Genomic DNA, 57,671 nt, shown 5'->3' with positions numbered 1-57,671 from the left:
GGTGGCCCTGACCCTGCTGATCATCATCGTGCAGGTGCGGTCGATCTCGGCCATGATCATGGTGTTCCTCACCGCGCCCCTGGGCTTGATTGGGGTGGTGCCGACGTTGCTGATCTTCCAGCAGCCGTTCGGGATCAACGCCCTGGTGGGCCTGATCGCGCTCTCGGGCATCCTGATGCGCAACACGCTGATCCTGATCGGGCAGATCCATCACAACAAACAAGAGGGGCTGGAACCCTTCCATGCGGTCATCGAAGCCACGGTGCAACGGGCGCGTCCGGTCCTGCTGACAGCGTTGGCGGCCATCCTGGCCTTTATCCCGCTAACGCACTCGGTGTTCTGGGGCACGTTGGCCTACACGCTGATCGGCGGCACGTTCGTCGGCACCATCATGACGTTGGTGTTCCTGCCGGCGATGTACGCCATCTGGTTCAAGATCCGTCCTGACGCGCCAGCGCACACCCCGGCAGCACCGTTGGCGTAAGCCAGCCATTCAATGAACGTCGACTGAGCAAATGAAGAGGTTTCAAATGATGACTTCCCAAGGGCAAAAACGCATCGTCGTCACTGGCGTGGGCATTGTCGGCCCGCTGGGTTGTGGCGTGGAAGAAGTCTGGCCGCGCTTGCTGGCCGGGCGCTCCGGCATTCGTCTCCTGTCTGGCGATATCACCGAGGGGACGGGCGTGGCCGTGGGCGGCCAGGTGCCGTCGTTGGAAGAAGACCCCATCGCCGGCTACGACCCCGAGCGCATCATCCCCGCCAAGGATCGCAAGAAAATGGATCGCTTCATTGAGTTCGCCCTGGTGGCGGCCGAAGAAGCGTTGCAACAGGCGGGCTGGCAACCGACCGATGCCCACGACCAGGAGCGGACGGCGACGATCATTGCTTCGGGCGTGGGTGGCTTTGGCGCAATTGCCGGTGCGGTCCGCACCACTGATGAGCGAGGTCCGCGCCGATTGTCACCGTTCACGGCGCCGGCCTTTCTCGCCAACATGGCGGCCGGGCACGTGTCCATCCGTCACGGTTTCAAAGGCCCGCTCGGTGCGCCGGTCACCGCCTGTGCGGCGGGGGTGCAGGCCATTGGCGATGCGGCCAGGCTCATCCGCGGCGGCGAGGCGGATGTCGCTGTATGCGGCGGGACGGAAGCCGCGATAGATCGAGTGACCCTGGGGTGTTTTGCCGCCGCTCGCGCGCTATCCACCGGTTTTGCCGAGCGCCCGCAAGAGGCCTCGCGGCCTTTCGATCGAGATCGCGACGGCTTTGTCATGGCCGAGGGGGCAGGGCTGCTGGTGATCGAGTCGCTGGAACACGCCCTTGCCCGCGGCGCCAAGCCGTTGGCGGAGTTGGTGGGTTACGGCACCAGCGCCGATGCCTACCACCTGACTGCCGGCCCGGAAGATGGCGACGGCGCCCGGCGCGCGATGGAGCAGGCGTTGCGCCAGGCCGGGGTCAGCCCCACAGACGTGCAGCATATCAATGCCCATGCGACGTCCACCCAGGTTGGCGACAATGGTGAGCTGGCGGCGATTCGCTCGGTGTTCGGGCGCGGTTCCGATGTGGCGATCACCTCCACCAAGTCGGCCACTGGGCATCTGTTGGGGGCGGCGGGTGGTATCGAGGCTATTTTTACGGTGTTGGCGCTTCGGGACCAGATTGTTCCGCCGACCTTGAACCTGGTTCATCCTGACGAGGGGGCTGCGGGGCTTGATCTGGTTGGTCTTTGTGCCAGGGAGATGCCGATTACCCATGCGCTTTCCAATGGGTTTGGGTTTGGTGGGGTTAATGCCAGCGTGTTGTTTCGTCGTTGGGAGGCGTGAGGGTTTAGGGGAGACTGTGTGTATATCCGTTATTTCGGTCACGGCGGCTTAGGGTTCCGCCCTTACGGCGGGTCACTTTTGGAAGAGCGCCAAAAGTAACCAAAAGCGCTTTGCCCCACCACTCGGTGCCTCGCTAGGGCTCGGCATGCCCTCACTCCGGCATTGCTCCGTGGGCCGCCGCGAAGGGCCATCCATGGGCCCAGCGCGGCTATCCCGGCATCCATGCCGGGATGCCCACTCCACAATGCCTGCGTTCGGCCAGCGTGGTTAACGGGGCGCTCAGATCAAGATCAAGATCAAGATCAAGATCCAAAGCAAGAGCAAGATCCAAAGCAAGAGCAAGATCCAAAGCAAGAGCAAGAGCAAGAGCAAGAGCAAGAGCAAGAGCAAGAGCAAGAGCGGGGTACAGGCAGGCATCTATGTGGCTGGGCTACCGATATCGCGAGCAAGCTTGCTCGGATCGTATTCGCTTTGCTGAAAGGACAAAGCGAATACCAACCAAAAGCGGCTTGAGGGCTTCCCCTCAACCATAGAATCTCCCACAGGACAAACGCAGTCCCATCAAGAACCAGGTCGGCTATCAGGCCGCCTCAGGGAGGACATTGATCTCGGGCGCCCACGCCGCACGGCCTACCCGCCAATTTTCCCTCAAGAACCACACAAGCATGCCGATACAACGCGGTAGATCCGATTGCGCGGGCGCCCTAGCGGGATCCCGCCGAAAGATATCCCAGGCGTTCGCACGCCTATGCCCATGTGATTTTTCAGGTTTGACCAGCATCGGACCTCAGGTGATAAACCATGTCAGCCCGCGCCAGGACCGAACTGGAAGGCGCCCTTGCCGTCTGCAAAGGCAGTTTTCTTTCCGTTGGTTTTTTCAGTTTTTTCGTCAACTTGCTGATGCTCGTTCCGTCGTTCTACATGCTGCAGGTGTATGACCGCGCGGTAGGCAGCGCCAGCGTGTCGACGCTGTTGATGCTGACGCTGATCATGTTGCTGTTGATGATCACCATGGGGGGCTTGGAGTGGGTCCGTTCGCGGATCATGGTACGGATCAGTACGCGTCTGGATACGCTGCTGAGCCAGCGTCTGTTCGATGCCAGTTTCAAGCAGGCGCTCAATACCAGTGGCCTGAATGCCACGGCCCAGCCTTTGAGCGACCTGAACGGCTTACGCCAGTTCCTGACGGGCAACGGCCTGTTCGCGTTTTTCGACGTGCCGTGGATTCCGATCTACCTCGCGGTCATGTTCATGTTCCATCCCTGGTACGGCTGGATGGGAATCGTCAGTGCCGTGTTGCTGGGGGCGCTGGCCTTCGCCAATGAAAAGCTCACCCATGCGCCGCTGCAGGCGGCCAACCGTGAACAGATGGCAGCCACTGCGCTCACCCACAAAAGCTTGCGCAATGCCGAAGTGGTGGAATCCATGGGCATGCTTGCCAGCCTGCGTCAGCACTGGAGCGGGCGAACCCATAAGATTCTTGCCCTGCAAAGCCTGGCCAGCGACCGCGCCGCGACCATGACCTCGGTGTCCAGGACGTTCCGGCAAATCGTTCAGTCGCTGGTGCTGGGCCTGGGCGCCTATTTGGCGATCAATCACGAGATTTCGTCCGGGCTGATGATTGCCGGCTCGATTTTGCTAGGGCGCGCGTTGGCGCCCATCGATCAGTTGATCGGCGTATGGAAAGGCTTCCTGGGCGCCCGTTCGCAATACGCCCGGTTGCACGAATTGCTGCTCAAGGTGGCCGCCGAGCCTGAGCGCATGCCGCTGCCGGCGCCTGAAGGGGCGATTCGCGTCGAGGGCCTCTCGGCAGGGGCCCCGGATGCGCGCAAACCGATTATTCGCGGCGTGAATTTCCAGGTGAGCGCAGGCGAGGTGGTGGGCATCATTGGTCCCAGCGGCGCGGGGAAGTCGACCCTCGCCAGGGCATTGCTGGGCGTTTGGCCGTGCCTGGCTGGCACCGTACGCCTGGACGGTGCGGACATCAGCCAATGGCGTCGGGAGGAGTTGGGCCAGTACATCGGTTATCTGCCCCAGGACATCGAACTCTTCGAAGGCTCGATCAGCCAGAACATTTCCCGCTTTGGCACGGTGAACGCACCGGCCGTGGTCGCCGCCGCGCGCATGGCGGGAGTCCATGAGTTAATTCTGCAACTGCCCGATGGCTACGACACCTTGATCGGTGCCAATGGCGGTGGATTATCCGGCGGCCAGCGACAACGTATCGGCCTGGCCCGCGCCTTGTACGGTGAGCCGCGCCTGGTGGTGCTCGATGAGCCGAACTCCAACCTGGATGATGCCGGCGAAAAAATGCTCGCCGAGGCGCTGCAAAAGCTCAGGCAGAGCAGGGCCACGGTGTTTGTCATTACCCATCGATCCGGGGTGCTGGCGCAGGTGGACAAACTGCTGGTGCTCAATCAAGGCGAACTGAGTCTGTTCGGGCCGCGGGACCAGGTCCTGGCACGCCTGCGAGACGCAACACCCGCGGCCCGCCAGGCTGCCGCGATTCAACCGTAGGAAACGGATGAGCCATTTCATGCAAAACACTCAACACTCATCCGCCGCGTTGCCCATCGATGACAGGCCGATACGCCGCGTCGGCTACCTCATGCTGCTGGTCACCTTTGGCCTGTTCGGTGGCTGGGCGGCGTTGGCCCCGCTCGACAGCTCGGCACTCGCGCCGGGCGTGGTCACGGTCAAAAGTTACCGCAAGACGGTGCAGCATCTGGAAGGTGGCATTGTGCGCGAACTGCGGGTGCACGACGGGGATCTGGTGAAAATCGGTGATGTGTTGTTGGTGCTCGACAATACCCAGGCACGTTCGGAAATGGAAACGACCCGCAGCCAGTTGATCGCCGCGCTCCAATTGCAGGCCCGGTTGGAGGCTGAACGTGACGCGCTGCCCGAACCTGCGGCGGTGCCGACCCTGGACCTCGCGGACCCGCGGGTACAAGAAGCCCGCGACAGTGAAGCGCGAATTTTCCAGACTCGACGGACCTCGTTGCTGGGCGAAATCGGCTTGCAAGAGACGACCATCGGACAAATCGAGGAACAGGTTCGCGGATTCAAGGCCATCATCGCCAGCAAACAGATGCTGGCCGCCTCCTATCAAGAGGAAATAGTCGACTTGCGGGCACTGCTTGCCGAAGGCTACGTGGACAAACAGCGGCTGCGCGAGCAGGAGCGCAGCCTCGCTCGCCTGCAAACCGAAATCGCTGAAAGCCAGTCCGAAATCGCGCAAGCGCGGGTCCATGTCGACGAGGCGAAGTTGAAGATCCTGCAGTTGAAGAAGGCCTTCGCCAGCGAGGTCGCCGGCCTGCTGGGCGATGCGCGGACCAAGGTATACGAATTGCGCGAGCGATTGGCAACCCTGCAGGACCGCGATCAGCGTACCGATATCCTCGCGCCGGAGTCCGGAATGGTCATGGGCATGACCGTCCACACCCTGGGTGCCGTGGTCAGCCCGGGCACCGCGCTGCTGGACATCGTCCCGGCCAACGAGGAGCTGATCGTCGAGGCCCAAGTGTCGCCGATGGACATCGACCGCATTGCCTTGGGCAAGTTGGCGGACATTCGCTTCAGCGCATTCAAGAGCAGCACCACGCCCGTCATCGAGGGACGGTTGGTGCAGATTTCCGCAGACCGCCTGATCAACAAGGACACTGGCGCAGCCTATTACCTGGCACGCGTGGCCCTGACGGACAAAGGGCGCCAGACGCTGGGCAACCTTACCCTGGTGCCGGGCATGCCGGTCGAAGTGCTGGTCAATACGGGCGCGCGGACGCTGTTGCAATATTTGATACAGCCGGCGAGCAACGTGTTCGCGCGTTCGTTGATCGAGGACTGAAATGAAGTGCTTGATCATGATGTGCCTGGCCCTCGTGCCGTTGGGAGTCCTCGCTGACGACACTTATGTCGACCTGTGGCAGTTGCATCAGGAAGCGCAGGGGGCCGATCCGCGCGTCCTGCGGGCACAAGCCCTGACCCGGAGCGGCGAGGGCAAAGAACGCGCAGCCTTTGGCCAATTGCTGCCGCAGCTAAATGCCAGCAGCAGCCTCAACCGCAGTCGGCGCGACGATGACCTGAACCGTATCCAGTACAACGGCAAGCGCATGGCCGTGGTGCTCAACCAGGTGATCTATGACCCGCAGGTCTGGCGCAGTTACCAGAAGTACATCGAGTTGACCCGGCAGAGTGGCTATGAGTCCGACGATACCCGGGTGCAGGCCAGCATTGATCTGTCCGAGCGCTACTTCGCCGTGCTTGCGGCGGAAGACGAATTGTCGCTGGTGCGCAGCGAACTGGAGGCGACCGAACGTAACCTCAAGCGCGTCAAGGCCTTGTACGCCCGGCAGATGGCGATGGTCACCGACGCATTGGATCTTGAAGCGCGGGTGGACGCGCTCAAGGCTGACGAGATCGAAGCCAGCAACAAGGTCCTGGTCAGTCGTGAGGCCATCTCTGAACTGGTGGGGCGCGATGTCAGCGAGCGATTCAAGCGCATTGGCGACAATCCAGCCTTCAGTCTGCCGGCGCAAGCACAAGACGATTGGGTGCAGGCGGCGCTGGACAGCAACCCGGCGCTGCACGCCCGCGAGCACAGTGTCCGCGCCGCCGAGGCGGCCATCGCTGAAAACAAGGCGGGGCATCTGCCTCGGCTGGGGCTGAACTTGACGGCGCAACGCAGCGACATCGGCTATGAAGGCGCCGTGACGCCGCGCTCGGACAACCTCGTTGCTTCCCTGGACTTGCAAATGCCGCTCTACAGCGGCGGTTCTACCCGTGCACGGGTATCGAGTTCCGAAAGTGACAAGGAAGTCGCCCAGCAAGAACTGGAAGCCTTGCGACGCCAGGTCATCAAGGAAACCCGCACGGCTTATCTTGGCATGACGGCCGAACTCAGTCGGATCAAGGCAACGCGTCGCGCGCTGGAATCGGCTGGAAAGTCACGGATAGCCACGGAAAAAGCCTTCGGCTACGGCGTCAAGAATGCGGTCGATGTGCTCGATAGCATCAAGGAAGAGTTTCGTGCACGGCGTGATTTCTATCAGTCCCAATACAAGTTCGTGACCAGTTTGCTGGTATTGCATCGCTGGAGCGGGCGATTGGGAGATGGAGATATTCGCCGGGCCAATGAGTGGTTGGTTGCGCCATAGTTCAGTGGATTCAAGATATAAAAGATGGCTAAGCAATATCACTTTTGCTGTTTCTAATGCAAAATACCCCCTTTTTTGTAGCGGCCACATTTCGGAAGGCCGCAGATTGCTCACAGGAGACTTCACATGCCCACTCCGGTTGGTTATTCATACACTTCGTCGGCAACGCTGACCGGCAATGCACAAGTCGACAGCTTGCTGGTTGGTACCTACTGGATGGGCAACACCTGGAGCACCGGTACGTTCACCACACCCCTGACGTACAGTTTCATGACTGAGACTTCGCGTTTTGTTCGCTCCTACAGCAGTGACAATGAGTATGAGGCCAGCTACGTCCTGACGTCAGCCCAGCAAAACGGCATTACCAGTGCGCTCGGCATGTGGGGTTCGATCGCCAACATCAAATTCACCCAGGTCAGCGAATCCTACACTGCGGTAGGCGACCTGCGGTTCGGTGGCTATCTGAATATGGATAGCGACACCGCAGCCTGGGGCTATTTTCCCGCCGATACGCCCAGCGGCGGTGATGTCTGGCTCGGGCCAGTGACGAATAACCCGGCCCCGGACAAGGGCACCTACGACTATCTGGTTTTCATGCATGAGATCGGCCATGCACTTGGTCTCAAGCATCCGTTCTCCCAAAGTCTGTCAAACACCACGGTGCTTGCAGATCAGTTCGATGACGTTCGCAATACCATCATGAGTTACAACACCTCGTATTCCTATGAGCCCACCACCCCCATGGTGCTGGATATTGCCGCCATCCAAAGTCTCTATGGGGCCAACACTCAATGGCAGACCGGCAATAACACGTATCGCTGGGAGTCCGGCCAATCGGTTTTCGAGACGATCTGGGACGCCGGCGGCGTTGACACGATCGATGCGAGCAACCAGTTGGCAGCAGTCCGTATCAACTTGAATGAAGGCCAGTTCAGCAAGATCGGCCAAGCGTTTCTGAACCTCGACACCCAGACGGCCTTCAATGAAGGACTGGCGATCGCCTACGGTGCCAAAATTGAAAACGCATTCGGCTCGGCCAATGGCGACACACTGATCGGCAATGCATTGGCCAATGTCCTGAACGGTCGCGCCGGTGAGGATACGATGATCGGTGGGGCTGGCAACGACACTTATGTCATCGATAGCATCGGTGACAAGGTGCAGGAAAGCAGCACCTTGGCCAGCGAAATCGATGCTGTCATTTCGTCCGTCAGTTACGTCCTGGGTGCCAACCTCGAGACGTTGAGGCTTGGCGCAAGCGCCAATATCAACGGCACGGGTAACGCCTTGAACAATCGCATCGACGGTAACGCCGGTGCCAATACACTGGATGGCGGCAGCGGTATCGATAACTTGATGGGGGGGGCGGGCAATGACACTTACGTGGTCGACAACCTCAAGGATGTCGTCAGCGAAACCAGCGCCCTGGCAAGCGAAATCGACACCGTGCGTTCTTCGGTAGGCTGGACGCTGGGCGCCAACCTGGAAAACCTGATCCTGGCCGGTTCCGCGTCCATTAACGGCAGTGGCAATGCCCTGAACAACGTGCTGACTGGCAACGCCGGCAACAACGTGCTGAACGGTGGAGCCGGGTGGGACACACTGATCGGTGGCGCGGGCAACGACACCTATGTGGTCAACGACCTCAGGGATATTGTCAGCGAAACCAGCACCCTGGCCGGTGAAATCGATACCGTGCGCTCCTCACAGAAGTGGAGCCTGGGCGCCAATCTGGAGAACCTCACGCTGACCGGCAGCGCTCACCTCAAAGGCGGTGGTAACGCCCTGAACAACGTGCTGATCGGCAACGCCGGCAACAATGAGCTGATCGGTTGGGCAGGCAGCGACACGTTGGACGGCGGCAGCGGCATCGACACGCTTGTTGGCGGTACCGGCAACGACACCTATGTGGTCGACGACCTCAAGGATATTGTCAGCGAAACCAGCACCCTGGCCGGTGAAATCGATACCGTGCGCTCCTCACAGAAATGGAGCCTCGGCGCCAATCTGGAGAACCTCACGCTGACCGGCAGCGCTCACCTCAAAGGCGGCGGTAACGCCCTGGACAACGTACTGATTGGCAACGCCGGCAACAACGAGCTGAGCGGCTGGGCGGGCAGCGACACGTTGGACGGCGGCAGCGGTATCGACACACTTGTTGGCGGTACCGGCAACGACACCTATGTGGTCGATAACCTCGAGGATATCGTTAGCGAAACCAGCACCCTGGCCGGTGAAATCGATACCGTGCACTCCTCACAGAAGTGGAGCCTGGGCGCCAATCTGGAGAACCTTACCTTGACCGGTAGCGCTCACCTCAAAGGCGGCGGTAATGCCCTGGACAACGTGCTGATCGGTAACGACGGCAACAACGTGCTGAGCGGTTGGGCGGGCAACGACATGTTGAGCGGCGGCCTGGGAACTGACAGCCTCACCGGCGGAACCGGAAGCGACCGTTTTGTCTTTAATACGCTGGGTGAGCTGGGCATAGGGAGTTTGCGTGATACCGTTTCCGACTTCAGCAGCCTGCAGGGCGACAAGCTGGACCTGTCGAAACTCGATGCCAATCTCCTGACCGCGTTTGCCGACACGTTCAGCTTCATCGATTCCAATGGCTTCACCGCAGCAGGGCAACTGCGCTTCGTCGACCAGGTGCTGTACGGCAACATCAATGGTGATTTGGCGGCGGATTTTGAAATCCAGCTGACGGGCGTCAACACGCTTAATGCCAACGATCTGATCGCTTGATGAAGCGGTTTCGGGCCCTGTGAAAAAGAGGGCCCTTGATCACTGAGTGCGGCGCTTGGCCTTATTGATGTCGATCGGCATCAAAATCATTGACTGCTACGATTATGATCATCATCATAACCCTGCCAGTCAATGAAGCGCGCTGATGTCGGATCCTTGGACAACCACAGTTGCGATCTTCTGACCGGATAACCTCGATAACCGGAAGGAAACTCATGATGATCAATAAACCCGTGGCGTTGGTGACTGGCGCTTCATCCGGCATCGGAGAAGCCATCGCCCATAAGCTCGTTGCGGCAGGCTACAACGTCTATGGCACCAGCCGGCGAGGCGCGCGTGCCGGCCACCAGGGCTTTCCACTGCTGATGCTGGACGTCACCGACGATGCCAGCGTCGAAGCGGCCATCCAGGAGCTGTTTCGATTGGAGGGGCGGATCGATCTGCTAGTCAACAACGCCGGCTTTGGCATTGCGCCCGCAGCGGCGGAAGAGAGCTCAATCGAGCAGGCCAAGGCCCTTTTCGATACCAACTTCCTCGGCATCGTACGCACGACTCGTGCGGTGGTGCCGCATATGCGACGCCAGGGTGTTGGACGCATCATCAACATTGGCTCCATCCTCGGCGTCGTGCCTGTTCCTTATGCCGCGCTCTATTCGGCCAGCAAGCACGCGGTGGAAGGTTATTCCCAGGCGCTGGATCACGAGTTGCGTACACACGGCATCAGGGTCACGGTGGTCGAGCCCGGCTATACCAAGACCCAATTCGAGAACAACAACCTCCAGCCCGACGCCAAGCTCGACGTGTACGCGGACATTCGGATAAAAGTGACCAAAGTGGTGAACCAGGCCATGGCGACCGCCGACGGTCCCGACGTGGTGGCCGATGTGGTGCTCCAGGTCGCGCGCGCCGCACGGCCGAAGTTGCGCTATACCGCTGGCAAGGCGGCCGGTCAGTTGCAGTTCCTGCGCAGCTTTGCTCCGGCGCGCTTGCTGGATTCGGGTATCCGCAAGGCGCTGCAGCTCGAAACCAAATGGCCGTCCCAGGCACACTGAGGCCCCTGAGCGGGCCTGGTCACTTCATGTCCCTGGCCTGCACCCACAGCACTGCGTCTTGCGACAGGGGTTTGCCCTTGTGGGTTTTCGTCGCGCCGATGTCGAGCGCCGCAATGCCCCACCAGCCGGCCCGGGGCAGGCCAATGGTCACGATGCCTTGGGCGTCCGAGTATGTGCTGTGGGCTTTGAATGAAGCCTGGGGCGCCATGACATAGTCTTGCTGGCCAAAGGCGTTTTTCTCGAGATCAACGGAATGGTTGACGTACTCGATTTCGACTTCGGCGAACGGCACAGGCTTGCCGTCGGCGAGCACCACGGCGCGGAACACACCGCCCGTCCAGTTGGCGTAAGGCTTGTTCAATGGCTGGATCTCAACCGGCAGCCCTTGTGGTTCTGCCCAGTTACTGGGGACGCCGCCGACGTTCACGATCAATTTGGTGAACTGTTGGATGTACACGTCTTCCTCGGTTTCCAGGTAGGGCTCGGGTTCGAGTACGAAGATATGGTCACCCAGTGAACGCACCACCTCTCGCGGAATCGAGGCACGATAGGCCGTCGTTCGGTTGTCGCGACTCTGCCACTCGACGGGGCGCAAGTACTGGCGCAGGTCGATTTTTTCCGCGCCGTGGGCGCTGGTGTGGCTAAAGGACCGAGGTGCACCCATGTCCATGGTGGGGCCGCCCGAGAACGGATGAGTGAACACCAGCGCGAACTCGAGTTTTTCCGCGCGCTGCAGTGCCGTTTCTTCGAGGTAGAGCATCTGGAAATGGGCCTGGGCAGCGCCGGTCAAGCCAGTGAATGTCGTAGCGGCCAGGGCTTGGAGCAGTTTTCGTTTGAACGTCATGGTCGTTTTTACCTTGAAATGTCGGAAGACTGAATCGTGATTTCATGGCCGGCTCCGCCGAGGAATACCACCGAGTAATTCCCGGCGGGGGGCTGGAAGGTATAGGTGTTGTCCTTGTCGATCTCACCTTGGAGCAACACCTTGTTGCTCGGGTCCTGGACATGGATTTGTCTTCCGACGGCCGAACTGCCATCGGTGAAGCCGGCCTCGCACGCCACCCGGCCATCGCCCTTGATATAGCAATCGAAGACGGGGCCGTGGGCGAAGGCTGCGTGGCAGACCAGTAGAGCGCCTGCCATCGGTATCCGCAGTGCTGAATCCATGAGTTTCATAACGTCTCGCCGTCAAGATCGATCATTGGGGAGGCGACTGACCGTCGCCCTTCGTGTTGTCGTTGCCAGTCTCGGCGAAGGCCGCCAGCAAGGCTTCCAGGTTCGAGCCCAGGAGTGCTTCGTACCCGTTGGCCGTGTCGGCGAGCATTCCCGGGTTGCCCGTATCGAGTATCAGCAGCCGTGCCCCGCCGTCCTCGATGGCCTTGGCAATCCTGGCTTCCGGTGCCCATTTGTGGACCACCACGTGGATGTCACGCTCGCGCAGGTATTGGGTCAGTGCGGCGCGGTCGGTGTCGCTCCAGTCGATGTCCTGTCGAACGAACCAACCGTCGACAAAGACGCCGAACTCGCCGAACAGGTAGATGAACTCATTGGCCAGCGACAGCACGCGCAGATCCGGTACCGCCGTCAGCCGGGCACCGTAGTCGGCCTTGAGCCGGCGCAAACGACTTTCGAGCGCGGCGAGGTTGTGTTCTATGCGCGGCGCATCGGCAGGGGCCAGGCGTGCCAGGTCGGCGGCGATCAACGCCGACATGCGCATGGCATTGACGGGGCCGAGCCAGGCGTACGGCGATGAGCCCTGATCCACATCGCTCGCGGCGGCCCAGGGCACGTCGTTCGCTGGCGCACGGGTCGCAGCCACGCCGGGCTTGATGCTGTCCCATGAGCGCGAGGCATCGATCTCGGCGATCCGCAGGTTGTGGCGGCGTGCTGTCGCGTACAGCGGGTCCGCGCGCCAGAGACTGCTGAGGGTGACCACGGCTTCGGCCTGTTGGAACATCGCAGCGTCGAGGCGCGACAACGCGTTGGCCTGGCTTTCCATGGGCACGGCCACGTCCACCGGAACGCGGACGACCTCCAGGGTCGTGCCGGCGCTAAGTGCGGATGTGAGCGCATAGACGGCAGGCAATGCGACCAGCACTTGCTGCCTGCCGGTATCGGCAAAGGCCGAACACGAGAGGCCCAGCAGCAGCGCCAACCAGGACCTGTATAACCCCTTCCTGTTCATACGCTGGCCCCCCTGAACCGGGACGTAGTGGCGCGCATGACGGTGGTGGCGACGAACACCAGGGCGGCAACTATCACGATGGCGCCGCCCGTCGGTACGGGAATGTGGAATTGCATCGGCGCCAGGATGCCCACCACGCAGGAGAAGGTCGCAATCAGAATGGCGCGCGCGACCAGCCCCGGCAGCGAACGGCTGATGTTGCGTGCTGCCGCGGCCGGTATGAGCAACAGGGCTTCGACGAGTACGGCACCAATGATTTTCAGGCAAGCGACCGTCACCAGGGTGACCAGCACGACAAACACATACTCGACGCTTCGCACCGGCACGCCGCGGGCGTGGGCCAGGCTTGGGTTGAGGCTGGCCAACAGCATGCCGTTGTACAGCGGCAACCCCAGCAGCGCACACAGTGCCGTGACGCCAAGCAGCACATTCATGTCGATGTGGTCCACCGCGAGGATGGAACCAAACAGCACGCTTTCCATCACGTGGGTGTTGATCTTGGCCGAGACGAACAGCAGCAGTGAGGCCCCGACCGCCAGGGAGATGGACAGGAACACGCCGATCAGCGTGTCATTGGCCAGCGTGGTGCGATGCTGCGTGTACTTCAACGTCAGGGCAAACAGCAAGCAGAAGCCGAACATCGAGAAGTAGGGGGATGTATAGGCTTCGCCGATCAGCACGCCAATGGCGACACCGGTCATCGCCGCATTGCCGACGGACTGACTGAAGAACGCCATGCGCTTGATCATCACCATCGACCCCAGCACGCCCAGCAGCGGGCCGATCAGCACCGCGCAGAGCAGTGCATTGATCACGAACTCGTACTCGAACGGCTGCGGCAGCAGGCCACTGGCGGCGAGCGCCTGCAGGTGGTTGCGAATGAAGTCGTACAGGGCGTTCATTGGCTCCCCTCCAGCGAATACGCGATCTGGTCGGGTGCACCATGGAACAGCACTCGCCGGTTGATGACGGTCACCGATTGGGCGATGCGCCGGACCTGTTCCAGGTCATGGTTGATCCACAGGATGGTGACGCCTCGACCGTGCAACTCGGCCACCAGCGCCTCCACCAGATGCACGCCGGGTTCGTCGATGCCAGCGGTCGGTTCGTCGAGGATCAACAGCCAGGGCGCCGGGCTGATCGCCTGGGCCAGCAGCACGCGCTGGCGCTGGCCACCGGACAGGCTGCCAAAGGGCTTGGCGCCCATGCCTGCCACGCCGGTACGCGCCAAGGCCTCGGCATGGGTCGCCTTGGCGGATCGGTTCGAGCCCAGGAAGGCCGGCCGGCGTTGGCCGAGCAGGGCCATGAGATCGTTGACCGTTATCGGCACGTTGCGGTCGAGGTCCGGCAATTGCGGGACATAGCCCATGGGTGTCGTCACCTCCCCCTCGAAGCGGACCGTTCCCGTATGCGGCATCTGGCCCAGCAGCGTGCGCACCAGTGACGTCTTGCCGCCGCCGTTGGGGCCGACAAGGCAGTGCAGGGCACCGGCTTCCACCCGAAAACTGACGTCGTCGAGCACTTGCGTACCGCCCAGTTGCAGGCAGATGTTATCGAACACGATGGCGGGACCGCGCATGACCTGTTCCTCTTTCATCGCTGCGTAAACTCAATGGCTTCGGCCAAGGTCTCGAGGTTTTCGCGCATCGCCACCTCGAACTCGTCCGCGCTGTAGGTATCGCCGGTGATGTGCGACAGGGCAAAGACCTTCACGCCGGTCGCGGCTTCAATAGGTTTGGCGAGGTCGAGCGAGAAGTTTTTCTCGGCAAACAGCACCCGCACATTGGCCTTCTTGATCGCATCGACGGTGTTGGCCAACTGGCGCGCGGTCGGCGCGACGCCGTGACGAGGCTCGATCACGGCCCTCACGAACAGGCCGAACTCCTGCATCATGTAGTCGTAGCCGGCATGGGTGGTCGCGCAGCGGAACGCTGACAGATCCAGAGCGGCGAAGCGGGTCATGAAACCGGCCCGTAATGCTCGGATGCGTGCGGCATAGGCGAGGGCGTTGTGTCGATACGTCGCAGCGTTGCCCGGGTCCAGCTCCCCCAACCGGCGAGCGATTTCGAAGACCTGCTGTATCGCTGCGGTGGTGGAGACGAACGTGTGCGGATTGACCACCTTGGCACCGCCCTGGTCACCGCCGATGGGAATCAGGGCCACCGAGGCATTGGCCTGGATGATCGGCAGCGTCGTTCCCCGACCGGCCGCCTTGACGATCTGAGAGGCCCATTCATCGTGGCCGATGCCGTTGACGACCAGAGCATCGAGCGTCATCGCCCGGGTGATGTCGTCCGGCTGCGGCTGATAGTTGTGCGGATTCGCTTGCGCCGGGATGAGCGCCACGACCTCGGCCCGATCACCGACGATATTCGCCACGAAGCTGTAGTAGGGGTGCAAGGTGACGCCAATCTTGAGCTTTTTGCCCAGGGGCACAGTCGGGCTGGCGAGTGCGATGGCGGGTATCAGCATCAGCAGCGCAAGGCAACGGCGCCATATCGCGCGGTGCTTCGGAGAAACGGTCATGGCTGGTTTCCTTTTACGCGTTCGACTTCACTGGCGCCGTCATAAGGGATGACTTGGCGCCAACCTTTGCCGACCAGCGATTCGGGCTTGACGATGCCGGGGTAGGGCGCGTTCGGGTCGGGGTGGACCCAGATCGTCGCCTGGTTGGCCCACATGACGCCGGCATGGGCGTGGCCAATGACGAGCAAGTAGGCGCTCTGGCCAGGCGCGCGGCCGGCGGCGCCGTAGTAGACCGTGGCGCCCTGGCCCTGGGTGGCTTGCGACACCTCGCTGGTGGCCGGGGCCGGCGCGTCGTCCTCGTGCCCGTCGTCGGAACCGGCATGGGGCAGATGGCCGCCAGGCAGGATCAACTGCCAATGGACTTGGCCGTTGGTCTTCCAGAAGGCGTCGCGGTAGAAGGGTGGCAGCCAAATTTCCTGGGCACGTTCCAGGGTGATCCAACCGCCGGTGTCGTTGTTGTTCCAGATGATTTCTTCCCCAGCAGGTAGCAGAGCGCTGTGGATGGCCTGGTCGACCGCACCCAGCCCATCGAAGGAACGCACTTGCCAGCCCAAGGGTATCGGCGGGCCGGGGTGCTTTGGGCGCAGCAGCACATAGCCTGTCACGCTGGCGATGATTGCCAGGGCCGCCAGCAGCAGGGCCAGCGATTCCCAGCGGCCGGAAGCCGGGCGCACGACCTTGTTCGCGCCGTTGGGGTCAGCGCAGGGCCAGGTTCGCGACAGGCGAGCCATCAGACAAACCCGATCCAGCGCCCGAGGCCGATCACGCACGCCCACAGCGCCAACGAGCAGAAACCGGCCACGCGGGCCTGGCCGGGGGGCGGCAGGATCGTGTCCCATTCGTCGATCCGCCGATAGGCGCCCAGGTGGAAGATTGCCATGTTGAGGCCCGCCAGCAGCAACAGGCCCATCTTCCACCAGAACACGCTGTTCTGCGCATAGGTGGTGGCATTGGAGGCGAACATGAGCAGGCCGGTGACCACACAGGCTGCGAAGGCAACCCAGGTGTAGGGCAACAACTCCTGGATCAGCCGGAGCGCGCTTCGACGATGGGAGGCGATGCCGAGCAGGCGCAAGTCGACGACGGCGATGGTCCCGAACACAAGGGCGATGCCGATCACATGCACCGACTCCAGGTTTGGAAAAATCGAGCCCGACTCTCTGATCCGGGCCGCGACCGTGGTGTCCTCGAGGGCTTGCAGTATCGATTGGATGTCCATGGCGAATACCTGAAAAAAACATTGAAAACGCTGGGATCAGTAGGCAATCCAGCGACCGCAGAAGATCACGACGCACCACAGGACAATCGACAGCCAGGCCAAAACCCTGATGGGCGGCTTTTCGTCGTCGCTTGATGCGGGGTCGACAGTGCGCAGCAACGGACGCCGGACCAACCAGGTCAGCGTGAACACGGCGACGACCAGAAACATCTTCAGCCAGAACGTTGTGTTGACGAGCACGCGGTCGGGCTCGCCAATGACCATGACCAATCCACTGAGGAGCAGGACGATGAGGGCGGCGCGCATCCACGGGTAGTAGCGGCGCACGACGCCACCCATGGGCTCATCGGTGGCGAATACGCCGGCGAGCCTGAGGTCGGAGATGACCGCGGCGCCGAAGATCACCGCGATGGCGACGATATGAACGCTCTGGACGGTGGGCACGACCCAGAACATGTCCCTGATGGCTGTGCTTAGCGGCGACGCGTAGATCCAGGCGATGATGAGTTCTGATGACATCTGCTTTGCTTCCGCGTTGGGTTAGAAGTCTTGAGGTTTCGCGATCGGACGCAGGCCCGTTGCATCTTCCGGAAGGAGAAAGCCTTGCTTGATCGAGAGATCCTTAGCGTCTTCGAACGCCTGTTCGTAGCGGCTGAAACTTCCATAGCGCTGGCCAAGCACGTCCTTGGAATAGGGCACCTTGGTGTCGTAGATCAGGCCGCAGTCGGTCTCCTGGTCCGTGAGGTAGGTCGCACTGGGCACCTGGACCCACGGCGGGCGCACACCCCCTTGCAGGTTGCCGGTGGCGGGGTCGCGTACGGCGACGTTGCCCTCGCGCACGACTCGCGGGGCCTTCGGCATGGCTTTGCCTTCGCGCACCCATTGGTCCATGCCATCGAGGAGGGCCGAGACGACCAGTTCCGCCGGCTCGTCGTACAGCGTCCGGCACCGTGGATCGTCGCCTTTGCCGACGTCGGCGGCGAACAGTTCGGTATGTTCCGTGCCGAGGTCGGCCAGCCGCAGATGGGGCATGCCGGTCACTTCGTAATAGCGAAGCTGCGGACTGTCGGTGTCCGGCGGCAGGTCGATGCCTTCGATGACGTCATGCATCAGTTCGGATTGGCTGTAGACGGTCACGAACGGCACGCCATCGGGCATTTGCCGAGGCAGCCGGATGACGTCGCCGCCCACCTCGCCATAGGCCATGCGTCCCGTCATGTAGGCATCGATCAACGGCCGAGCGTCGGGCATGCGCCATTGCTGGTGCCGACCCTGGTCGAGGTAGTCCATCCAGACCTGCGCGGTCACCGCCCAGCTGTTGACGTAGACGCGTTGCACATTCAGGCCTGCCAACGGGCCCTGCGCGGCATTGGTTTTGAGCAGCAACGCCAGCTGCGCCGCGATCCCTTGTGACTGGGGCACGAACGGGTCGGGGCCTTCGCCACGGGTGAACCGCTGCGGGTCGTAGTAGGTACCCAGCGGCGCATAGCGGGCATAGTCGAAGCGGCGCATGAACTCGAAGTTCACGATCTGTCCGTACTGGGCAATTTGCTCCGCTTCGGCGGCCGGGGTGTCCGAGAGGAACTTGGGATCGACGGCCGGCTTGTTCATGTTCAACGTGTAGCCCACGTACGCGTAGCCACGTCGCAGCAAGTAGTCGCGGGTCAGGATCCATCCGGCGCCACGTTCGCCAAACCAACTGAACGGCTCGATCACCACGGTGCCGTTGAACCGCCCGGGGTCCGCCGGTTTACGTACCAGGATGCGCGTGGTGTAGGGCGCCTCGAAGAGGGTTTTGCCTGCGGCGGTAATCGCCGGGGCGACGCCTTGCAGGTAAAGCTCCTCCTCGACGTAGCCGTACTTGTCGAGATCGCTGTGTTCCGTGCCTGGCCGTTTCGCCGACGACAGCGGTGGCTCGCTGGAAGGTGGCATGGCAATGGCCGTGGGCATGCGCGGCACCTCGGCAAACGCGTTCGAGCCAAGGATCAGCGACAGCAGGACGCCGGGCAGCGTCGGCCGCAGGAGGCTGGTGGTCATCGGTCGTTCCATCCGGTCATCTCCAAAGGAGCAAAATCAGTCTGGTTTGGGGGCGCTGCGCACCCCAGCGGGAGCAAGCTCCCTCGCCACGGTTTTGTGTGTGGCTGGGCGGTGTGGAGTAATCAGTTCCATGATGTTGCCCACTCATTCGTGGCAAACACCGCCCTTTGTGGCGAGGGAGCTTGCTCCCGCTGGGCTGCGCTGCAGCCCCAACCCTGGCCTCGCGGCAGGGCTTCACTCACGGCTGAGGGACGCCTTGCCCTCGCTGTCGATCACGATCTGGTTGTTCTCGCAAACGTATTCTTGAATGGCGTAGTTGGAGCGCTTGTAGTCGAACGTGAAGCGATACGGGGTGTTCAGCACCTGCGGATCCTCGATCACCACCTGGTTTTCCAGGTGGTCCGGGCCCTTTAGCCTGATGCGCTCGGTGATCGTCATCGCCTCACTGTGGGGAACGTCATAAAACGTCACGTCGGTTCGCACACGTTGCGTCTCCACCACGAGGGTGTCGCCTTCCCAATGGCCGCGGGAATGACCCTGGTACTTGGGGTCGAGCTTCTCTTTGGGCGGCATGGCTTGGTCCAGGAGAATCCGGCGCACCTGCTGGAGGTACTCGCCGAGGACAATCACCTGCTTGTCGTCGTGAATGATCTGGATCGGAAACAGCGCCGCCATCATCGTCGGCATGCCTTCGGGCAGGCACCGGGAACTTGTCGTGGCCAAGGGCGTGCCGGCTTCGTTCGCGGCGGCTTGTTTCTTTTTCAGCGCGGCGTATTCGCGGGCATAGGGTTCCTTCAGGTCCATCGGGCCGCCTGGGTGCACCGGATCGTCCGGGTTCTCACCGAACCAGTCGTCCGGGGTTCTTTCCCAGGTGCCACTGATATCCGGGGGAGTGTTGTCCTGGGTTTTCGAGGTGGCTGCGTTGCACACCCCGGCGACCGTCACGAGGACGACGCCGAGGAAGATCGTTGCTGCGCTCAAGGTTCGTGTCGGTTTCATTGAAACGTCTCCACGCTGCTGGCTGGCTTGTTCGGTTTGGTTCCGTGGTCATCAGGCGAGGGAGTTCCCCTATCCGCCGCCCGTGAGCACGACGTCACCGATCTTGATCTCCACGAGCAGTCCGCCCGGGTCACCGTTTTTCAGCGGCCTGAAGGACACCTCGGCGCTCTCGCCGGCCTTGATCGAGTCTGCGCTCCAGCCCGCACGCTGCAACGCGTTGACGCTGCCCGTCTCGATCTTGAAACGCTGGGCCGGTGGGCCGGGCGTATCGAGGTAAATCGTGATGTGGGGATTGGTCCAGGCAAAGCGCTCGACCACGCCCTTGACCGTGACCGTCTTGGTCTGGTCGAACAGCGCGAATGAATGGTGGGCAGTGGCCAGGGACGGCAGGGCACTGCAGGCGACGATGGTCAGCAGGCAAAGCCCCTGACGTAACAGCGGTATTGGGGTCATGACGGATGCCTCGTTCTTATGCGTTCTTATGGCCCCAGCATAGGGCGCACGCACGGGCAGGCCGTAGCCCAAAACGGCAACCGTTCAAGCCTCTGGACATGTTTTTCAGCAGGGAGAAATAGCGCCAAGGAAATGGGTGGCCAACCCCGTGCACATGCTGATTTGGGCTACCGCATGGGCGAGCCGAATCGGAACACTCATGACTCGCCTCATAAATATAAAAACAGGAGAGACGTCATGCGCACCCCCCGTTACGCTCCATTGCTTTCGCTGGTTGCCGTCTGCGCGTTCGAGCCGCAGGCACAGGGCTACGAGTTGTACAACGACAACGAAGGTGGGACCGTCCTTAACGCCGAGTTTTGGGCGGGATTTGGCTGGTTCGGTAGTAGCAAGAACTACCTCGGCGACCCGCAGCGGGAGCCCGGCACCATGCGATGGCAGGAAGGGTTCGCCAAATATGGTCTCAGCGGCACGACGGATCAGATCGCCGCCGGCTCGATCTACGGCGGGTTCAGCCTGATCAGTACGGGGTCATGGGGCGACGGCGACGCAGGAGCGATCACCGCCGGAAACGAAAGAGAAACCGCAGTGGAAGATGCCTACCTGGGCTGGAAGTCAGGTGACCTGATTCCGGCGTTGGGCACGGACGGCGTTGATTTTTCTTTTGGCCGACAGATCGTGACGGTGGACGGCTTTCTGATCACCGATGATGGGTTCGCCCCGGGGAACGCTTTCAACCCCATCGAGGGCGTAGCGGATGGCCGGTTCAATCGCGGCGGTGCCTTTTACCTCGGCCCGCGGTTGGCGTTCGGGAATACGGCAGTCTTGAAGCTGGGCGGCAGGCAGGGCCTGCATGGCAGCTTGATCTGGTTGAAGTCGGATAATCCCGGGCAGTCCAAGACCGAAGTGGCGGCCGCCACCGTCGACTACACGACGCCCAGCGGCTCGATCGGTTCAACGTACGTGCGTGGTCTGGATGTCGAAGAGCGATACGTCTTTGGCGATCGGGGTGAACGCAAGGGCATGGACATCTACAGCATTCGTGGCCAGGGCAATGCCGGCATCGAGAACGCCGATTTCGCGTTCGAAGTGGCGCGCCAGGAAAAACGCTCGGGGTCGCAGCGGGCGATGTTCTTCGACGCGGGCTACACCTTCGCCGATGCCAAATGGCAACCGACGGTGAGCTATCGCTATACGCGCTATTCCGAGGGCTGGGACTTCCTGTTCCAAGGCGGTTTTCGCAAACGCTACCAAGGTGAAGTCGCGGTGAATTACGCCGGTTCAGTGACTTCGAACATGCAGATCCATGATGTGTTGCTCTCGGTCATGCCGACCGACAAGTTGACGCTTAACGCGATGGCTTTCGACTACCACCAGCTTTCCCGGCGTGGGGAGCAGGACTTCAGCGCACGTGAGGTCGACTTCTTCCTGGACTGGATGGTGACGGACAACATCACGCTCTCGCCCCTCATCGGCTTCTACAAGCCCGAGAAGTGGCTCGGCAACGGTGGCAACCAGAGTGGGAGCGCATCGACGAATACCTACTTCCAGCTCATCGCCTGGGTGAGCTTCTGAGCGGCCATCCACGCCGCCAAACATCCTCAGCACTACCAACGTGTAGAAAAAGACGCAGGTCATGCCTATGAAAACGCTCCCTCTTGTTCACGCAGTGATCGCGCTGCTGGCTATTCTGGCCGCATCCGCGAATCCCTTGTTCGCCATCGCCGCAACGCCCCCCGCAACGTCCAGCGTGGCCAAGCCGAAAGCCGGACCGCCCGACCTCAGCGGTCTGTGGATGCCAGTGGGGAGCTCCGTAGACCCCCTCGTCAACAGCACCGGTGCCGATAACCCCGATACCAATGTCGGCCCTCCGTTCGGCACCACGCCGGAACTCAAGGGGGTCTATCTCGAGAGCGCCAGGAAACGCGCTGAAGCGCTCGCCAAAGTGGGCAGTGAATTCAAGACGTCGTGCAAGGTGCTGGGCATGCCAACGAACATGGTCGGGCCTTACGCCGTAGAGATCATGCAGACGCCGACACAAATAAATTGGGCGCAAGAATTCCTGCGCGAGACGCGTCGCATTTACCTGGATGGGCGCGCCCACCCCAATCCCGAGGAAGCGCCCTCGACGTTCGAGGGCCATTCGGTCGCACGCTGGGAGGAAAATGTGTTGGTCGTCGAGACGACCCATATCCGGCAGGAGACCACGTTGGGTGAGTATGGGCATGCCGACGATGCGCTCGGCCACGGTCCGCGCATGATTATCAAAGAGCGGATCTTCATCAATGACGAAGGCTTGCTGCAGGTGGACGGCAGGGTCGAAGACCCGGATGCGCTGGTCAAGCCATGGCAGTGGGCGCCGCTGACTTTCCGCCGTGCGCCCAAGGGGGTCGAGTTCATGGAGTTTGTCTGCGAGGACAGCAATAACGAGTCGATCGATCCGGTGACGGGCGCGGAAATCACGACGATTCCCGAGCGTCGCAACCTGAACCAAGCGAACAACAAAAATCAAGGAGACACGAAGTGAATCTCAAATCCATGCTGTTCGGCTTGGCGCTCCTGGGTTCGGCAGCACCGGCTGCGCTTGCCCACCATTCCTACTCAGCCTTCGACATGTCGAAGCTCGTCGCGATTGCCGGCACAGTCAGTGAGGTGCAGTTTAGAAATCCTCACGTTTGGTTATTCGTCGATGTACTGGCCGGGGACAAGACTGAGACCTGGGCGATCGAGGCCGGCGGCCCGAATATCCTGATGCGTCAGGGCTGGATGGCCAATACGCTCAAGCCGGGCGATAAGGTCGACCTGCAACTCGCGCCGATGAGGGACGAGACGAAGACAGGTGGCGCCCTCCAGGCGCTACGGTTGCCCAATGGGAAAACCATCGGGACGTGGAAATGAAGCCCATGGGCGAGGTTTGGTCGCCCAGGCTGTCCGTGGCGGCGTCGCTTGTGCTGACGATGGCCGCGCCCGTCGGCGCGCAAACGCCCTCCATGCCGCAATTCTCTTTGGTGCCGCCCAGCGGCCGGTTGCCTCTCGCGTCTGCGTCAAGGCACGGCACGGAGTATGTCGACCTCGAGGGGGGCGGGTATGTGGAGGAGGAGTACTACCTGCTGGGGCTCGCGCCGGCGATCACCGCTTCTGGCGAACAGGTGTTCGACGCGCCCTACGTGACGCGCTTTCTTATCCGCAAACCCAAGGACCCTGGACGCTTCAACGGCACGGTTGTGCTGGAGCCGTTCAGTTGGATGGGCGAGCGCGGCGCGGGCTGGATCCTCACCCGCAACTACCTGATGCGCAAGGGCTACGCATTTGTCGGCTATACGCTCAGCATCAATCGACCGGCTAACGATCCCAAGACGCTGGATTGGGATCCTGAGCCCCGCAACCTGAATCTGGACTTCATGCGACGCTACGACTACAAGCGCTACGCACCGCTCGGCAGCTACTACGACAGCGACCGGTTTCGACGCGGCAGCGGTCCCGATCAGTACCCGCCCCAGGCGCAGGGCATTGCCGCGCAATTGGCCTTGCTGCTCAAGTCAAACCACGGTCCCACCCAGGGGCTCGACGTCAAGCGTATCTATGTCAACACCTGGGCAATCAATGGGCAGCTCTGGCTCGATTACCTCGATCAGGGCCGGCATCAGCAGTGGCGCATGCCGGACGGTAAACCGCTGATCGACGCCTATATGACCGGGCACATTGTGTATGGCGACCTGGGTGGCGAGGTGCTCAGGGTTCCGCGCAAGCTCCCTGAGGATGCGCCTTTCGTGACGGTCTACAGCCAGGCCGAGGTGGTCCACGATGCCCGCCAGGAGATCGCGCTCCCGCCAGATACCGACCAACCGAAGTTGCGTTATTACGAGGTCACGGGCATGCCCCATCTGCGCCTTGCCGATCAGGGCACCGAGGGGACTGAGCCGCACCCGGCCGACGGCGACAAGCGCAACGATCCGCGCTGCCAGTTTCTGTATGACGAGCCGGTGGAGACGGTTGTGTCCGCGATCCTTGACGCGATGGATCGCTGGGTGCGTGACGGCACGCCGATGCCCAAGGCCGAGCGGGTCGCTCGTGAGGGGAAGGGCGTTGCCCGCGATTTGCAGACCGGCAACATGGTGGGTGGTGTGCGTCCGCCGTGGATCAAGGTGCCAAGCGCCACCTACCTGACCGACCAGGAGACCGGCTGCGGTTCGGCCTACGACACGAAGGTGCCCTATTCCGCGCAGCAGATGAAGGCGTTGTATGGCAGTCATGCCAATTATGCGAGTCGTTTCGAAGCCGCCAAACAACAGGCGATCAAGGAGGGCTATTTGCTGCCGGAGGATGCGGTGCTCGTCAAGCCAGTCGCTTCACCGGCGGACTTTACCGGACCTCTGCGGTCCGAGCCATAAGTGAAGGCGTCGGCGTTTTTCGCCAACGCCTCAATCAAGTCACAGCATGCGGCGCAGGACATCGTTTCGAGGGTCGCGGTCATAAAACCGGTGCTTGAGGGCGCCGGCGACGTGCACCAGGATCAGGCCGAGCAGGGTATAGGCGAGCACTTTGTGCAGCCACTGGAAGACGACGAACCAGTCGTCATTCTTGCCCAGCAGCTCCGGAAGGTTCACCCCGAAGAAAAACACGCCGTCGCTCATCGTGTAGGTGCTCGACATCGAGTAACCCATCAACGGCACGATCACCAGTAGCGCGTACAGCGTACGGTGCGCAAGTCGTGAGGAAACCCGCTCATAGCGCGCCAGCGTCTCCGGCGGTTGCGGCAGCCTGGCCGTTTTCACCCTCAGGGCGATCTGGACCAGGACCACCAGGAATGCCAGCACCCCAAAGGATTTGTGCCACGGGTAGTAGAGCTCATATTTGCTCGCCACTTCGTCATCGAGCCCCGTCATGTGCCAGCCCGCCCAGAGGAGGCCGGCGATGAGCACGGCGCGCACCCAGTGCAAAATCCGCAGGGACGTCGGATACCGATCAATTATTGTTTGATTTGCCGGATTCATCGCGGTCTCTCCATCCATCATCAAGGCATCGAAAATGCGCGGTTGAACGGCCACCCTCTACGGCACAGCGGCTTGGAAGGTGGCCGGGTCAATGCGGGTTATTTTGAGCTGGGCAGCAGTACGGTAATGACCTTTTCCTCGGTGTAGGCCAGCGCGCCGCTGAATCCGCCTTCTCGGCCAATGCCGCTGGCCTTGACGCCGCCCCAGGGCAGGTTGGCGTCCAGTGGGCTCCAGCAGTTGATGCCCACGGCACCGGCCTTGATTGCCGCCGCGACGCGGTGCGCTCGCGCCAGGTCGCTGGTCCAGACCGTGGCCGCGAGGCCGTAGGAGGAGTCGTTGGCCAAGGCGATCGCCTCATCCTCGCTGTCGAACGTGATCACCGTGCCGACGGGGCCGAAGATCTCATCCCGGGCGATCGCCATGTCATTGCGGGCATTGGCGAAGATCGTCGGCCGGACAAACCAGCCTTGTTCAGGGTTCGATACACCGCCGGCCAGCAGGGTCGCACCTTGGTCGATACCCAATTGGATGTAACGGTTGACGCGATCCAATTGCGCTTTCTTGGCCACCGGCCCCATCTGCACGCCCGGTTGGCGAGGGTCGCCCACCTTGACGGCGCGCGCGGCATCGGCCAGCGCGGCGGCGAAGCGATCGGCGAGATTGCGTTGGACCAGGATGCGCGAGCCGGCCGCGCAGACCTGGCCCTGGTTGGCGAACAGGCCGAGGGTGCAGCCGAACAGCGCGTCGTCGAAGGAGGCATCGTCGAAGACGATCTGCGGGCTCTTGCCGCCCAGCTCCAGGGCCACGCGCTTGAACAGCACGCCGGCGGTGCGCTGGATCTCGCGGCCGGCTTCAGGGCTGCCGGTGAAGCTGATCTTGTCGACATGGGGATGTTCGCACAGGGCACGACCCACCTCGTTGCCGTAGCCGGTCACGACGTTGATCACGCCGTCAGGGAAACCCGCTTCCTGGGCCAGCGTCGCCAGGTGCAAGGCCGACTGGGGTGTCTCTTCCGACGGTTTGATGACCACGGTGCAGCCCGCCGCCAGCAGAGCGGCGAGCTTCCAGACGGTGATCATCAGCGGTGAATTCCAGGGAACGATGGCGCCGACCACCCCCACGGGTTCCCGCACCGTGTATGAAAGGGACTGGGTGCCGAAGTAGCCGCCGGAGGGAATGGTCCTCCCCTCGAGCTGGTTGGCCCAGCCGGCAGAGGCGCGCAGGTTGGCGACCGCATTGGGCACGTCCAGCCGGCGTGGCTCGATCGGCGAGCGGCCGATGGCGTCGGCGTCCATATCGGCCAGCACGTCGGTGTCGCGCTCCACCAGATCCGCCAGTTTCGACAGCAGTCGAGCGCGCTGGGCGCCGTCAAACTGGCTCCAGGCGCCACGTTCGAGCTGGTTGCGTGCGGCCGCCACGGCACGGTCCACGTCTTCAGCGGTGCCTTGGGCGCAACTGCCGTAGACCTGTTCTGTGACCGGGTTGACAAGGTTGATGCGGCGCCCGTCGGAGGCTTCGAAGGACGTACCGGCGATGAAGTGTTTTAAATGCTTAGTCATTTTTGGAGTCCATGGGGTGATGGGCAGCGTCGAGACATCTCACGCCTCGAGGGCGTCCAGGGCGTCGCCGAAGATGTCCAGTGCCTTGAAGAACAGCGCCCGTGAAATCGTCAGCGAAGGCATGACCCGCATCACGTTGCTGTAGCGCCCGCAGGGAATCATCAGCACGCCGTGGCTGAGCAGGTAACCCATGAGCTGGCCGATCTTTTCCGGTGCCAGTGGCGCCTTGGTGGTCGGGTCCGAGACCAGCTCGATGCCGATCATCAGGCCGCGACCGCGGACCTCGCCGACCAGCGGGCTGCCGAAGCCACGGATACGCTCCTGCGCTTCCAGCCCCAGTGTGTGAGCGCGGTTGAGCAGGTCAAGCTCCGGGTCCTGGAGGATGCTGATGTTGGTCAATGCCACTGCCGCGGACAACGAGTTGGCGGCGAAGGTGTTGGGCATCGATCCGTCAGGAATCGCCGCCGCCAGGTCCGAACGCATGATCAGGCCGGCCATGGGCAAGTCGCTGCCGATGCCCTTGCCGAACGTGAGCATGTCGGGCTTCACGCCGGAATGCTCGACCGCCCACATCTTGCCGGTACGCCCCGCACCGGACTGCACTTCATCGACGATCAGCAGTGCGCCGCTGCGGTCGCAGGCCTTGCGCAGCAGTTGCAGGAATTCTGGCGAGGGGGGAACGTAGCCGCCTTCGCCTTGCACCGGCTCCACGATCACGGCAGCCACGTCGTCGGCGGCGGTGTAGGGGGTGTTCAGCAGGTAATCCACGTACTCACCGGCGATCTGCTCGGCGCTTTTGTGGGTGGTGTCGAAGGGGAAGCGATAGGCATAAGGGTAGGGCGCGTGAATGACGCCACCCATCTGGGCACCGTAGCCCTTGCGGTAAGCCGTGCCTGTGGTGAGCGCGCCGGACGCGTTCCACACGCCGTGGTAGCCACCGTGGAAGGCGATGATCTGGTGCCGCCCGGTAACGCGCTTGGCAAACTTGATGGCCGCCTCCAGCGCATCGCTACCGCTTTGGGTGAAGAACGTGATGCAGTCGCCGCGCAAGCCGTCGGGTGCGATCTCGGAGAGCTTGGCGGCCAATTCGGTGCGCCGGGTGCTGTTGACTTCCAGGGCGTGCATCAGCACTTCGGACTGTTCGCGAATGGCCTGCACCACCTTCGGGTGGCAGCGACCCACGCTGCTGACGCCCACGCCCGCGGACAGGTCGATGTAGGTGTTGCCATCGGCGTCCTTGAAGGTCGCGCCGAACGCCCGGTCCATGGCCACCGGCATGCGTCCGCCGCCGCGGGCCATCGACTCGGTACGCGCCGACAGCGCCAGGGCCTCGGTGGTCTTGGGGCCGGGAATGGTGGAGGTTATCCGCGGGGCGTCCGCGAAATGGAGGGATTCAAGTTTGGCTTCACTCATGACGGTCTCTCAGGATGTCGGTTTCAGTGTCTCGATCATCCTCGTGGCCCGTTCCTGGCCGGTAGCCCGAATCGGCACATTGGGAGGCTGCCGCGTCCCTTCCTTTCGAAGATCTGGCGGTCATAAAAGAAAATTTGCAGAATTCTCTTAATATGAGAATATCGGTCGTGAAGGCGATCTAAAAACAAGAATATTGGCCGAGGCTTTCGTCATCATGAAAAACCTGAACATCAGCCACTTCCACGACATCCATGTCCACGCAGCCACCGTCCAGGAGTGGAGCCAGGACTACAACCAGCTGACCGCTGGTTCGGCTGAGAGCTCACTGATCCAGTTGACGACGCCGCGCTGCCACGTCTTTCGCGAGCAGATCAACCAGCGTGTCGTGCAGCACGGCGTGGCTCCTCGGGGCAAGATGTGCTTCGCCGTGCCGATCACGGTCCCGGGTACGATCCGGATGCAAGGGCGGGAAGTGGACGACAGCAGCCTGTTCTTTCTTCATGGTGGCGAGGAGTTCATGTTCCACATGCCGATGGGCATGGAGCTGCTGGCGATCACCTTCGAGCGTGAGTTGTTCGAGCAAGCGTTGGCGCAAACCGCGTCGGCCAAGGAAATCGGTCAGTTGCTACGCCAGCCGGTGATCAGGCTTCCCACCCAACGCTACGCCGGGGCTCGCCGTCGAATGCTGGCGGCGTTCTCCCAGGCGCTCTTGAGCGAAGAACTCGACAACGCACAAGACCGGGAAATGGCACTGGAGCAGACCATGCTCGACGAATTGCTCCAGTTGATGACCGACCCCGCCTGCGACAAGCACCAGCGCGCGCCCAGCTCCACGCGCAGTTACATTGTCGAAAAATGTCACCGCCTGGCGACCGCGCAATCGAACAACGTGCCCAGCGTAGATGAGTTGTGCCAGCGACTCCAGGTGAGTCGCCGTACCGTGCAGAACAGCTTCCGTTCGGTGACCGAGACGACGCCGGTCAATTACCTGCGCTCCGTAAGGCTCAACGGTGTGCGCCGAACCTTGATGTCCACCCCAGCGGCGCATCTCTCCATTGGCGATGCCGCAGCCCAGTGGGGCTTCTTTCACCTCAGCCATTTTGCGGCCGAGTACCAGGCGCTGTTCGCCGAGCTGCCATCCCAGACCACGCGTGCTGCCATCGGCGGTTGTGCGCTTGCTTGAGCATTTGCCTGCACAAGGACGTAGAAAAGATGAATAGCCTTCGCCGCCTGCTCAGGGTCTTCGACTTGTTTCGCCCTGAACGGCCGGTCATCGATGTGGACGTCATTTGCCGGGAGCTCGGCTACACGCCTGCCACCGCCTATCGTTATCTACGCGAACTCGGCGACGCGGGTTTCTTGAAGCGATTACCGCGGGGCTATGCGCTCGGCCCACGTATCGTCACGCTGGAGCATCAGATGACCCACTACGATCCATTGCTGGCCTGCAGCCGGGGCCTGGTCGACAAACTGGTGGCCGACACCGGCCTGGATGCGCTGGTCAGCGAATGGCATGGCGACTCGGTGGTCAATGTGCTGATCCAGCGGGGCTCCGACGCTGGCCCGGAGGGGGGCGACCGAGGGCGGCCGATCGATCTTTTTCACAGCGCGACCGCTCGGGTCGTATTGGCCTATCTGCTGCCGCGTCAGATTCGCCGCATCTACGACTTCCACGCCAATCCCGCGCAAGTGCTGCATCAGGAACTGGAGTGGAAGCCGTTCACCAAGGGGCTGCTCGCCATCCGCAAACAGGGCTATTGCATCAGCGAAAGCGAGCTGCACCCGGGACGCAGTGGCGTCGCGGCACCGATCTTCGACGAAAAACGCCGAGTCCTCGGGAGCATGACCCTGGTGGGGCGCAGCGAGCGGTTCCGAGCGTTTCAGCAGGGCTACCTGTGCGACCTGGTCACCGGCGCGGCGTCGCAACTGACGGCGCGTATTGCCTTGCAGTGAATTGAGAGGGGGGCACACGTCCTGATGCTTGTCAGTTAAGCGAAACAAAGCCGGGCAATAACCCTGTGGCGAGGGAGCTTGCTCCCGCTGGGTCGCGAAGCGTCCCTGTTTCTGGGGCTGCTACGCAGCCCAGCGGGAGCAAGCTCCCTCGCCACGGTTTGTGTGTTTGCCTGTGGTATCCACTTGACTAACTGGCATTAGCCCCACGCCAGGCTTTTTTGAGGCGAGCGCAGCGATGACCGATTTGGGCTAATGGGGCGTTCAGGGAGAGGCATAGGATCGAATCCAGCGTGCAACAAGAACAATAACGCGATTGGGTGACGGTGAGCATTTGACTGCACCGATCCTACAGCGCCTGCCTCATACAATAAGGTCAAGAAAACATGAGTGTACCTCTCCCGGTCAATAGCTCCACGGAGCTCAAGCGTGGGGCCTTGGGTGTCGGCTTCATCATCTTCTTCGTGGTGTCGGCGGCGAGCCCCTTGAGTGTCATCGCCGGCGGCTTCCCCATTGGCATCATGCTGGGCAACGGCGCCGGCACACCGGCGTTGCTGATCCTGGCCTTGCTGGTGTTGCTGGCATTTTCGGTGGGCTATACCACCATGTCCCGGCATGTGACCAACGCCGGCGGTTTCTACGCGTTCACCTCCCGCGGTTTGGGTGGCTTGGCCGGTGGCGCAGCGGGAGTGTTGGCGATGTTTGCCTACAACATTCTCCAGGTCGGCCTGTACGGTATGTTCGGCGGCGTGGTCAGCGGCACGATGGCCAGCGTCTTTGGCCTGGATTTGCCATGGTGGACCTATTCACTCCTGGCGATGGCGAGCATCGCGATTCTTGGCTATCGCAAGATCGACCTGTCGGCCCGGGTGCTGTCGGTGATCGTGATCGCCGAATACCTGGCGATCCTGCTCCTGGATTTTGCCATCCTGAGGACCGGTGGCGACAGCGGCATCAACCTCGACGCGTTCGATCGCAGTCACGTGTTCAGCGGTACGCCGTCCATCGGCTTGCTGTTCTGCTTCGCGGCGTTCATCGGCTTCGAGGCCACCACCATCTACGGCGAAGAAGCCAAGAACCCGGAACGGACGATCCCGATTGCTACCTATTGTTCGGTATTGCTGATCGGTGGTTTCTACGCGCTGTCGGTCTGGTCGATGGTCATCGGTGTTGGGGCGGACAAGATCGTGTCCACGCTCCAGGCCTTGCAGGACCCGACGACGTTTATCTATGGCATGTCCGATCATTTTGTCGGTCCGCAGCTGACCCAGGTTATCCGCGTGCTGTTCATGGTCAGCATCTACGCCGGGCTGCTGGCGTTCCACAACGCCGCGGCCCGTTACTTCTATGCCATCGGACGTGACGGTTTGCTGCCCAGCCGCTTGGGCACTACCCACCGCGTCCACCAGAGCCCGCACATGGGCTCGGCGTTGCAGAGCTTGATCTCCGCCGTGGTGGTACTGATTTTCGCCGCCATGGATGCCGACCCGATCCTGCAACTGTTCGCCTGGTTGTCCAACCTGGCGACGTTGTGTGTGATTCTGCTGATGGCGCTGACTTCCGCCGCGGTCTGGGTCTTTGCCCAGCGCCACCCCGAACTCAAGCTGGGAATATGGCGTGGACGGATTTTTCCTGGTTTCTCTTGCGTGGCCCTGTTGGCGGTCCTGTTTATCGCGGTGGTGCATTTCGATGTGCTGACGGGGGCGAGCAAGGCTTTGTCATATGGCCTCTGCGCGATCATTCCGGCGGCGTTGCTGGTGGGGGTGTTCCTGGCGGCGCGACTGCGCAAGGTGGAGCCGCAGCGGTATTGGGTGTTGGGGAGTCATAAGCTCTAGGCGCCTGCACCGTATCGATGGCGCAAGCTCCGGTGAGCACTTACTGATGCATCTCCGTCACGGACATGGTGAATACCAACTTGGATTTGCCAGCGTTGGAGTAGGAATGGGGAACATCGGTCTTGGCCACTGCCGAGCTCCCCGCAGGGATGACCAACTCCGTTTCCCCTACCACGCATTTGAGCGTGCCTTTCTCCACATGAAAAAGTTCAAGCGTGCCTTGAGGGTGCCCAGGTGACGCGAAGGCCTCGCCTGGATGCATTTCCCAGCGCCACAGCTCGATCATATTGGGGCCGGACGTTCCTGCCAGAAGTCGCGCCGTCCCTCCCTGGTCCCCGGTCCAGAGCGTGGGGATGTCCTGGCTGTCGATGATATGGGCAGAGGGGGCTTCGGTCACATTGACGATGTCTGCAACGGACAAACCCAGCGCGGCTGCGATTTTGCATAGGATGCCAATGCTGGGGTTCGCCGTACATTTTTCAATTTCGACGACCATTCCCTTGCTTACCCCTGAGCGCCGGGATAGCTCATCCAAGGTGATCTTCTGTGCCTTGCGTGCCTGTTTGAGCGTGCGCGCGACGGCCAGGCTGACAGCTTGAGCATCAGCACCTGGGGTCGTCGACAGGCTGGTATTCATGGTCATTGATGAGGGTCATGCTGAGAAGAAAATGTGCCGGGATTCTCGGTCTATACGGATAGGCCCGTCAATCGACCCATTCGTTATAGTGGGTGATGCTGGTCATTATATTGACTTCTCTGGTCGGCGCTGGATAGCATGAAATGACATTTGGATTCCTGGAGGTTTTTAATGCTGTCCGTCCTGCCGTTAATCGATCGAGCCGTTGCAGAGCTGGTCCCGGGGTTCAGGGCTCTGAGCATTGTGGTGCAAGCGGCGCCGCTGACCCATCCTGAGGTTGCTCAGGCCGCGCTGGACCGGGCTTGCAAGGCAGTGCGGGAGGGTGGGCCAAGCTGGGGCGAAGCACATTTGGCAGCGTGGGCCGATACATTCCGAAAGTTTGGGGCCAAGCCGCAGCGCACGCCTTGTTCAGCCGAGGCGTTGCGTAAACGGGTGTTGCGCGACGGCAGCTTGCCTAGCCTGGATCCCATCGTCGATCTCTACAACGCCATCAGTCTTGAGTACGCCATCCCTGTTGGCGGGGAAAACATAGAAGCTTATGTGGGCTCCCCACGGTTGGTAGTCGCCGATGGCACCGAGCCCTTTGACACCCTGAAAGAAGGGGTTCCTGCTGTCGAGTATCCAGACGCCGGCGAAGTGGTCTGGCGCGACGACAAAGGCGTGACCTGCCGTCGCTGGAACTGGCGGCAAGGTGTCAGGACCCGTCTCGATGCGGATGCGAAGTGCATGTGGTTCATTCTGGAAAGTTTGCCGGCGATGCCGCTTGAAGTCTTGACGGAAGCGGGGGACAAACTGATCGAAGGTTTGCAACGAATGATGCCTGGCGTCCAGATCGAGAGTTCGCTGATAGGGGCTGGGGCTAAATAGTCGACAGATAATCCTGGGCAAGTGAACAGGCAAGTAAGCTAGGCTGTTCGCACGAAAGGCCGTCGGTATTCGACGGCCTGAAAACAAAGGCGCTATGAATGTCGAAGCATTTGCTGTTGGGCTGGACCCGTTCCTTGTGCGTGCTTGCTGTCTTGAGCGGCGCGACCACCCTGGCAGTTGCTGCCTCGCCTGAACAAACCGCTACGGCGGCATCGGACACGCAATCGGTGTCCCTGGCAGGCGGCAAGCTGAAGTTCGTGCTCAACGGCGTCGAGACCCGTATCTTGAACAGCGAGAACGGCGGCACGATGTACTTCGATCCGAAAAGCGAGCGGGCCATCATTGTTACCGAAGGTCCGGCGCCGACTGCGGGCACTACCCCGGACGCTGCGTTTCGCCTTGCCGTGGATACCGTGAAGGAAAAGCAGCAGGCCGCGTCACCCAACTTTCGCATGATTAGCGAGAGGATCCTTCAGGTGAACGGCTTGAAGATGCACCGCCTGGACGGCACCGACGATTTCAACGGCCTGCAACTACTGATGGCCTCGTTGATGACGATGAACGATCAGAAGATCACCATCATCGAAGTGATGTCCAGCGTAAACGACCCGGCCGGCCATACCGCTGCGTTGAAGAACATTCTGGGCGAGTAAAGTGGAACTCTATTACAGGCTATCGGGATCGCCAAAAAACATCTGAATCCGCGACCGCAACCAGCGTTCCCCCGGATCATTGTCCTGGGAGCCGCGCCAGGCCATGTGCAGTTCGAAGCTGCGCACCGGTATGGGCGGGTCTTCGGCGCGTACGCCACCGGCGGCGGTCAGTGCGTCGGCGGTGTAGTCGGGCACGGTGGCGATGATGTCGGTACCCGCCAGCAGCGTGCTCAAGCCGTTGAACTGCGGCACGGCCAATACGACATGGCGCTTGCGGTCGAGTTTCGCCAATTCCTCATCAATGAAACCGCTCAAGTCTCCTGCGAAGGAAACCAGGGCGTGGGGGCGGGCGCAGAATTCGTCCAGGGTCAGTCGTCCCGGCGCGGTGTCGGCCCGCAGCACTTTGGGCATGCTGCGCCGCAAGACCTTGCGCTTGGCGTTGGCCGGCAGGTCGTCGGTGTAGCTGACACCGATGGAAATTTCACCGGAGGCCAACAAGCCCGGCATCAGAATGTAGTTGACCCGCCGCACCACCAGCACGATGCCTGGCGCTTCGGCCCGCAGGCGCTTGAGCAGCATCGGCAGCAGGGCGAATTCGGCGTCGTCCGACAGGCCGATGCGAAACACCGAGGTGCTGGTGGCCGGGTCGAACTCCGCAGCGCGGCTCACCGCCGTGGAAATCGAGTCCAGGGCTGGGGAGAGCAGGGCGAAGATCTCGACCGCCCGGGCCGAAGGCTCCATGCTGCGGCCGGTGCGCACGAACAGCGGGTCATCGAACAGGCTGCGCAGGCGCGACAGCGCTGCGCTGATGGCCGGCTGGCCGAGAAACAGCTTCTCGGCCGCGCGGGTCACGCTGCGTTCATGCATCAGTGTTTCGAACACGATCAACAGGTTCAGGTCGACACGCCGCAGGTCATTACGATTCATCTGGGGTCCTGGCAGGTTCAGCAAGCTTGACGTCGGCGGCCATATGGGAACAATGGCCGGCATGAATCTTACGGGGAAAGGCTGGTACTCTGCATCGGGTAAATGCATTTTCTTAGGGATAAGTCTTACAGGACTGATTCGGTTTTCTTGCTGCGGAATCAATGACAGGCATGTCGACTATTAATAGCCACTGATGGTCTTGGCTACAAAGCCCGGATAGAGTTCATGGCATTAGAGGTTACTTTGACGAGGTTTGCGATGTCCCGCACGATCCGTTTTCACAAGTTTGGTGGTGCCGAGGTGCTCAAATGCGAAGAGCATGCGGCGGCTCTTCCTGCGCCAGGAGAAGTGCAGGTCCGCGTCGAAGCGATCGGCATCAGTTGGTACGACACCTTGTGGCGCCAGAACCTGGCGTCGTCCCAGGCACGCCTGCCTTCGGGCCTGGGCCATGAGATGGCCGGCGTGGTCACGGCCGTCGGCGACGGCATCGATGACTTGGCCGTGGGCGATAAGGTCGCCAGTTTCCCGGCCGAGAGCCCGAATGATTATCCCGTGTACGGCGAAGTGATCGTGCTGCCGCGCACCGCTCTGACCCGTTATCCCGACGTGCTCAGCCCGATCGAAGCCGCCGTGCATTACACGCCGCTGCTGATCGCCTACTTCGCCTACATGGACCTGGCGCGGGTCAAGCCGGGGCAATTCGCCCTGGTCACCGATGCCAGCCATTGTGCCGGCCCGTCCTTTGTCCAACTGGGCAAGGCCCTGGGTGTGCGGGTGATTGCGGCGACCAAGACGGCTGACGAACGTGAATACCTGCTGTCGCTGGGTGCCGAGAAAGTCATCGTCACCGAAGAGCAGGACTTGCTGATGCAAATCAACAAGCTCACCGACAATCGTGGCGTCGATGTCGTGTTCGATGGCCTTGGCGGGCCGCAGATGTCGCTGTTGGGCGATGTGCTGGCACCCCGTGGCAGCCTGGTGTTGTACGGCTTGCAGGGCGGCAACCAGACACCGTTCCCGGCGTGCGCGGCGTTCCAGAAGAACATTCAGTTCTTCGTGCACTGCATCGGCAATTTCACCGGCAAACCGGAACTGGGCATCCTCCAGGACCAGGTGGCGTTGCAACGCGCATTGCGTGATATCAATCAACTGACCGCCGATCGCGTGCTGTTGCCCCTCAAGACGCGGGTCTTCCCGTTCTCCGAGTTTGTCGAAGCTCACCGGTACATGGGCGAATGCCCTTGCCGCGAGCGCGTTGCCCTTCAGGTCGTCGACCCCGCCTGATACCTGTCTTGCGCAAGAGTCATCGCCCGGGCTCTTGCGCCGCCTTCGGCTTGATCCCCGTTTTTCCTTTCCCCCTGCACCCGCTGGCTGGCGGCGGTGTGTACATGCCTTGCAGCACCCATCTGTGGCCTGTCCCGGTTCGCTCAGTTACCGAAACAACCGAAAGGTCAACATCTGAACTGGTTTTTGCCCTCAATCTGTATCTTCTAATCATTATTTAAGTCCTGATAATTGAACGCTTGATTTCCATATCAAGGAAGAAGTCGTGGTGCGGTATAACTTTTTCGAAGGCCTTCATCCTTCAAGGCACATTCAAGGTGCAATGAGTGTTTATTGGAGCGGGGCTATCTATCGAACCTGGGGAAAACAAGGTGGGGTAGAGGGTCTATTCAAGTTCGGCAAGTTCCTTATTTCGCGTACTCATTATCTGTGGGACGTTGTCGGAAATCTCCTAGGACATGCCCCTGGCTTGGCGAGGCCCCGTATTTACGCGGCCCGCGGCGGGGGAACCAAGGAGTGTCGGGTGACTCTCTGCATATGTATCAAATAATTACGGCAAGCACCGCTTGAGCGTATTGCTAATACTCTTTGAGTACTAGAACGATCCATTCAGATCAACACGTCGCGCGGTCACGTTGGTGCGGGTGCGGCGCCGATAGTTGAATTTCAGGTAAATAGCTATGAGTGCAATTCATGAGCAGGCAATGACTCACGTGTATCAACAGATACTGCAACGTTTGTTGGGTTTTTATTCGCGGGCCGAACGGACCGCGTTGCAGCTTTTCATCCAGCGATTGATTGTCGCCGCTGGAGGCATCGACCGGATTGGCGATTATCGGGTGTTGACGGTCCAGAACGGCAGCCGGGAGGGCTTTTACGTGCTGACCGCTTTGCGGGCCGCGCAACTCAGCATCGCGGGCCGGCATCCGGTGACCTTCGCTTTGCGCGTCGCCACGCCGCGCTTGAGCGAGACCACCCAGGCGACGCTGGAGAACATCCATCGCTGCTACAGCGCGCTGTTTGTCTATGACGATCCTCGGGTCGAATTGCTGATGGCGGATAACCGCGAGGTGTTGCCGTTCAATCCCCGGCAGCCCTTGTCGGTGGCGGGGCACGAGGCCAATCGCATGGATCTGCTGGCGTTGGGGCACCTTCGCTCGGTCGACAGCCCCCTTGAAATCGGGGGGGAAGGCTACCTGGCGATGACCGAGTTCTATCGGCACATGGCCCGCTGGGAGCCTGGCGTGGATTCGATGGTCAGCAGCGATACGCCGCGCCAGCAAAAACTGTTTATTTCGGGCCTGCGCCGCGCGGCCCGCAAGATCGGTTTGCCGATCGACAACATTGGCTGTTTCGACAGTCTCTTTGCGCACCTCGATACCTTGAACAACGATCTCTACGAACATTTCTACGGTCCCGAGCGCCTTGGCGCATGGAAACCCGAGGGGCATTACGAGGCCTGTCGGCGGATGAGCCACATTGGCATCGACGACCTGATCGTCGATCGCCAGGAAGGTACCAATTGGCCGCTGTTCAACGAATTCTTGCGGGTACGGACCGACCACCTCATGCCCTCGACGAGCGAAAACGAATACCTCAGCCCGTTGCTGTCGGCTCATTTGCATGGGCTGCAGGCTTGCTACGTGCAGGGGCGCAGCTACGAAACGGGGTACGGCGACTACGTGCAGCGGGCGATCATGATCATGCATCGCAAGCAGTTGCCGGAACATGCCTGCGAGCAGGCTCGGGCGCTGTTCGGCTTACCTTCGTCGATTCCCGAGCGCCGCGCCTTCGCCGCCCTCCAAGCGCAAAAGATCCTGGGGCTCAGCGAAACGCAACTGGTGTGTATGGTGTTCGCCCCGTTCGTGGGGCAGGGCGCGGGCCTGGAAGATTTCCTGCGTTGTTGCCACCCTGGCATGCTGGTGGCACTGCCGGACCTGCACAAGGCCATGCAGGGCGCGCCCGTTGCCGATCAGATCGCACATTGGATGGTCGACGTCAGTGGCCTGCCCGTCGGTGTCCTTGGCAAACTGTACCAAGCGAGCGTGGCATCGCCGGACCAACCGGAAACGGTTCCGGGCGGCGATCTGCAACAGGTCCTCGACGACATCGACACGGCAGAAGCCGGGCACGCCGCCGATGAGCCGCACGAACACTCGGCAAGGCACTGAGGAACGCGGTTTGATGGAGTCGTCTACCTCCCGCCCGATCATGATGCCCGGCGTTGCGACCTGGCCGCCTGCAATCCGCTCTCCTGGCGTGATCCGATGAAAGGTTGCCGGGAGACAGACTTCGCCTACCAGGCGGTTTATCGCTACCTGACCACGCTGATCAACGAACTGGAGGTCAATGCGCGGGTGCGCCTGCCCTCGTTGCGGCAATTGGCCGAGCGTCTGAATGTGTCGATATCCACCATTCAGTACGCGTATTCATTACTGGAGAAGGAAGGGCGGGTCTATTCGATCGCCAAGTCCGGTTATTACGCACTGCCGGCACCCAGCACGACTACCCTGGACGGCGGTGGCGATCTACTCGAAACCTTGTATGTCAACGCCCGACGGCCAGGCATGCTGGTGCTCAGCGCGGATGAGCCAGCGTCGATGCAGCCATTGGACAGTCCGATGTTGTTGCTCGAGCGCGAGCTGCTGCGCCAGTATCCACGTTCCTCGCAGATGCCTTCGCAACCCTGGGGCGAGCTGGAACTGCGCACCGCGCTGGCGGCCCGCTACACGTCTTCGCCGGCCCGTTGCTGGAACGCCGATGACGTCTACATCGGTGCCGACCTGCGGGGTGTCCTGGAGATCCTGATTGGCGTACTGGCACTTCGGGGCGCCACCGTGTTGATCGAATCGCCTTGTGATTGGGTCGTGTTGCGCCTGCTCCAGGCCGCTGACATCAACCTCATCGAGTTGCCACTGCTGGCCGGCGGGGAAATCGATATCGAGCAGTTGGAACAACTGTTGGAAAGCGAAACGGTACGTCTGGTGATGTTGTCGTCGGTCCTGAACATGCCAACGGGGTCGTTCGTTCCCGAGGAAAACCGTCGTGCCATCGCGCAGTTGCTGGAACGGCACGGCACGTGGGTGCTGGAGAACGACAGCCATACAGACTTGGCGTTCGAGGCCGGGGCGACGCCTTTTCGGGACTTGCTCGACCCGGACCGGCTGATCGTCTATTCCACCTTCGAGAAGACCATCGGCCCAGAGGCGCCGTACGGCTACGTGTTGTCGCGCCAGTTGACCCTGCAACTGCAGCGACATTTCCTGCTCCGTGCGTTTCGCCTGTCGCCGATTCGCCAGAAGGCCATCGCCCGGCTGTACAGCAACGGTCGGATTGACCAGCATTTGCTGGTGTTGCGGCGCCTGCTGCGCGAAAGTGCGGTTTCGACCACACAACTGCTGCGCGAGCGGCTGGGGGATAGCTTGCAATGGGTGGAACCTCAAGGTGGCGCGACGATCTGGATGCGCTCGACGCGAAGGGTCGACTTGCGGCGGGTGTTTGGTCGGCTCCTGGCCCAGCGAATCGTCATCGCGCCCGGAGAACTGTTCAGCCTTTATGGCCTGTATGGGCAACATATGCGCCTGACCCATGCGCTCAATGGGCCACAGGACCTGGACGCGGCACTCTGCGCGTTGACCGACGCCTTGAGGCTCGAGCAATCGTAATCGGCGGCGATGGATCGAACCCATCGCGCCATGGTCGAACTGTCAGTAAACTGCACCCCATTTCCCGAGCCATTCCACTCAGAGGTTTTGCATGACAGTCAGTCCATTTGCGGGCAAGCCGGCACCGGCAGAGTTGTTGATCGATATCCCGCGACTGGTGACGGCCTACTACACCGGCCGACCCGATGCCTCGGTTGCAACCCAGCGCGTGGCGTTCGGCACCTCCGGCCACCGCGGCAGCTCCTTTGACCTGGGCTTCAACGAGTGGCATGTATTGGCAATCAGCCAGGCGATCTGCCTGTACCGCGAAGCCCAGGGGATCAACGGACCGTTGTTCGTCGGTATCGACACTCACGCGCTGTCGACCCCGGCGGGCGCCAGCGCATTGGAAGTGTTCGCGGCCAACGGTGTGACCGTCATGATCGCCGAGGGGGATGAATACACCCCGACGCCAGCGGTTTCCCACGCCATTCTCTGCTACAACCGTGGCCGCACGTCGGGCCTGGCGGACGGTATCGTCATCACGCCGTCCCACAACCCGCCGCAAAGCGGTGGCTACAAGTACAACCCTACTAACGGTGGCCCGGCCGATACCCACATCACCAAGTGGATCGAAGCCAAGGCCAACGAACTGCTGGCCAACCAGCTCGCCGGCGTCAAGCGCGTCAGTTACGAGCAGGCCCTGAAGGCCGATACCACCCACCGCCATGACTACGTCAACACTTACGTGGCGGACCTGATCAATGTCATCGATTTCGATGCCATCCGCACTGCCGGGCTGCACCTGGGCGTCGACCCGTTGGGTGGCGCGGGCGTACGCTACTGGCCAGCCATTGCCGAGCATTACCGCTTGGACCTTGAGGTGGTGAATACCCACGTGGATTCCACCTTTCGTTTCATGACCGTCGACTGGGACGGGCAGATCCGCATGGACCCATCCTCCAGCCATGCCATGCAAGGGTTGATTGGCCTGAAGGAGCGTTTCGACGTGGCCTTCGCCTGCGACCCGGACCATGACCGCCATGGCATCGTGACGCCGTCCGGCGGTCTGTTGGCGCCGAACAATTACCTGGCAGTGTCGATCGACTATCTGTTCCAGAATCGCCCGCAATGGCGCGCCGATGCTGGCGTGGGCAAGACGGTGGTCAGCAGCGGCCTGATCGATCGCGTCGCCAAGCGCCTGGGGCGCCGTCTCTATGAAGTGCCGGTGGGCTTCAAATGGTTTGCCGATGGCCTGTTCGATGGCTCCCTGGGCTTTGGCGGTGAAGAAAGTGCCGGTGCTTCGTTCCTGCGCAAGGATGGCGGCGTTTGGAGTACCGACAAGGACGGCCTGATTCCGGCGTTGCTGGCGGCGGAGATGACGGCCCGCACCGGTCGCGATCCGAGCCAGGCCTACCGCGCCTTGACCGACGCGCTGGGCGAACCGTTCTCGGTTCGCGTCGATGCCAAGGCCAACCCGCAGCAGAAGGCGCTGCTGAGCAAGCTGTCGCCGGACCAGGTGACGTCTACCGAACTGGCTGGGGAGAAGATCCAGAGCATCCTCAGCCACGCGCCGGGCAATGACCAGGCCATCGGCGGCCTGAAGGTCATGACCGAAAACGGCTGGTTCGCGGCGCGTCCGTCCGGTACTGAAGATATCTACAAGATCTACGCTGAAAGCTTCATTGGCGATACGCACCTCAAGCAGTTGGTGGCTGAGGCACAAACGTTGGTGGATGGGGCTATCACTAGCAAGTAACGCCTGTGCAAGTGATGCCTGTGATGTGAACGTGTGGCGAGGGAGCTTGCTCCCGCTCGGTTGCGCAGCGACCGCCAAAAAAAGCGGGGCCGCTGCGCCCGAGGCGTCGGACCGGCCCAGCGGGAGCAAGCTCCCTCGCCACAAGAGCAGCAGGACAGCGCAGGGATCAAGCCAGGTCTACGAGCACGATTTCGCTGTCTTCGATCGCGGTCACTCGCAATACCTGTTCAGCTTCAATCGCAACACCGTCTCGAGCTTGTGCGCGTAATCCATTGATTTCTATCGATCCTGTGGCTGGCACAAGATAAGCTCGTCGCCCGGCGTCCAGCCGATACTCCGCACTTTCACCCGCCTTGAGGTTGGCCGCGACCAACCGCGCGTTGGCGCGAATGCGCAGGCTCTGATCATCGCCGGCCTTGCCGCTGGCCAGGGTCACGAAGCCTTCGCGCGAGTCCTTGGGAAACGGTTTGGCGCCCCATGACGGTGCCAGGCCTTCTTCGTTGGGAATGATCCATATCTGGAAAATGCGCGTGGCCGTCGATTCCAGGTTGTACTCGCTGTGGGCAATTCCCGTGCCCGCGCTCATGACCTGTACGTCGCCAGCCTCCGTACGGCCCTTGTTGCCCAGGTTGTCCTGATGACTGATGGCGCCTTCGCGAACATAGGTGATGATTTCCATGTCCCGGTGCGGATGTTGAGGAAAACCACTGCCGGGGGCAATGACATCATCGTTCCAGACGCGCAGATTGCCCCAATGCATGCGTTGCGGGTCGTAGTACTCGGCGAACGAAAAATGGTGGTGGGCATCCAACCAGCCGTGGTTGGCGGCACCCAAGGTGGCGAAGGGCCTGAGTTCGAGCATGTTTGTGTCCTTTTCGCTGAAGAGCGAAAGCGAGGGTTGATGACGCTATTTTTGCCAAGGAAAGCATCGATAAAAAGCGTAAAAAACGTTTCAATCCTATCGTTTATTTAGATATAAAATCGCGAGCCAACTTTCACTTCATCGCCTAAACCCATGACTTAAAAGCTTTTGGGTGGAACCTGGCGGCAAATACAGACACCATAGCCGTCATGGTTCTTGGACACCGGAGTCCCACGTGTCGCAACACACTCCCGATCTTCCCCCCGAGCTGTTACCCCTGGCCCAGATGCCGTTGCTCAAGCGCCTGGCCGCTCGATTCTTCGGCCATGGCCTGACGCGCCTGCGTGCCCAGCACCGGGCGTCCTGGTTGCACGGCCAGGCCGATGGCTTTCGCAGCGGCCATACCGCCGGTTTCGACTATGGCTATAAGGAAGGCAGGGCCGAAGGGCTCGAAGAGGGCCGTCAGGTGCTGTTGATCCGCGATTCGCGTAGCACGGAGCACCCGGCACCCCAGGTGGATGATTTGTTGTTCGACGACTGGCGTCTGCCACTGACCGCCGAGTTGAAGAAACGCATCAAAGCGGACGTTGCTCGATTGCTGCCGGCGCATGCACAACCCAGTGTCGCGCAATGGAAGATGATTTTCAGCGACACACCGTCCACGTCGGTGGTCGCCGGGGCGGGTGCGGGCAAGTCCACGACCCTGGTGCTGCGTATCGTGCTGCTGTCCCACTACTTGGGCTTCGAACTGGATTCGATGACTGTGGTGACGTTTACCCGGGAGTCGCGCAAGGATTTCATTCGAAAGCTGATCGAAGTGTTCGGCCTGTGGGGGCGAACTGTCAGCCTCAAGGAAGCTCGCGATCTGGTGCGGACCTTCCATTCGCGTATCTTGCCCATGGTGCGCAGCTTGCCTGGGTTCGAGCGCCTCCAGGCCTTCGAGACCCTGAGTCATCGCGCCGAAGCGGACGACGCCCAAGACAATCCTTTTGACCTGCGCGTCAATGACGTCCAGCGCCAGCAACTCAACGCCTGCTATTACAGCCTTTACCAGCGGGACGGGCGTTTCCGTGAGCTGATCCAGCCGTTGTCCCGCCATGCCCTGCAGCTCAAGGAACTGGAGCGCGATCACCCGGATGTGCAAAAACGGGTGGCCGTCACCGAGCTGGCGGCCCAGCGCGACGAAGAATTGTGCGACGCCGTCGAAGACCTGTGGTTTCGCGCCGGTGCCTGGCCAATCAAGGGGATCGAGCCAAAGCGACAGACTTTTGAAATCAACGGTTCTCGATTCCATTGTCACGGCTACGCACCGTCACTCGATGCCTGGGTGATGCTGGGCTTCGATCCGCGGGAAGACGCGCGGCTCAGTCGTCCGGGCGCCAAGTTGAGTATCCGCGCGGAGTGGGCGGTAAAGCGTACCTTGTTTCAAGCTTTCTGCCGTAAGCCACTGATCTGGTTGGAAAGTTATGAGGCATCAAAGCGTGTGGTGGCCACAATGGCCGGCGATGCCAGCGCCGGGCCCGGGTTCGACTATAAGGTCAAGGGCGAGCTGGGTTCGGCACCATTGCTGGACTGTTTTGTCGCGGCGGCAGGCTTTATCGAGAACCTGGGGCTTGACGTCCCAGATGCCGTGGGCCGGATGTCCTTCGCCCAAGATGACCCTGATCGGTATTTTTTCGAGGCGTTGAGTCGCTATTGGCGGGCATTCGAAGACCATTTACTCGATCAATCGCCACCAGTCATGACCTACAACCGCATGTTTGCGTTGTTCAGCGAACATTCGCCGGAAAACTTCAAGTTGCTGGGTGATGCCTTGCTCAGGCCGCTTTCGCATCTGATGATCGACGAATTCCAGGACGTGTCGCCGCAGATCGTCTCCTGGCTTCGCGCCAGTCTCCGCGAGGTCCGTAGCCGTGGCCCAGCGCTGCATGTGGGGCGCGGCGCCCAGCGCTCTTCCTTGCTGTGTGTCGGGGACGATTGGCAATCGATCTATGGCTGGCGCGGCAGTTCGCCGAGCTATTTCATGGCGTTCAGCAAGCAGTTCCCGTCACCCGCGACAACTCGGGTCATGCTTACCGACAACTACCGCAGCCATCAGCACATCATTGACGCGGCCGAGCACATCGTGCGCGCCGCTGCGGCGATCCCTGGTAAAAAGGCCAAGGCCAGCGGCATGCCTCGTTCGCTGAGTCCGGTCAATGTGCTGGATCGAGACGATGAAGGCCTGGCCCTGCGATTGGAGGAGCATTATCGCAAGGGTGACTCCATCTTGATGTTGTATCGAAAAAGTAGCGACAAGCTATTGATAGAAAAGAATATTCAGTCAGTAGTTAATGTGGATTCTAGCTTGCCTTACGATGCTCGGCGGCTCAGGCAGATGACTTACCACAGTGCCAAGGGGCTCCAGGCTGATGCGGTGTTCTTGTTGGGTGACTGTCAGCACTTGAGCAGTTCGCCCTACAAAAATCAGGTTTATCGAATGGCTGGGCTGGGGCAGGACGGGGATGCCGAGCCTTACGACACAGCGCAAAAAGATGAAATCTTGCGTTTGGCGTATGTGGGGATTACTCGTGCGGTGCAGCATTGCTACTGGTATGTCGATGGGCAGGATGGGCAGGCGGCCAATGGGCCTAAGGCTTCGGATCGTGTTGCTGCGGATAAGCCTTTTTTTGTTGACCATCGGCGTGTTCGTAAGGGTTGAGGCTTCCGTGCTGGGATATGAGAGTGGTGTGTATATCCGTTATTTAGGTAACGGCGGCTTATGGTTCCGCTTTTACAGCGGGTCACTTTTGGAAGAGCCGGGAGCCGGACCAGCCAAAAGTAACCAAAAACGCTGTGCCCCACCACTCGGTGCCTCGCCTAGGCTCGGTGTGCCCTCACTCCGGCATTGCTCCGTGGGCCGCCGCGAAGGGCCATCCATGGCCCAGCGCGGCTATCCCGGCATCCATGCCGGGATGCCCACTGCGCAATGCCTGCGTTCGGCCAGCGTGGTTTAACGGGGCGCCCAGATCAAAATCAAGATCCAAAGCAAAGCAAAGCAAAGCAAAGCAAAAGCGGTCGGGGCTGGCATTTATGTGTGCTGCACCACTGCAATCGCGAGCAGGCTCGCTCCCACAAAGGGCCGGGCGATGAACACAAAACTCATGAATACCCAGATCACCTGTGGGAGCGAGCCTGCTCGCGAAGAGGCCAGCCCATCCAACCTCTTCATTGACTGAGCCACCGCTATCGCGAGCAAGCTTTGCCCTACAGATCCGATGGGTGTACGTCCTGAAGAGCCAGGTCGGCTCTCAGGCCGCCTTGCAATAGTGACCCGCTGTAAAGCGGAACCATAAGCCGCCGTTACCGCAGCAACGGTTATGTACCTCAAAAAAACGGCGCCTTCCCAAAAAGGGAGGCGCCGCTTATCCAGCATTAAAAAGAACCAACCGATCAGGAAGCAAACCGTCGCAACCCAACCGGTGGCACAAAGGCTTCCAGCTCGGCCTCGACCGCCTCGATTATTCGCTCCACATCCGGCGCATTCATCACCGTCGCACAGGGGATCCCTGCAATGGCGATCATCGTCTCGCCGCTGGCACGATCAAACAACCGGGCAACCATGCTGCCCGGCGCATCCATGCTCGCTTCGAATCCCATGGGATGGAAGTGCCAGCGCATCAACTGGCAAGCGTTGGGGAACGTAACCTTGCTGAAAGATCCTTTATTCATGTGTTGCCCGCCTTCTTCAATCGAGCGCTTCCTTTTGCTCATGTCAGGAAGGAAGAGCCATCTTGGCTCTACCAGTGAGAACTAAAAATAGCACCTGAAAATGAAGCTCATGTGGATTTTTTCAGTCCGTTTTGCGATTGGTTCACTTTTTTTGATCTGGATCACGACTTAAACGGCAATGCTCAGAATGCCATCACGCTTGACCGGGGGTCTCCTCAGGTTCGCCCAACCGCTCTGGCACGCGGTATTTCAGGGCGATGATCAGGGCCAGGATCGCCATTCCCAGGGCAACGGCGAAGGTCGTGTGCAGACCGTTCGTCACCGCCTCGCGGCTGGCACGGGTGATGTCATTCGTCGCCGCTGCGGCGGCAAACACCGCACCGAGTACCGAGGCTCCGGTGAAGAAACCCAGGTTGCGCGACAGGTTGAGCAGCCCCGCGACGACGCCCCGCCTTTGGGCCGCCACATCGGCCATGACCGCCGTGTTGTTGGCCGTCTGGAAAAACGCGTAGCCCAGGGTCGTGACCACGATGGCCGGGAGGTAGCCGGCGATGCCAAGGGCAGGGGGTACCAATGACAGCATCAGGCAACCGAGGACCATGGTCGCCAGGCCGGTGAGCCGCATGGGTTGCACGCCGAACCGATCAGCCAGGCGTCCCGCAGGCACTCCGGCCAGCGCCGCGACGCATGGCCCAGCCGCCAGCACGAGCCCGACGAGGGCCGCCGGCAGCCCGAGGGCGATGGACAGGTAAAAAGGCCCGACTAGCAGCGTTGCCATCATGATGGTCGCGACCAGGGCGCTCGTCGCCAGGCCCGAGACCAATGACCTGTCGCGAAATAAAGTCAGCGGAATCAGCGGCGACACGGCCCGGGATTGGGCCCGAATGAACAATCCGCCGCCCACGAGCGCGACCAGCAGCAGCGCAATATTCGACTCGCCAAAGGTCCCGCGCCCCGAGGTCATGGCCAAGGCATAGGCGGCGAGCGTCAACGCCAACAACACGGTGCCGATGATGTCGAAGCGGGCCGTTCCGGCCTTTGGCGGCACCTGCCGCACCGGCAGCGCGTACCAGGCCAGCCCTAAGGTCAACAGGCCAAGGGGGAGGTTGACCAGAAACAAGGCCTGCCAGCCGAACCCGCTGATCAGCAGGCCGCCGACGGAGGGACCCAGGGCCGTGCCCACCGCCGACAGCGTGGCCAGCAGGCCCATGGCACTGCCGGTTTTTTCCTGGGTGACCGTTTCGCCAACCAGGGCCAAGGTCAGGGTCATCATGATGGCGGCCCCCAGGCCTTGCAGTGCCCGACCTGCAATCAGCAACCAAAGCGAAGGCGCCAGGCCGCAAAGCAGCGAGGCCAAGGTGAACAAGGCGATGCCGGCCAAGAGCAGTTTGCGCCGGCCCATCAGGTCGCCCAGGCGGCCGACGCTGACGATCAGCGTGGTCATGGCGAGCAGATAGGCGAGCACCACCCATTGGACCTGCTGGAAAGAGGCATCGAGGGCCTGGGCCAGTGTCGGCAACGCCACTGCGGCCACGCTGGCGCCGAGGGAGGCCAGCAGCGTCGAGAGCGCAAGACTCGCCAAGGCCCAGCGAGGTGAAAAGGACTGGCTCGCGGGGGCGGTTGCCGGCTGGTTTGGTTGCGTGTTGATGGGTTTCATCGTGTCACCTGTCTCCGCGCGCTCAATACGGCGCTGTCACAACGTTACCGCTGGGCATAACATGGCGGAAGACGCAGCGTTTGCAGCTTATAGCTGCACAAAGCGCCTTATATCCAATTCGAGATTGCGCCATGTCTTCGCCTGACCTAAACCTGCTTGTCACCCTCGATGTACTGCTCTGCGAAGGCAGCGTGGCCCGGGCCGCCCGGCGGCTGCGGCTCAGCCCGTCGGCCATGAGCCGGGCATTGGCGCGGTTGCGTGAAACCACTGGAGATCCGCTGTTGGTACGGGCCGGGCGAGGGCTGGTGCCGACACCCCGGGCGCTGGAACTGCGCGAACAGGTCAGTCTCTTGGTGCAACAGGCCCAGGCGGTGCTGCGCCCAGTGACGATCCCGGACCTTGGGCGCTTGAACCGGACTTTCACGCTGCGCACCCGTGAGGGCTTCGTGGAAAACTTCGCCATCGACCTGATCGCCCGCATTCACGAACAAGCGCCCGGCGTGCGGCTGCGTTTCGTGGAAAAGACCGACCGGGACAGCACAGCGCTTCGCGAAGGCACCGTGGACCTGGAAACGGCCGTAGTGGACAAGGACACCAGCCCGGAACTGCGAACCCAGGCGTTGTTCAGCGACCGCCTGATCGGGGTGACGCGTGCCGGACACCCGTTGAGCCAGGCGGCGATGAGCGCTACCGGTTATGCAGCGGGCGGGCATATCGGGGTCTCGATGCGCGGTTTGGATCATGGCCTCATCGACCAGGCCCTGGCAGCGTTGGGCCTGTCCCGGGAAATCGTCACCAGCGTGCCAGGTTTTTCCTCGGCGTTGGGGCTGGCTCGGTCCAGCGACTTGATTGCCAGCGTGCCTGAGCGCTACACCACCAGCCTGCGGATCGGCCTGCACAGTTTTACGCTGCCGTTTCCGGTGCCGGAATTCACGATCGCCATGCTCTGGCATCCGCGAATGGACGCCGACCCGGTGCATCGCTGGCTTCGGGGCTGTCTGCGGGAAGTGTGTGCACGTAAACCTTGAGATGGCTTAGTAGGTATTAATTAATAGCACTTCGCTGGCACTTAGTTGTGAAAAGTGCGATGTCGTTCGCAAACAGCTAGTTATCGCTATTTAATATTTAAATATGGTTTTGTCCGACAATCCGCAGTTTCGGCAGTGGCACACGGAGACTAGCGAGGCCGAAGTCTATTATTTAGGGGTGTTAAGGGGCAGGGCGTGAAATTGAACGAAAAAAATGGCTGGACGTTTGATTTCCAATTGTGTCAGGTTTCTTACGTCCTCATTGGGCGAGTGATAGGACGATCTCGCCAGAGATCGTCTGTCTGACTAAAACTGTTCCATTTGCAAACAAGGAAGTGTGTTTATGTCGAAAGTCAAAAACAGCGCTATCGATTCTGCCGAGCAACTGCTCTGGGCGCCGCAACTGGCCGCTCCCAGTAATGCGTTCAACCAGATCAATAGTTTCAGTCATCAATACGACCGCGGCGGTAACCTGACCGTCAACGGCAAACCGTCGTACTCCGTCGACGAGGCGGCCACCCAGTTGCTGCGCGACGGCGCGGCTTACCAGGACCGGGACGGCAGCGGCAAGATCGAGCTGACCTATACCTTCCTGACGTCAGCCTCGTCCAGCACCATGAACAAGCATGGGATCAGTGGCTTCAGCCAGTTCAGCGCCCAGCAGAAGGGCCAGGCCGCCCTGGCCATGCAATCCTGGGCGGACGTGGCCAATGTCACCTTCACCGAAAAGGCCAGCGGTGGCGACGGTCACATGACCTTCGGTAACTACAGCGGCGGCCAGGATGGCGCCGCGGCGTTCGCTTATCTGCCGGGGACTGGCGCCGGCTATGACGGCACGTCCTGGTACCTGATCAACAGCAGCTATACCCAGAACAAGAACCCGGACCTGAACAACTACGGCCGCCAGACCCTGACCCACGAAATCGGTCATACCCTCGGCCTGGCCCACCCAGGTGACTACAACGCCGGCGAAGGCAGCCCGACCTACGATGACGCCACCTATGGCCAGGACACCCGTGGCTACAGCCTCATGAGCTACTGGAGCGAAAGCAATACCGACCAGAACTTCAGCAAGGGCGGCGTCGAAGCCTACGCCTCGGGTCCGCTGATGGATGACATCGCGGCCATCCAGAAACTCTACGGTGCCAACACCACGACCCGTACCGGCGATTCGACCTACGGTTTCAACTCCAACACCGGTCGCGATTTCCTCAGTGCGTCTTCGTCGTCGGACAAAGTCGTGTTTTCGGTATGGGATGCGGGCGGCCGTGACACCCTGGATTTCTCTGGCTTTACCCAAAACCAGAAAATCAATCTCAATGACGCCTCGTTCTCCGATGTTGGCGGCATGGTTGGCAACGTGTCCATCGCCCAAGGCGCAACCATCGAGAATGCCATCGGTGGCTCGGGCAGCGATCTACTGATCGGCAACGCGGTGGCCAACGAGCTCAAGGGCAGCGCCGGCAACGATATCCTTTGGGGCGCCGGTGGTGCGGACAAGCTCTGGGGCGGCTCGGGTTCGGACACCTTCGTGTTCGCTGCCAGTTCCGATTCGCGGCCGGGAGCAACCGACCAGATTCTCGATTTCGTCAGTGGCCTGGACAAGATCGACCTGACCGGTATCACCAAGGGCGCGGGCCTGCATTTCGTCAGCGCCTTCACCGGTGCGGCGGGGGATGCGGTGCTGTCGACATCGGGTGGCAACAGCCTGCTGTCGGTGGACTTCACCGGGCACGGCGTGGCTGACTTCCTGGTCAGTACCGTTGGCCAGGCGGCGGCCTCGGATATCGTGGCGTAATGCCGGTCCTCCTGTAGGAGCTGCCGAAGGCTGCGATCTTTTCGCTTGAGACTCAAGGAGTAAGGGAAAGATCGCAGCCTCGCTTCGCTCGACAGCTCCTACAGAACCCCGGCCAGGATCGAAGAAATGCGTAGAAAGTTCATGCCCTGTAGTGTTCAGGCGACCGCCGGGTTGCTCGCTACGCTGATGATGTTTTGTGGAGAAGTCGCCATGGCGCGCAGCCTGTTGTTAGCAGAACCCTCGCAGTTGGCCGGTCAGTGGCAGGCCGTTTTGTCGAGCCCGCAGGACACCACGCAAAGCCAGGCAATGCAGGACAAACCGTCCAACACCTGTCTGGTCGAACTCAAGGCGGACCAGACCCTCGGTGGCCAAACCGAGTGCCTTGGGCACTGGCTGGGAGATGAACCGGTTCGTTGGTTCACCGAACCCGACGGTCTATCCCTGATTGGCAGGCAAGACTCCAGGACTCACTTGGGGCTGCGCCGGGAACATCATTACCAGATGACCTTGAAGTCCGGTTTGATACTTAGGCTTGAACGAAATAAGTCTCAGAAAGCGGATTAACGAATTTGTACGGGTGTGGATGTCGGTGTGCACTGAACGAACATTTAAAGATTGGTAAGTTGAACTAACGGCCGGTTCACCGGCAAAGCCAACAGCAAGGAAGATCATGAATAGGGCAAGGAGCGCTGCCGCAGTGCCGCTGTTTAAAGCGCTGGGCGACTATAAAAACATTCTGATCAGTGTCGGTTGTTTTACCGCGCTGATTAACGTCCTGATGCTCGCGCCTTCGATTTATATGCTGCAAGTGTATGACCGCGGGCTGTCATCCCAGAACGAAACCACCCTGGTGATGCTGTCGCTGATGGTGGTGGGTTTCTTCGTGTTCATCGGGCTGCTGGAAATGGTCCGTAGCTTCGTGGTCATCCGCATCGGCAGCCAGTTGGAACGGCGCTTCAACCTCCAGGTGTACCGGGCCGCGTTCGAGCGCAATCTGCGCCAGGGTGAAGGTAACGCCGGGCAATCCTTGGGCGACCTTACGCATATTCGTCAATTTCTTACCGGGCCGGCGTTGTTTGCCTTCTTCGACGCGCCGTGGTTTCCCATTTACTTGCTGGTCATCTATCTGTTCAACGTGTGGCTCGGCGTGTTCGCTTCCGTCGGTACGCTGCTGTTGATCGGCTTGGCGTGCCTGAACGAGGCCATGACCAAAAAAGCCTTGGGGCAGGCCAGCGTCTACTCGCAACAGTCCAGCCAATTGGCCACCAGCCACTTGCATAACGCCGAGACGATCCAGGCCATGGGCATGCTCGGAGCGCTGCGCAGCCGCTGGTTCGCCGTGCATTCACGCTTTCTCGGCCTGCAAAACCAGGCCAGCGACACCGGCGCGGTGATCAGTTCGCTGAGCAAGACCCTGCGCCTGTGCCTGCAATCCTTGGTGCTGGGCCTGGGCGCGCTGCTGGTGATCAAGGGTGACATGACCGCCGGGATGATGATTGCCGGCTCGATCCTGATGGGACGGGTGCTGGGCCCCATCGACCAGTTGATTGCCGTGTGGAAGCAGTGGAGCGGCGCCAAGCTGGCTTATCGCCGTCTCGATGCGCTGTTGCAGGCGTTTGCGCCCCAGGATGACGGCATGACGCTGCCAGCGCCCAAGGGCCAGGTGAGCTTCGAGCAAGTGAGCGCAGGGCCGCCGGGGCAACGCAACGCGACGTTGCAGCAGGTCAGTTTCAGCCTGGCCGCCGGGGAGGTGCTCGGCGTGCTGGGGGCGTCCGGTTCCGGCAAGTCGACCCTGGCCCGGGTCTTGGTCGGCGTGTGGCCAACCCTCGCCGGGACGGTGCGCCTCGACGGGGCTGACATCCATCGCTGGAATCGCGAGCAACTCGGCCCGCACATCGGCTATCTGCCCCAGGACATCGAGCTGTTCAGCGGCAGCATCGCCGAGAACATCGCCCGGTTTCGCCAAGCCGATCCGCAGAAAGTCGTCGCTGCCGCGCAACAGGCCGGGGTCCATGAACTGATCCTGCGCCTGCCCCAGGGCTACGACACGGTGCTGGGGGAGGACGGCGGTGGTTTGTCCGGCGGGCAGAAGCAACGGGTCGCCCTGGCGCGGGCGATGTACGACCGGCCGAGCCTGGTGGTGCTCGACGAGCCCAACTCCAACCTCGACACGGTGGGTGAAGCGGCGCTCGCCAATGCCATTGCGCAGATGAAGGCCCAAGGCACCAGCGTCGTGCTGGTCACCCATCGCTCCTCGGCACTGGCCCAGGCCGACAAGCTACTGGTGCTCGATGACGGCCGGCTACAAGCCTTCGGTCCGAGCCAGCAAGTGCTGCGGGCGTTGTCCGGCCAGGCGGATTCACCGCGCCAATCACCGCCCAACAGCACCCAGAGTGCCCCGAATGGGCTGAGCATGAGTCGCCAGTACCCATCCACCAGCAAGCCGGGTGGCGTATGAACCAGGACCGCGACATGAACCTCGAGCATTCTCAGAACCTTGGGCGCCCGGAGCGCGACGCCCGTTTCTTCACCCGCATGGGCTGGGCACTGGCGCTCGTGGGTGCGGGCAGTTTTTTCACCTGGGCCAGCCTGGCGCCGTTGGACCAAGGGATTCCCGTACAAGGCACCGTGGTGGTTTCAGGCAAGCGCAAGGCCGTGCAATCGATGAGCAGCGGAGTGGTCAACCGGATCCTGGTGCGCGAAGGCGAAGCAGTGCAGCAGGGCCAGCCGCTGTTCCGCCTGGACCAGACCCAGGCCGCCGCCGATGTGCAATCGCTGCAGGCGCAGTACCGGATGACCTGGGCCAGCCTGGCGCGCTGGCAAAGCGAGCGGGACAACCTGTTGCAGGTGAGTTTCCCGACCGAACTGAGCCACGATCCCGATCCACGCCTGGCCCTGGTGCTCGAAGGCCAGCGGCAACTGTTCAGCAGTCGCCGTGAAGCGTTCGCCCGGGAACAGGCGGCGTTGCGCGCCAGCATCGAGGGCGCCACGGCGCAACTGGCGGGCATGCGCCGGGCCCGCAGCGACTTGACGGCCCAAGCCGAATCCCTGCGCCTGCAACTGGGCAACCTGCAACCCTTGGCCGACAACGGCTACATTCCGCGCAACCGCCTGCTGGACTATCAGCGCCAGTTGTCGCAAGTGCAGCAGGAACTGGCACAGAACAGCGGCGAAAGCGGGCGGGTGGAGCAGGGGATCGTCGAGTCGCGGCTGAAGCTGCAGCAGCACAACGAGGAATACCAGAAAGAAGTGCGCAGCCAGTTGGCCGACGCCCAACTCAAGAGCGAAACCCTGCAACAGCAGCTGAAATCCGCCGGGTTCGAGTTGCAACACAGCGAAATCCTCGCCACCGCCGATGGCATCGCCGTGAACCTGGGGGTGCACACCGAAGGCGCTGTGGTGCGCCAGGGCGACACCTTGCTGGAAATCGTGCCCCAGGGCACGCGGCTGGAGGTGGAAGGGCACCTGCCGGTGCACCTGATTGACAAGGTCGGCCCGCATTTACCGGTGGACATCCTGTTTACCGCCTTCAACCAGAACCGCACGCCGCGAGTGCCGGGGGAAGTCAGCCTGATTTCCGCGGACCAGATGCTCGATGAAAAAACCGGCGCGCCATATTACGTGCTGCGCAGCAGCGTCAGCGACGTGGCCATGGACAAGCTCAACGGCCTGGTGATCAAGCCCGGCATGCCGGCTGAGATGTTCGTGCGCACTGGCGAGCGCTCGTTGCTCAACTACCTGTTCAAACCGCTGCTCGACCGAGCCGGCTCTGCGTTGACCGAAGAATAAGGATGTCCGGCGGTATGAAGCGTTTTTATTGGATGGCCTTGCTGGCCTTTTCCGTGGGCAACAACGCCTGGGCCATGGGGCCGTTCGAGTTCTACGAGCAGGCCTTGCGCAATGACCCGGTCTACCTGGGCGCGATCAAGGAGCGCGATGCGGGCCTGGAGAACCGCGCTATTGGCCGTGCCGGGCTGTTGCCGCATTTGGGTTACAGCTACAACAAGGGTCGCAACCAATCCAAGGTCACGTACCTCAATGACCGTGGTGCCAGTCAACACGACGATCGCAACTACAGCAGCTACGGCTCCAGCCTGACGCTGCAGCAACCCTTGCTGGACTATGAGGCGTACGCGGCTTACCGAAAGGGCGTGGCCCAGGCGCTGTTCGCCGACGAAAGCTTTCGGGAAAAGAGCCAGGCGCTGTTGGTGCGGGTACTGAGCCAGTACACCCAGGCCTTGTTCGCCCAGGACCAGATCGACATCGCCCAGGCCAAGAAAAAGGCGTTCGAGCAACAGTTCCAGCAGAACGAACAGCTGTTTCGCCAGGGCGAAGGCACCCGCACCGACATCCTTGAGGCGCAGGCGCGCTATGAACTGGCAATCGCCGAGGAAATCGAGGCCCGGGACGAGCAGGATGCCGCCTTGCGTGAGCTCGGCTCGTTGATTGGCGTCCCGGCCCTGGACATCGGCGACCTGGCGCCCTTGCACGACACCTTCCAGGTCTTTGCCTTGCAACCGGCCAGTTTCGACACCTGGCATGAGCTGGCGGTGAGCAATAACCCCAGCCTGGCGTCCCAGCGCCAGGCGGTGGACGTGGCGCGCTTCGAGGTGGAACGCAACCGTGCCGGGCACCTGCCCAAGGTCAATGCCTACGCGACGATGCGCCAGAACGAATCGGAAAGCGGCAACACCTACAACCAGCGCTACGACACTAACACCATCGGCCTGGAAGTCAGCGTGCCGCTGTATGCCGGCGGCGGGGTCTCGGCGTCGACCCGCCAGGCCAGCCGCAACATGGAACAAGCCGAATATGAGCTGGAGGCCAAGACCCGCGAGACGCTGATCGAGCTGCGCCGGCAGTTCAGCGCCTGCGTGTCGGGGGTGAACAAACTGCGGGCCTACCAGAAAGCCCTGAGCTCCGCCGAAGCGCTGGTGGTCTCGACCCGGCTAAGCATTCTTGGCGGCGAGCGGGTCAACCTCGACGCGCTCAACGCCGAGCAGCAGCTCTACACCACCCGCCGCGACCTGGCCCAGGCCCGCTACGACTACCTCATGGCCTGGACCAAGCTGCATTACTACGCCGGCACCCTCGGTGCGCAGGATTTGGCGAAGGTGGACGAGGCGTTTGTGTCCCGCGTGGACGCTCGATGACAGCGAGTATGCCTTTGTGGCGAGGGAGCTTGCTCCCGCTCGAGTGCGAAGCGCTCGCAGGCATTTTGGGGCTGCTGCGCAGCCCAGCGGGAGCAAGCTCCCTCGCCACAGAAGCTGGGCAAGCCACAGAAGCTGGTTAAGCCACACAGGCTGGGTAAGCCACAGAAGCCATGGCAAGCCACAAAGCCAGGAACACCACAGGGTTTTTGCAACAACTAAGGATGGTTCGTGATGAAAATCGAAAACAAAAAACAACCCAGACCGACAGGTCGCGTGTTTCTGCTCAAGACCCTCAACCGCGCCATGCTCTGCGCACTGGCGACCTTGGGCACGGCCCAGGCGGCGCCTTATGTCGAGGGCGGCAGGGCGGGTGAGCCGGACAGTTGGCGCAGCAGCGAATTCAACGCCGAATGGGGCTTGGGTGCGATCAACGCGCAGCAGGCCTACGCCGCCGGGTACACCGGCAAGGGCGTCAAGCTGGGGATCTTCGACCAGCCGGTCTATGCGGCGCACCCCGAGTTCTCCGGCACTGACAAGGTCGTGACCTTGGTCACCAGCGGCATCCGCGAATACACCGACCCCTACATCCCGGTGAAAGCCGGCGATCCGTTTCGCTACGACGGCTCGCCGACCGTCGGCTCGGACGGCAAGCTGGGCTCCCATGGCACCCACGTCGGTGGGATCGCGGCCGGCAGTCGCGATGGCAGCCCGATGCACGGCGTGGCGTTCGATGCGCAGATCATCAGCGCCGACAACGGCGACCCGGGCCCCGAGGATGGCATCATCCGGGGCAACGATGGCGCGGTGTACAAGGCGGGCTGGGACGCGTTGATCGCCAGCGGCGCACGGATCATCAACAACAGCTGGGGTATTGGTATCACCGACCGCTTCGACCAGGGCGGCCGCGATCCGGCGTTCCCGCACTTCACCGTGCAGGATGCGCAACTGCAATTCGATCAGATCCAGCCGTTGCTAGGCACCAAGCCCGGCGGTGCCTACGAAGGGGCCATCGCCGCGGCTCGCAGCGGGATCGTGACGATTTTCGCCGCCGGCAACGACTACAACCTCAATAACCCCGATGCCATCGCAGGCCTGGCGTATTTCGTCCCGGACATCGCGCCAAACTGGCTCACCGTGGCGGCGCTGCAAGTCAACCCGGACACCGCCAGCCCCGATCCGTACACCATCAGTACCTTCTCGTCGCGCTGCGGCTATACCGCTAGTTTCTGCGTGTCGGCACCGGGCACCCGGGTCTACAGTGCGGTGATCGGCGGCACCGGTGCCGACGACCTGACCGTGGGCTACGCCAACAAGAGCGGCACCTCCATGGCCGCGCCCCATGTCGCCGGCAGCGTGGCGGTGTTGATGGAGCGTTTCCCCTACATGACCGGTGCCCAGGTCGCCAGCGTGCTGCGCACCACCGCCACCGACATGGGCGCGCCGGGCGTCGATTCGTTGTATGGCTGGGGCATGATCAACCTGGGCAAGGCCATCGACGGCCCATCGATGCTGGTGACCGAACAGGACATTCCCGAGGAGTTTCGCATCGATGACGCCTACGGTTCAGGTCAGTTCGTGGCGGACCTGCCGGGCATCGGCGCGATCATCGATGCCGGAAAACCCACGGAGCGGGTGTGCAGCGGCATCCAATGCGGCCTGGACGTTTGGCGCAACGACATCGCCGGCCACGGCGGGCTGACCAAGGCAGGCATCGGCACCCTGGTGCTCACCGGTGAAAACACCTACAG

The 57,671-nt window shown here is 61.5% G+C and carries 48 protein-coding genes (2 of these 48 running past the window's edge); 28 read left to right on the top strand and 20 right to left on the bottom strand.

The window, feature by feature from the left end; all coding sequences use genetic code 11:
* The 7 genes from HU767_RS02340 to HU767_RS02310 all read left to right on the top strand — a co-directional run.
* Nucleotides 1-484, top strand: the end of a protein-coding gene (locus HU767_RS02340; protein WP_186728394.1) for an efflux RND transporter permease subunit. It extends 2,597 nt beyond the left edge of the window; the window shows 484 of its 3,081 coding nt (coding positions 2,598-3,081); the start codon falls outside the window, past its left edge; it ends in the stop codon at nt 482-484.
* A gap of 46 nt (nt 485-530) precedes the next feature.
* Nucleotides 531-1,817 (top strand): beta-ketoacyl-ACP synthase II, encoded by a 1,287-nt coding sequence (gene fabF / locus HU767_RS02335; RefSeq protein ID WP_186728393.1) that lies wholly within the window; start codon nt 531-533, stop codon nt 1,815-1,817.
* An 801-nt stretch (nt 1,818-2,618) separates the two neighbouring features.
* Nucleotides 2,619-4,334, top strand: coding sequence for a type I secretion system permease/ATPase (locus HU767_RS02330; RefSeq protein WP_186706712.1), 1,716 nt, complete (start codon nt 2,619-2,621; stop codon nt 4,332-4,334).
* A gap of 19 nt (nt 4,335-4,353) precedes the next feature.
* Nucleotides 4,354-5,664, top strand: a complete 1,311-nt coding sequence (locus HU767_RS02325) for an HlyD family type I secretion periplasmic adaptor subunit (RefSeq protein WP_238349397.1) — start codon at nt 4,354-4,356, stop codon at nt 5,662-5,664.
* A gap of 1 nt (nt 5,665) precedes the next feature.
* Nucleotides 5,666-6,973, top strand: a complete 1,308-nt coding sequence (locus HU767_RS02320; protein ID WP_186706714.1) for a TolC family protein — start codon at nt 5,666-5,668, stop codon at nt 6,971-6,973.
* Between the two features lie 126 nt (nt 6,974-7,099).
* Nucleotides 7,100-9,721 carry a M10 family metallopeptidase gene (locus tag HU767_RS02315; protein WP_186728391.1) on the top strand — a complete coding sequence of 874 codons (2,622 nt, stop codon included), beginning with the start codon at nt 7,100-7,102 and terminating at the stop codon, nt 9,719-9,721.
* 218 nt (nt 9,722-9,939) lie between these two features.
* Nucleotides 9,940-10,773, top strand: coding sequence for an oxidoreductase (locus HU767_RS02310; protein ID WP_186706716.1), 834 nt, complete (start codon nt 9,940-9,942; stop codon nt 10,771-10,773).
* 19 nt (nt 10,774-10,792) lie between these two features.
* Here HU767_RS02310 and HU767_RS02305 read toward each other — a convergent pair whose 3' ends face one another.
* The 12 genes from HU767_RS02305 to HU767_RS02250 form a co-directional block, all read right to left on the bottom strand.
* Complete coding sequence (locus HU767_RS02305) at nt 10,793-11,617, bottom strand: DUF4198 domain-containing protein (protein WP_186706717.1); 825 nt, start codon at nt 11,615-11,617, stop codon at nt 10,793-10,795.
* Between the two features lie 8 nt (nt 11,618-11,625).
* The gene (locus HU767_RS02300) at nt 11,626-11,916 is read right to left on the bottom strand and encodes a hypothetical protein (protein ID WP_225917581.1); all 291 of its coding nucleotides are present in this window, start codon (nt 11,914-11,916) and stop codon (nt 11,626-11,628) included.
* Between the two features lie 55 nt (nt 11,917-11,971).
* On the bottom strand, nt 11,972-12,958 hold the full coding sequence (locus HU767_RS02295; protein WP_186706719.1) for a zinc ABC transporter substrate-binding protein: 987 nt from the start codon (nt 12,956-12,958) through the stop codon (nt 11,972-11,974).
* Nucleotides 12,955-13,860: a metal ABC transporter permease gene (locus tag HU767_RS02290; protein ID WP_186706720.1), complete on the bottom strand. Its 906-nt coding sequence runs from the start codon at nt 13,858-13,860 to the stop codon at nt 12,955-12,957. The genes HU767_RS02295 and HU767_RS02290 overlap by 4 nt, the downstream gene beginning before the upstream one ends.
* Nucleotides 13,857-14,537: a metal ABC transporter ATP-binding protein gene (locus HU767_RS02285; RefSeq protein ID WP_225917580.1), complete on the bottom strand. Its 681-nt coding sequence runs from the start codon at nt 14,535-14,537 to the stop codon at nt 13,857-13,859. The genes HU767_RS02290 and HU767_RS02285 overlap by 4 nt, the downstream gene beginning before the upstream one ends.
* A 14-nt stretch (nt 14,538-14,551) precedes the next feature.
* Entirely contained in the window at nt 14,552-15,484 is a 933-nt protein-coding gene (locus HU767_RS02280) for a zinc ABC transporter substrate-binding protein (protein WP_186706722.1), read from the bottom strand.
* Nucleotides 15,481-16,215 carry a hypothetical protein gene (locus tag HU767_RS02275; protein WP_186706723.1) on the bottom strand — a complete coding sequence of 245 codons (735 nt, stop codon included), beginning with the start codon at nt 16,213-16,215 and terminating at the stop codon, nt 15,481-15,483. Before HU767_RS02275 ends, HU767_RS02280 begins: the two co-directional genes overlap by 4 nt.
* On the bottom strand, nt 16,215-16,703 hold the full coding sequence (locus HU767_RS02270; RefSeq protein ID WP_186706724.1) for a DUF2214 family protein: 489 nt from the start codon (nt 16,701-16,703) through the stop codon (nt 16,215-16,217). The genes HU767_RS02275 and HU767_RS02270 overlap by 1 nt, the downstream gene beginning before the upstream one ends.
* Nucleotides 16,704-16,739: 36 nt before the next feature.
* On the bottom strand, nt 16,740-17,222 hold the full coding sequence (locus tag HU767_RS02265; protein WP_186706725.1) for a DUF6644 family protein: 483 nt from the start codon (nt 17,220-17,222) through the stop codon (nt 16,740-16,742).
* Nucleotides 17,223-17,243: 21 nt separating this feature from the next.
* The gene (locus HU767_RS02260; protein WP_238349396.1) at nt 17,244-18,740 is read right to left on the bottom strand and encodes an alpha/beta hydrolase domain-containing protein; all 1,497 of its coding nucleotides are present in this window, start codon (nt 18,738-18,740) and stop codon (nt 17,244-17,246) included.
* Nucleotides 18,741-18,974: 234 nt separating this feature from the next.
* Nucleotides 18,975-19,739, bottom strand: a complete 765-nt coding sequence (locus tag HU767_RS02255; RefSeq protein WP_186728389.1) for a hypothetical protein — start codon at nt 19,737-19,739, stop codon at nt 18,975-18,977.
* 69 nt (nt 19,740-19,808) lie between these two features.
* Complete coding sequence (locus HU767_RS02250; RefSeq protein WP_186706728.1) at nt 19,809-20,192, bottom strand: DUF6152 family protein; 384 nt, start codon at nt 20,190-20,192, stop codon at nt 19,809-19,811.
* A gap of 237 nt (nt 20,193-20,429) precedes the next feature.
* Here HU767_RS02250 and HU767_RS02245 point away from each other — a divergent pair, with 237 nt between their 5' ends.
* From HU767_RS02245 to HU767_RS02230, 4 genes are all read left to right on the top strand, one after another.
* Complete coding sequence (locus tag HU767_RS02245) at nt 20,430-21,767, top strand: hypothetical protein (RefSeq protein ID WP_186706729.1); 1,338 nt, start codon at nt 20,430-20,432, stop codon at nt 21,765-21,767.
* Nucleotides 21,768-21,828: 61 nt separating this feature from the next.
* Nucleotides 21,829-22,719 (top strand): hypothetical protein, encoded by an 891-nt coding sequence (locus HU767_RS02240; RefSeq protein WP_186706730.1) that lies wholly within the window; start codon nt 21,829-21,831, stop codon nt 22,717-22,719.
* Nucleotides 22,716-23,090: a DUF6152 family protein gene (locus HU767_RS02235; RefSeq protein ID WP_186706731.1), complete on the top strand. Its 375-nt coding sequence runs from the start codon at nt 22,716-22,718 to the stop codon at nt 23,088-23,090. The genes HU767_RS02240 and HU767_RS02235 overlap by 4 nt, the downstream gene beginning before the upstream one ends.
* A complete protein-coding gene (locus HU767_RS02230) occupies nt 23,087-24,583 on the top strand; it encodes an alpha/beta hydrolase domain-containing protein (RefSeq protein WP_186706732.1) in 1,497 nt (498 codons plus the stop codon). The genes HU767_RS02235 and HU767_RS02230 overlap by 4 nt, the downstream gene beginning before the upstream one ends.
* Nucleotides 24,584-24,622: 39 nt before the next feature.
* On the opposite strand, the gene HU767_RS02225 is transcribed toward HU767_RS02230, so the two are convergent.
* The 3 genes from HU767_RS02225 to HU767_RS02215 all read right to left on the bottom strand — a co-directional run bounded on the left by HU767_RS02225 (nt 24,623) and on the right by HU767_RS02215 (nt 28,158).
* Nucleotides 24,623-25,186, bottom strand: a complete 564-nt coding sequence (locus tag HU767_RS02225; protein ID WP_186706733.1) for a cytochrome b — start codon at nt 25,184-25,186, stop codon at nt 24,623-24,625.
* 98 nt (nt 25,187-25,284) lie between these two features.
* Nucleotides 25,285-26,745 (bottom strand): aldehyde dehydrogenase family protein, encoded by a 1,461-nt coding sequence (locus HU767_RS02220; RefSeq protein ID WP_186728388.1) that lies wholly within the window; start codon nt 26,743-26,745, stop codon nt 25,285-25,287.
* 39 nt (nt 26,746-26,784) lie between these two features.
* Nucleotides 26,785-28,158, bottom strand: a complete 1,374-nt coding sequence (locus tag HU767_RS02215; RefSeq protein WP_186706735.1) for an aspartate aminotransferase family protein — start codon at nt 28,156-28,158, stop codon at nt 26,785-26,787.
* A 214-nt stretch (nt 28,159-28,372) separates the two neighbouring features.
* On the opposite strand from HU767_RS02215, the gene HU767_RS02210 reads away from it, so the two are divergent.
* The 3 genes from HU767_RS02210 (at nt 28,373) to HU767_RS02200 (ending at nt 31,943) form a co-directional block, all read left to right on the top strand.
* Nucleotides 28,373-29,341 (top strand): helix-turn-helix domain-containing protein, encoded by a 969-nt coding sequence (locus HU767_RS02210; RefSeq protein ID WP_186728387.1) that lies wholly within the window; start codon nt 28,373-28,375, stop codon nt 29,339-29,341.
* A 29-nt stretch (nt 29,342-29,370) separates the two neighbouring features.
* A complete protein-coding gene (locus HU767_RS02205) occupies nt 29,371-30,111 on the top strand; it encodes an IclR family transcriptional regulator C-terminal domain-containing protein (RefSeq protein WP_186706737.1) in 741 nt (246 codons plus the stop codon).
* A 383-nt stretch (nt 30,112-30,494) separates the two neighbouring features.
* On the top strand, nt 30,495-31,943 hold the full coding sequence (locus HU767_RS02200) for an APC family permease (protein ID WP_186728386.1): 1,449 nt from the start codon (nt 30,495-30,497) through the stop codon (nt 31,941-31,943).
* A gap of 40 nt (nt 31,944-31,983) precedes the next feature.
* Here the strand turns inward: HU767_RS02200 and HU767_RS02195 are convergent, their stop codons facing one another.
* The gene (locus tag HU767_RS02195) at nt 31,984-32,586 is read right to left on the bottom strand and encodes an XRE family transcriptional regulator (protein WP_186706739.1); all 603 of its coding nucleotides are present in this window, start codon (nt 32,584-32,586) and stop codon (nt 31,984-31,986) included.
* A gap of 165 nt (nt 32,587-32,751) precedes the next feature.
* On the opposite strand from HU767_RS02195, the gene HU767_RS02190 reads away from it, so the two are divergent.
* A complete protein-coding gene (locus HU767_RS02190; protein WP_186728385.1) occupies nt 32,752-33,447 on the top strand; it encodes a B3/4 domain-containing protein in 696 nt (231 codons plus the stop codon).
* A 98-nt stretch (nt 33,448-33,545) separates the two neighbouring features.
* The gene (locus HU767_RS02185; RefSeq protein ID WP_186728384.1) at nt 33,546-34,100 is read left to right on the top strand and encodes a hypothetical protein; all 555 of its coding nucleotides are present in this window, start codon (nt 33,546-33,548) and stop codon (nt 34,098-34,100) included.
* A 12-nt stretch (nt 34,101-34,112) separates the two neighbouring features.
* On the opposite strand, the gene HU767_RS02180 is transcribed toward HU767_RS02185, so the two are convergent.
* The gene (locus HU767_RS02180) at nt 34,113-35,027 is read right to left on the bottom strand and encodes a LysR family transcriptional regulator (protein ID WP_053187697.1); all 915 of its coding nucleotides are present in this window, start codon (nt 35,025-35,027) and stop codon (nt 34,113-34,115) included.
* A gap of 258 nt (nt 35,028-35,285) precedes the next feature.
* On the opposite strand from HU767_RS02180, the gene HU767_RS02175 reads away from it, so the two are divergent.
* From HU767_RS02175 to pgm, 4 genes are all read left to right on the top strand, one after another.
* Nucleotides 35,286-36,311, top strand: coding sequence for a zinc-dependent alcohol dehydrogenase family protein (locus tag HU767_RS02175; protein ID WP_053119386.1), 1,026 nt, complete (start codon nt 35,286-35,288; stop codon nt 36,309-36,311).
* A gap of 680 nt (nt 36,312-36,991) precedes the next feature.
* Nucleotides 36,992-38,482 (top strand): hypothetical protein, encoded by a 1,491-nt coding sequence (locus tag HU767_RS02170; RefSeq protein WP_186728383.1) that lies wholly within the window; start codon nt 36,992-36,994, stop codon nt 38,480-38,482.
* A gap of 96 nt (nt 38,483-38,578) precedes the next feature.
* Nucleotides 38,579-39,976 (top strand): PLP-dependent aminotransferase family protein, encoded by a 1,398-nt coding sequence (locus HU767_RS02165; RefSeq protein ID WP_186728382.1) that lies wholly within the window; start codon nt 38,579-38,581, stop codon nt 39,974-39,976.
* Between the two features lie 91 nt (nt 39,977-40,067).
* Nucleotides 40,068-41,714 carry a phosphoglucomutase (alpha-D-glucose-1,6-bisphosphate-dependent) gene (gene pgm / locus HU767_RS02160; protein WP_186728381.1) on the top strand — a complete coding sequence of 549 codons (1,647 nt, stop codon included), beginning with the start codon at nt 40,068-40,070 and terminating at the stop codon, nt 41,712-41,714.
* A 166-nt stretch (nt 41,715-41,880) separates the two neighbouring features.
* On the opposite strand, the gene HU767_RS02155 is transcribed toward pgm, so the two are convergent.
* Entirely contained in the window at nt 41,881-42,576 is a 696-nt protein-coding gene (locus tag HU767_RS02155) for a pirin family protein (RefSeq protein ID WP_186706756.1), read from the bottom strand.
* Between the two features lie 235 nt (nt 42,577-42,811).
* On the opposite strand from HU767_RS02155, the gene HU767_RS02150 reads away from it, so the two are divergent.
* The gene (locus HU767_RS02150; RefSeq protein WP_186728380.1) at nt 42,812-45,277 is read left to right on the top strand and encodes a UvrD-helicase domain-containing protein; all 2,466 of its coding nucleotides are present in this window, start codon (nt 42,812-42,814) and stop codon (nt 45,275-45,277) included.
* 731 nt (nt 45,278-46,008) lie between these two features.
* On the opposite strand, the gene HU767_RS02145 is transcribed toward HU767_RS02150, so the two are convergent.
* Nucleotides 46,009-46,287, bottom strand: a complete 279-nt coding sequence (locus HU767_RS02145; RefSeq protein ID WP_003201764.1) for a DUF1652 domain-containing protein — start codon at nt 46,285-46,287, stop codon at nt 46,009-46,011.
* Nucleotides 46,288-46,480: 193 nt separating this feature from the next.
* Nucleotides 46,481-47,944: an MFS transporter gene (locus tag HU767_RS02140; protein ID WP_186728379.1), complete on the bottom strand. Its 1,464-nt coding sequence runs from the start codon at nt 47,942-47,944 to the stop codon at nt 46,481-46,483.
* A 131-nt stretch (nt 47,945-48,075) separates the two neighbouring features.
* Here HU767_RS02140 and HU767_RS02135 point away from each other — a divergent pair, with 131 nt between their 5' ends.
* The 7 genes from HU767_RS02135 to HU767_RS02105 all read left to right on the top strand — a co-directional run.
* Entirely contained in the window at nt 48,076-48,972 is an 897-nt protein-coding gene (locus tag HU767_RS02135; RefSeq protein ID WP_186706760.1) for a LysR family transcriptional regulator, read from the top strand.
* Between the two features lie 343 nt (nt 48,973-49,315).
* The gene (locus HU767_RS02130) at nt 49,316-50,770 is read left to right on the top strand and encodes a serralysin family metalloprotease (protein WP_186728378.1); all 1,455 of its coding nucleotides are present in this window, start codon (nt 49,316-49,318) and stop codon (nt 50,768-50,770) included.
* Between the two features lie 141 nt (nt 50,771-50,911).
* Nucleotides 50,912-51,334 carry an AprI/Inh family metalloprotease inhibitor gene (locus tag HU767_RS02125; RefSeq protein ID WP_186728402.1) on the top strand — a complete coding sequence of 141 codons (423 nt, stop codon included), beginning with the start codon at nt 50,912-50,914 and terminating at the stop codon, nt 51,332-51,334.
* A gap of 106 nt (nt 51,335-51,440) precedes the next feature.
* Entirely contained in the window at nt 51,441-53,228 is a 1,788-nt protein-coding gene (locus HU767_RS02120) for a type I secretion system permease/ATPase (RefSeq protein WP_186706763.1), read from the top strand.
* A complete protein-coding gene (locus HU767_RS02115) occupies nt 53,225-54,559 on the top strand; it encodes an HlyD family type I secretion periplasmic adaptor subunit (RefSeq protein ID WP_186728377.1) in 1,335 nt (444 codons plus the stop codon). The genes HU767_RS02120 and HU767_RS02115 overlap by 4 nt, the downstream gene beginning before the upstream one ends.
* 14 nt (nt 54,560-54,573) lie before the next feature.
* Nucleotides 54,574-55,923 carry a TolC family outer membrane protein gene (locus HU767_RS02110; protein ID WP_186728376.1) on the top strand — a complete coding sequence of 450 codons (1,350 nt, stop codon included), beginning with the start codon at nt 54,574-54,576 and terminating at the stop codon, nt 55,921-55,923.
* Nucleotides 55,924-56,226: 303 nt separating this feature from the next.
* A protein-coding gene (locus HU767_RS02105; RefSeq protein ID WP_238349402.1) for an autotransporter serine protease crosses the window boundary here: on the top strand, nt 56,227-57,671 show its beginning. Its footprint extends 1,576 nt past the window's final position; the window shows 1,445 of its 3,021 coding nt (coding positions 1-1,445); the start codon lies at nt 56,227-56,229; its stop codon lies off the right edge, out of view.

Source organism: Pseudomonas sp. SWRI179 (assembly GCF_014268705.1).
GTDB classification, from domain to species: Bacteria; Pseudomonadota; Gammaproteobacteria; order Pseudomonadales; family Pseudomonadaceae; genus Aquipseudomonas; species Aquipseudomonas zanjanensis.
The sequence above is the reverse complement of the archived record's forward strand: the minus strand, read 5'-3'. Positions and strand labels throughout refer to the sequence as shown.

What these genes read in the sequence shown, in the direction of transcription:
- fabF (WP_186728393.1), top strand. Translation starts at nt 531, where the DNA reads ATGATGACTTCCCAAGGGCAAAAACGCATCGTCGTCACTGGCGTGGGC.
- HU767_RS02330 (WP_186706712.1), top strand. Translation starts at nt 2,619, where the DNA reads ATGTCAGCCCGCGCCAGGACCGAACTGGAAGGCGCCCTTGCCGTCTGC.
- HU767_RS02325 (WP_238349397.1), top strand. Translation starts at nt 4,354, where the DNA reads ATGCAAAACACTCAACACTCATCCGCCGCGTTGCCCATCGATGACAGG.
- HU767_RS02320 (WP_186706714.1), top strand. Translation starts at nt 5,666, where the DNA reads ATGAAGTGCTTGATCATGATGTGCCTGGCCCTCGTGCCGTTGGGAGTC.
- HU767_RS02315 (WP_186728391.1), top strand. Translation starts at nt 7,100, where the DNA reads ATGCCCACTCCGGTTGGTTATTCATACACTTCGTCGGCAACGCTGACC.
- HU767_RS02310 (WP_186706716.1), top strand. Translation starts at nt 9,940, where the DNA reads ATGATCAATAAACCCGTGGCGTTGGTGACTGGCGCTTCATCCGGCATC.
- HU767_RS02305 (WP_186706717.1), bottom strand. Translation starts at nt 11,617, where the DNA reads ATGACGTTCAAACGAAAACTGCTCCAAGCCCTGGCCGCTACGACATTC.
- HU767_RS02300 (WP_225917581.1), bottom strand. Translation starts at nt 11,916, where the DNA reads ATGGCAGGCGCTCTACTGGTCTGCCACGCAGCCTTCGCCCACGGCCCC.
- HU767_RS02295 (WP_186706719.1), bottom strand. Translation starts at nt 12,958, where the DNA reads ATGAACAGGAAGGGGTTATACAGGTCCTGGTTGGCGCTGCTGCTGGGC.
- HU767_RS02290 (WP_186706720.1), bottom strand. Translation starts at nt 13,860, where the DNA reads ATGAACGCCCTGTACGACTTCATTCGCAACCACCTGCAGGCGCTCGCC.
- HU767_RS02285 (WP_225917580.1), bottom strand. Translation starts at nt 14,537, where the DNA reads ATGCGCGGTCCCGCCATCGTGTTCGATAACATCTGCCTGCAACTGGGC.
- HU767_RS02280 (WP_186706722.1), bottom strand. Translation starts at nt 15,484, where the DNA reads ATGACCGTTTCTCCGAAGCACCGCGCGATATGGCGCCGTTGCCTTGCG.
- HU767_RS02275 (WP_186706723.1), bottom strand. Translation starts at nt 16,215, where the DNA reads ATGGCTCGCCTGTCGCGAACCTGGCCCTGCGCTGACCCCAACGGCGCG.
- HU767_RS02270 (WP_186706724.1), bottom strand. Translation starts at nt 16,703, where the DNA reads ATGGACATCCAATCGATACTGCAAGCCCTCGAGGACACCACGGTCGCG.
- HU767_RS02265 (WP_186706725.1), bottom strand. Translation starts at nt 17,222, where the DNA reads ATGTCATCAGAACTCATCATCGCCTGGATCTACGCGTCGCCGCTAAGC.
- HU767_RS02260 (WP_238349396.1), bottom strand. Translation starts at nt 18,740, where the DNA reads ATGACCACCAGCCTCCTGCGGCCGACGCTGCCCGGCGTCCTGCTGTCG.
- HU767_RS02255 (WP_186728389.1), bottom strand. Translation starts at nt 19,739, where the DNA reads ATGAAACCGACACGAACCTTGAGCGCAGCAACGATCTTCCTCGGCGTC.
- HU767_RS02250 (WP_186706728.1), bottom strand. Translation starts at nt 20,192, where the DNA reads ATGACCCCAATACCGCTGTTACGTCAGGGGCTTTGCCTGCTGACCATC.
- HU767_RS02245 (WP_186706729.1), top strand. Translation starts at nt 20,430, where the DNA reads ATGCGCACCCCCCGTTACGCTCCATTGCTTTCGCTGGTTGCCGTCTGC.
- HU767_RS02240 (WP_186706730.1), top strand. Translation starts at nt 21,829, where the DNA reads ATGCCTATGAAAACGCTCCCTCTTGTTCACGCAGTGATCGCGCTGCTG.
- HU767_RS02230 (WP_186706732.1), top strand. Translation starts at nt 23,087, where the DNA reads ATGAAGCCCATGGGCGAGGTTTGGTCGCCCAGGCTGTCCGTGGCGGCG.
- HU767_RS02225 (WP_186706733.1), bottom strand. Translation starts at nt 25,186, where the DNA reads ATGAATCCGGCAAATCAAACAATAATTGATCGGTATCCGACGTCCCTG.
- HU767_RS02220 (WP_186728388.1), bottom strand. Translation starts at nt 26,745, where the DNA reads ATGACTAAGCATTTAAAACACTTCATCGCCGGTACGTCCTTCGAAGCC.
- HU767_RS02215 (WP_186706735.1), bottom strand. Translation starts at nt 28,158, where the DNA reads ATGAGTGAAGCCAAACTTGAATCCCTCCATTTCGCGGACGCCCCGCGG.
- HU767_RS02210 (WP_186728387.1), top strand. Translation starts at nt 28,373, where the DNA reads ATGAAAAACCTGAACATCAGCCACTTCCACGACATCCATGTCCACGCA.
- HU767_RS02205 (WP_186706737.1), top strand. Translation starts at nt 29,371, where the DNA reads ATGAATAGCCTTCGCCGCCTGCTCAGGGTCTTCGACTTGTTTCGCCCT.
- HU767_RS02200 (WP_186728386.1), top strand. Translation starts at nt 30,495, where the DNA reads ATGAGTGTACCTCTCCCGGTCAATAGCTCCACGGAGCTCAAGCGTGGG.
- HU767_RS02195 (WP_186706739.1), bottom strand. Translation starts at nt 32,586, where the DNA reads ATGACCATGAATACCAGCCTGTCGACGACCCCAGGTGCTGATGCTCAA.
- HU767_RS02190 (WP_186728385.1), top strand. Translation starts at nt 32,752, where the DNA reads ATGCTGTCCGTCCTGCCGTTAATCGATCGAGCCGTTGCAGAGCTGGTC.
- HU767_RS02185 (WP_186728384.1), top strand. Translation starts at nt 33,546, where the DNA reads ATGTCGAAGCATTTGCTGTTGGGCTGGACCCGTTCCTTGTGCGTGCTT.
- HU767_RS02180 (WP_053187697.1), bottom strand. Translation starts at nt 35,027, where the DNA reads ATGAATCGTAATGACCTGCGGCGTGTCGACCTGAACCTGTTGATCGTG.
- HU767_RS02175 (WP_053119386.1), top strand. Translation starts at nt 35,286, where the DNA reads ATGTCCCGCACGATCCGTTTTCACAAGTTTGGTGGTGCCGAGGTGCTC.
- HU767_RS02170 (WP_186728383.1), top strand. Translation starts at nt 36,992, where the DNA reads ATGAGTGCAATTCATGAGCAGGCAATGACTCACGTGTATCAACAGATA.
- HU767_RS02165 (WP_186728382.1), top strand. Translation starts at nt 38,579, where the DNA reads ATGAAAGGTTGCCGGGAGACAGACTTCGCCTACCAGGCGGTTTATCGC.
- pgm (WP_186728381.1), top strand. Translation starts at nt 40,068, where the DNA reads ATGACAGTCAGTCCATTTGCGGGCAAGCCGGCACCGGCAGAGTTGTTG.
- HU767_RS02155 (WP_186706756.1), bottom strand. Translation starts at nt 42,576, where the DNA reads ATGCTCGAACTCAGGCCCTTCGCCACCTTGGGTGCCGCCAACCACGGC.
- HU767_RS02145 (WP_003201764.1), bottom strand. Translation starts at nt 46,287, where the DNA reads ATGAATAAAGGATCTTTCAGCAAGGTTACGTTCCCCAACGCTTGCCAG.
- HU767_RS02140 (WP_186728379.1), bottom strand. Translation starts at nt 47,944, where the DNA reads ATGAAACCCATCAACACGCAACCAAACCAGCCGGCAACCGCCCCCGCG.
- HU767_RS02135 (WP_186706760.1), top strand. Translation starts at nt 48,076, where the DNA reads ATGTCTTCGCCTGACCTAAACCTGCTTGTCACCCTCGATGTACTGCTC.
- HU767_RS02130 (WP_186728378.1), top strand. Translation starts at nt 49,316, where the DNA reads ATGTCGAAAGTCAAAAACAGCGCTATCGATTCTGCCGAGCAACTGCTC.
- HU767_RS02125 (WP_186728402.1), top strand. Translation starts at nt 50,912, where the DNA reads ATGCCCTGTAGTGTTCAGGCGACCGCCGGGTTGCTCGCTACGCTGATG.
- HU767_RS02120 (WP_186706763.1), top strand. Translation starts at nt 51,441, where the DNA reads ATGAATAGGGCAAGGAGCGCTGCCGCAGTGCCGCTGTTTAAAGCGCTG.
- HU767_RS02115 (WP_186728377.1), top strand. Translation starts at nt 53,225, where the DNA reads ATGAACCAGGACCGCGACATGAACCTCGAGCATTCTCAGAACCTTGGG.
- HU767_RS02110 (WP_186728376.1), top strand. Translation starts at nt 54,574, where the DNA reads ATGAAGCGTTTTTATTGGATGGCCTTGCTGGCCTTTTCCGTGGGCAAC.